Source organism: Prevotella sp. oral taxon 306 str. F0472 (assembly GCF_000257925.1).
In the GTDB taxonomy this organism is placed as follows: Bacteria; Bacteroidota; Bacteroidia; order Bacteroidales; family Bacteroidaceae; genus Prevotella; species Prevotella vespertina.
This window is the reverse complement of the sequence record NZ_AJIN01000011.1, coordinates 173014-230684: the sequence shown is the minus strand read 5'-3', so window position 1 is coordinate 230684 and position 57671 is coordinate 173014. Positions and strand designations below refer to the sequence as shown.

Sequence of the window (57671 nt, the reverse complement as noted above, 5' to 3'; positions counted from 1 at the left end):
TTATCTGTATGAACGACTCTGGTGGTGCACGTATCCAAGAGGGTATCTCTGCATTGGCAGGTTATGGCGAGATATTTGAACGCAACATTCTTGCTTCAGGTGTGATTCCACAGATCTCTGGCATTCTTGGTCCTTGTGCAGGTGGTGCTGTTTACTCTCCTGCTTTAACTGACTTCATCATCATGAAGGAACAAACAAGTTATATGTTCCTTACTGGTCCTAAGGTTGTTAAGACTGTTACAGGTGAGGACATTGATGCAGAACATCTTGGAGGTGCCAGCGTTCATGCGTCTAAGAGTGGTGTAACTAGTTTCACGGCTAAGACAGAAGAAGAGGCAATGGACTTGATTAAGAAGTTGCTTTCTTATATTCCTTCTAACAATCGTGAGGAAGCTCCACGCGTAGAGTGTACCGACCCTATTGATCGTAAGGAAGACCTCTTGAATGAGATTATCCCAGACGATCCAAACCAAGCATACGATATGTATAAGGTAATCCAGGCTGTAACCGATAACGGAGAGTTCTTCGAGGTACAACCTAAGTTTGCTAAGAATATCATTACAGGTTTCGCTCGTTTCAATGGTCAGAGTGTTGGTATCGTTGCTAACCAGCCATCAGCATACGCTGGTGTATTGGATACGAACGCTAGCCGTAAGGGTGCTCGTTTCGTTCGTTTCTGTGACGCATTCAATATTCCAATCGTATCACTCGTTGATGTTCCTGGCTTCTTACCCGGTACAGGTCAGGAGTACAATGCCGTTATTCTTCATGGTGCTCAGTTGCTCTACGCTTACGGCGAAGCTACAGTACCAAAGATTACAATCACATTGCGTAAGAGCTACGGTGGTTCTCACATCGTAATGGGTTGCAAGCAGCTTCGTTCAGATCTTAACTTCGCATGGCCAAGCTCAGAGATTGCTGTAATGGGTGCTTCTGGTGCTGTTGCAGTACTCTGTGGTAGAGAGGCTAAGCAAGTTAAAGAGCAAGGTGGTGATGTAAAGCAGTTCCTCGCAGAGAAAGAAGAGGAATACTCAGAGAAGTTTGCTAATCCATATCAAGCAGCTCAATTTGGTTATATCGATGATGTTATCGAACCACGCAACACTCGTTTCCGCATCTGCCGTGGCTTAGCACAACTTGCTCACAAGAAGCAGGATCTCCCAGCTAAGAAGCATGGTTGTATGCCAATGTAATTGCAGGAGGCTAGACTATGGATAAGAACGTATATGCTGTAATAGCGATGGCACTCTACGAGTTTGCCGGAAACAATGTTCACGACATCGAACCAAGCATTATAACCATTAAGCCAAAGCAAACAATGTGGGATGCTAAGTTCGAGATAATGACAAAGAAACCATAATAGAAAGTCAAATGAAAGAATTTAAATATACAATCGACGGCAAAGAGTATAAAGTCGAGATTGGTGAGATTAGCGCAGAGAATGTTGCTGAAGTTACTGTAAATGGTGACAAATACAGTGTTCAGATGGATAAGCCAACTGAGCCAGAGAAGAAGAAGGTTGAGCTCGGCAAACCTGCTGCAACTGAAGCTAACGAAGACGCTGCACCAGCAGCTGCAATCAACGCATCTGCTGCTATCAAGGCTCCACTACCTGGTACGATCACTTCTGTTGAAGTAACTGTAGGACAGGAAGTAAAGGCTGGCGACACCGTAGTTGTTCTTGAGGCTATGAAGATGCAAAATAGCATTGAGGCTGAAAAGGATGGTAAGGTAACCGCTATTGCTGTTAAAGTTGGTCAAGCTGTACTTGAGGATGACCCATTGGTTGTTATTGAGTAAGACAATATTGTTCTCTATATACATGTAATTAGTATATATAAATAAGGTAAGCCCCGAAAGTCGAGTTACATCACTTTCGGGGATTACTATATAATAAGGTGGCACTTTAATGTTTAGCCCCATCTAATGTATAGAAAAACAAGGATTCCACGTAAAGAACAACTCCATCAGCTATACGCTCTTGTATGAGGAGAACCTTTAAGTTAAACGATAAATGTACTTTAAGTTAGAGGTTGATTCTACTTTAAGTTAGTGTCCAATCGTACTTTAACTTAAACATCTTTTCTGATTTATACTTAGCGAACTATTTTCTACTCGTTTGTATAGCGAATTATACAAACGTGTATAATCAATTATACAAACGTGTATAATCAGTTATACAAACGAGTATAATATCGCACTCTAACTTAAAATGCTTTCGTACTCTAAGTGAGAGATTAATCTTACTTCAAGTAGGATGTTAACGAAACATTGACTTAAACATAGAAAGCTGTTTAAGTCAATGTGTTCGAATAAGTTAATGGTTGAAGAATTAAGTTCATTATTAGTAGTGTATCCAGCCCTACTAATAAGAATTATTGGACTTTAATCTTAAGTCTTTTGCTTACTATTAAAGAGTATTCCCCTCCTTTGGGAATACAACAGAAGGCTTAAACTTCTTAGCCTCCTCAAAATCCATCATTGCATAAGAGATGATAATTACAGTATCACCTACAACGGCTTTACGGGCGGCAGCACCATTGAGACAAACGCAACCGCTTCCACGCTCACCTTTTATAATATAAGTCTCAAGACGTTCACCATTGTTATTGTTGACAATTTGCACTTTCTCGCCAGCTATCATATTAGCTGCATCCATGAGGTCTTCATCAATGGTTATACTTCCCATATAGTGAAGGTTTGCCTCTGTGATTGTTGCACAATGTATCTTACTCTTTAATACTTCTATTTGCATTTCTATTCTATCCTCTATATTTAATATGGTCAATCAATCTTATTGGAGTTTTACCGCAATAGACGGTTATACATCCAACGATATTTGTTGATTCTTTCCAGTCAGTAACATCAAGAAGTGTGTTACCATCTACGATTGCGAAGTACTCAACTTCTAGTCCAGATATAGCATTGATGTCAGCTATAACCTTATCATGAGTTTCCTTAACACTATGGCTTTGAGAGAACTCTATACTTTCCTTCAAGGCTCTGTAAATGTTAGGAGCAATAGCACGCTCGTCATTGGTAAGCAATGTGTTACGAGAACTCTTTGCTAATCCGTCTTTGTCACGAACGATAGGACATTCAACTATTTCTATATCCTTCTGCAAACCAAGATATTCTACGAGACGTTTAATAACGGCAATCTGCTGCCAATCTTTCTCACCAAAGTAAGCACGGTTAGGGCGTGTGATATAAAACAATCTACTAACCACCTGACAAACACCATTAAAATGTCCTGGGCGCTTAGCTCCCTCCATAACAGTTGATTGTGGAGGGAAGTTGAACTGTCGAGTATCAGGTCGTGGATATATTTCATCAGCAGATGGAGCAAAGACATAGTTGGCACCACATTGTTCGAGTAGTTTACAATCAGCCTCCAATGTACGTGGATAACGCTCCAAGTCTCCCTTATCGTTGAATTGTGTTGGATTTAAGAAAACAGAGACAATAGTTATATCGTTTTCTTCCACACTACGTTTAACAAGCGAAGCATGTCCTTCATGTAAAGCTCCCATTGTCGGAACTAATCCGATAGTCTTGTTATCTTTTCGCAAAGAGAAAAGCTCATTTTGGACATCAACAATCTTTTTAAAAACTTTCATTAGTCACTATAATTTAAACGCTGCAAAGTAACAACAAAATTATTAAAAAGACGAGAAATAACATGAAATAATGAGAATAAGTAATACATTTCCACCCTTTCTAATTGAAAACAAGCTGAATCTCAGTTTTTATTCGTACCTTTGTAAGCAATATTAAATTTCTAACATAAAGAATGGGAAAGAAAGTATTATTTGTTAATCAAGAAATCATACCATACGTACCTGAGACTGAAATGTCTCATTATGGTTCTGAGATGCCACACCTTATGCAAGAAGCAGGATATGAAATTCGTACATTCATGCCTAAGTGGGGAAGTGTTAATGAGCGTCGGGGACAGTTACATGAAGTGATACGTCTCTCAGGGATGAACTTGATTATAGACGATACTGACCATCCATTGATTATCAAGGTGGCAAGTATCCCGCAGACTCGCATTCAAGTCTACTTTATAGATAATGAAGACTATTTTCAGAAGCGTTCTGCTATGACAAAGGATGAATTAGGCAATGATTATCCAGATAATGGTGAACGTGCAATCTTCTTTGCAAGAGGAGTTCTAGAAACAGTAAAGAAGCTCCGTTGGGCACCAGACATTATTCATTGTCAAGGTTGGATGGCATCTGTTATACCATTCTATGTTAAGACGGCTTACCGTGATGAGCCTCAATTTGCTAACTCAAAAGTAGTCACATCTCTTTTCTCGGAACAACCACAGGATAGTCTTGGGGTCAATTTCAAGAAGAGTTTAGAGTTCCGCGAAGCAAAGGCTGAGAGCCTAAAGAAGTATGGGGATAACTTTGACTTTATGGAACTTGGTAAGTTGGCAATCGACTACTCTGATGGTGTTATTAGCACTAGTGAGGGCGTTAATGCAGCACTAATTGATTATGCAAAGAATAACGAAAAACAACTTCTTGAGCATATAGCTAATGATACGGAACTAAAGGGTAAGTATTCAGACTTTTATAACAACTTGATTTAATGAAAAGAAACTTTATTGTAGCATGCTTACTGGTAGCCTGTTTCGGCATGGTATCATGTGACGATACGACTAATACAATTGGAGGTTCATTAATAGACAACATTGATAAACTCTCCGTGAAAGCTGATACTTTCAATGTAACATCGAAAACGGTATTGGCTGATAGAGTTATTGGTCGTACATCAACTGGATACTTGGGGCGAATGGAAGATCCTGAAACTAGAACAATGGTTACAGGAAACTTCATGGCACAATTTCATGTATTAAATGATTACCAATTACCAAAGGCAGACTCTATCATGAGTCGTGATGCTAATGGAATCATAGCTGACTCATGTGATATACGTTTGTACTATTCTTCTTACTATGGTGATTCTCTTAGTCAGATGAAGCTCACTGCGTATGAACTACAAAAGCCAATAGAGGAAGGACAGGTATATTACTCTGACTTTGATCCAGAGGCACAGGGGTATATACGTACAAATGGAATTGCAGTACGACGTTCTTACACCTTATTAGATTATACAGAGGAGGATAGTATTCGTAATACAAAGGGGTATAAACGTAATATTATCATCAGACTCAATAAACCTTATACGGATAAGAATGGGCAGACATACAATAACTATGGAACTTACTTGATGCGCAAGTATCAACAAGACCCTGCTGCTTTCCGTAATCCATATAAGTTCTTACATGACATTTGTCCTGGATTCTACTTTAAAATAGATGGCGGCTCTGGTTCTATGGCACATATTCTCACAGCCCAGCTTAATATCTATTTCAAGCATAAAGAGAAAGGAAAGGTAAATGAAACTTCAACGAATCTTATAGGTACGGAAGAAGTGCTACAGATGACTAACTTTGCCAATGATAACACTCGCTTACAGCAGTTGGCTGCAGAGACAGGTTATACATACCTAAAGTCTCCTGCTGGACTGTTCACAGAACTTTCACTACCAATGTCTGACATTTTGTCGGCTCACAGTAATGACTCTATAAATTCAGCGAAGATTGTTCTGCTACGCCAAAATAATTCGTCAACAAGTAATTATCAATTTGGCATACCAAAGAACATTGTGATGGTTCCTTCAGATAGTGTTCAATCGTTCTTTGCTAACAACCGCCTTCCTGATAGTAAGACGTCGTTCTTGGCAACATACAATTCAAAGGAAAATGCTTATACCTTTAATAATATAGCAGGGATAGTAAACTTGTTTGCACACCATCAGAATGGAAGTGCTAATTGGGGTAAAGTAACCTTGGTTCCGGTTGAAGTTCAGACTGTACAGCAAGGTACGGGTGAAAGTGCAGTAACTAAAATTATAAAGGTCTCTCATGACATGGGGTTGTCAAGCACAAAGTTGCTAGGTAACACCACAGGAGCAAATAACATAAAGATTTCAGTTATATATAGCAAGTTCAATGGCAGATAACTTCTTAGAACGTCATCGAGAGGATTACGAACGTCGTAAGGCTGCTTGGCTTAAGAAAAAGAAATTGGGATTAATACATAAGAAAAGTTCAGAAAAGCCAACGATGACGCAAGATAAACGTTAAATATTAATAGTATCGGATATATCATTTACAGGTATATCCGATTATTATTTGTTTTGGCATAGCATTTGTTTATGATACATCACTATTATAGGGCTTTATTGTCCTTAAATAAGTGAGTTAATTAATAAGAAAGGTTTAAGGATATGATGAATCAATTTTCCCCGAAAGTCTCGGAAATTCTTTCATTCAGTAGAGAGGAAGCTAAGCGATTGACAAGTAAGTCAGTTGCTCCAGAACATATCATGTTAGCTATCCTGCGAGAGAAGTCAGGGCCTGTTTGGGATCTATTCAACCGCTGGGAGGTTGATACCGACTACCTAAAGAAAGAAATAGAAAATAAGATAAAGGAGGAGAACGTTGGAGCGGGTGAAGCTGTCTCTGACTTACTATTGAATGAACAAGCTAATAATGTATTGAAGCTGTCAGTTCTGGAAGCACGTTTACAGCACGCACAGACTGTGGACATTATTCATCTCTTTCTAGCGATTCTTCACGACTCGTCTAACAATGCTGCAAAGACATTATTGGAGGAGAGAGGACTTAGTTATAACAATGTAACCGCAATGTTAAAACCACATGCAAACCCAACAAGGAATGGCATTGGTATGGCGGAAGAAGAAGAGTTGGATGATGAGGAAATGTCACCTTCATCGAGCGCAAAGAATACTAAAACAACTCAAGCAACTCGCACGAAGTCGAAGACTCCAGTACTTGATAGTTTTGGTACAGACTTAACTCAAGCTGCCTTAGAAGGTAAACTAGATCCAGTCGTTGGTCGTGAGCGTGAAATTATGCGTGTTAGTGAGATACTTGGTCGCAGGAAGAAGAACAATCCAATTCTTATTGGCGAACCGGGAGTTGGTAAGAGTGCCATTGTTGAAGGCTTAGCCCAACTCATCGTTAAGCGTCTCACCTCTCCTATCCTCTTTGATAAACGTGTGATGACACTCGATCTAACCGCAGTTGTCGCAGGTACTAAGTATAGAGGACAATTTGAGGAACGTATACGCGCTTTGATTAAAGAGATTGAGCAGAACCCTGACATTATAGTCTTCATTGATGAGATCCATACCTTAATTGGAGCTGGTTCCTCACCTGGTTCAATGGATGCCGCCAACATATTAAAGCCAGCCTTGGCTAGGGGTACAATTCAATGTATTGGTGCTACAACCATGGACGAGTATCGCAATTCTATAGAAAAGGACGGAGCCTTAGAGCGTCGTTTCCAGAAAGTTCAAGTCGAACCAACAACTATAGAAGAGACCTTACAAATCCTTGAGAATATAAAGGATCGTTATGAAGCTCACCATCACGTGAAATATACAACAGAGGCTTTAAAGGTGTGTGTAAAGTATGCCGATCGTTATATAAGTGACCGCTTCTTCCCCGATAAGGCTATTGATATTATTGACGAAGCCGGTTCGCGCACTCATCTTCAGCATGTGAAGGTTCCGCAAGTTATCCTTGACATACAAGGACAGATAGAGGAAGCACTGCAAAAGAAGCAAGATGCAGTGAAGAACCAGAACTTTGAATTAGCTGCAGGGTTCCGAGATAAGCAAACCGAACTAGAACAAAGGTTAAAGGACGAGCAAGAGAAATGGCAGAAAGGAGACACCACTGATAAGGTCGAGATATCAGAGGATACTATAGCTGATGTCGTCTCCCTAATGACAGGTGTACCCGTACAGCGAATGCAAGAAGCAGAAGGCATAAGATTACGGAACATGGGTAGTGATTTAAAGAAGTTGGTCATTGCTCAAGATACAGCTATTGACAAGATGGTTAAGGCGATTCAACGTAATCGTGTTGGACTGAAAGACCCTAACCACCCTATTGGTGCTTTCATGTTCTTAGGTCCGACCGGTGTTGGTAAAACTTATCTTGCTAAACGCTTAGCCGAATTGATGTTTGGTTCTTCTGATGCACTTATTCGCATTGATATGAGTGAATATACAGAGAGCTTCAACACTTCTAGACTTGTTGGTGCGCCTCCAGGATACGTTGGATATGAAGAAGGAGGACAACTAACCGAAAAGGTTCGCCGTCACCCCTACTCTATTGTCTTGTTGGACGAGATTGAGAAAGCACATGGAAATGTATATAACATGCTCCTGCAAGTTCTTGATGAAGGAAGGTTGACCGATGGTAATGGTAGACTAATAGACTTCCGTAATACTGTCATCATTATGACTTCAAATGCAGGTACACGCCAACTAAAGGAATTTGGTCAAGGCGTAGGCTTTAGGGCTGTCAATCTTAATGGACTTTCACATAGCGAGAGCGATAAGGAAAGAGCTAGAAGCATTATCCAAAAGAGCTTGAGTAAGCAGTTTGCCCCAGAGTTCTTAAATCGTTTAGATGAGATCATCACATTCGATCAACTTGATTTGAATGCTATTCTCAAGATTATCGACATAGAACTCAAAGGTCTGTTCAAGCGTGTTAAGGCGTTAGGCTATGACATGGAGATAAGTGATGAAGCCAAGACGTTTGTAGCAACAAAGGGCTATGATGTTCAATTCGGTGCTCGACCATTGAAACGTGCTATCCAGAATTACATTGAAGATGGATTAAGCGAGTTAATCCTTTCTAATGAAATAAAGCCTGGTGATGTTATCTGCGTTTCTAAGGAGAAAGAAAGTGACAAGCTCAACTTTGTTGCAAAACCATCCATGCCTAACACGGATAAGGAAGCAGAAGATTAAATGGAATAGAAGTTTTAAGACTTTAGATAACAATGAACCTCAAAAGTTAGACATCTAGCTTTTGAGGTTTTTCGTTGATTTATATTTAACGTTGGGAACGATGACTAATATGTAAGGAACTATATTCCGTCTGTTATTATAGAAGGAAATAATCGGAACATAAAGGAGGATTTTCGTTTAACTGAAAGTATAAATGTCGATTAACTTAAAGTACGAGTATAGGTTAACTTATAGTACGAGTGTAGGTTAACTTAAAGTGCGAGTGTAGGTTAACTTAAAGTACGAGTATAGGTTAACTTAAAGTCTTATCGTAAAAAAAATAGAAGTCCTCATAGTAATTAATGAGGACTTCTATAGTGATATAACTTTATAAAAAGCGTTGTTCTATTTCAGCGAGAATTATAATCTAAGGCTCTTTTTGATAGCCTCAATCTTCTTCTCTGCACGCTCTTCACATAACTTGTACTCGGCAGCTGTATTCATAACATCCTTCACCTCAAGATAGAACTTAATCTTAGGTTCAGTTCCTGAAGGACGCACACTAACCTTTGTGCCATCTGTGCAGAACCATTGCAGAACGTTGCTCGTTTCAGGCATATCAAGTTTCTCCTTAGAACCATCAGCCTTTGTTAGTTCAAGGCTCTGATAGTCCTTTGTTATCTCAATAACACTACCACCGAGATCCTTAGGAGGATTAGAACGGAAGTCTTTCATCATCTGTTGAATCTCATCAGCACCACTCTTGCCTGGACGTTCTACGTTGATAGTAAACTCTTTACTATATCCATATTCGAGATAAATATCCATGAGGATATCATAAAGCGTCTTTCCATGATCCTTAGCGTAAGCACAAATCTCGGCTAAAAGTGAGCATGCGCTGACAGCATCCTTATCGCGAACAAAGTCTTCAGCTAGGAAGCCGTAGCTCTCTTCACCACCACCAATATACTGCTGCTTACCTTCAGACAATGCTATTTCACGTGCAATCCACTTGAAACCAGTATAACAATCACGCATCTCTACATGTTGCTTCTCGGCAATCTTGTGAATTACCTCTGTTGTAACGATAGTCTTAACGATGAAGTCAGTTGGTTTCATCTTGCCTACTGCTTGTCTATTTGTGATAATATACCACAAGAAGAGAAGGCAGGTTTGGTTTCCATTAATAAGTACCCACTCACCATTAGAATCCTTACAAGCCATACCTACACGGTCAGCATCAGGGTCGGAAGCCATGAGGATGTCGGCATCTAGTTCCTTAGCGTCACGCAAACCTAAGGTTAAAGCCTCAGCGAACTCTGGGTTAGGACGGTCAACAGTTGGGAAGTTACCATCTTTGATCATCTGCTCTTTCACACAATGAACGTTATCAAAGCCCCATAAAGCTAGGGAACGTGGAATCATGACACGACCAGCACCATGTAATGGAGTGTACACAATCTTTAAGTCGTGCTGATGCTTGATAACCTCTGGATCAATGCAGATAGTCTTAACCTGATCCAAGTAAGGTTTGTCGATATCTTCGCCGATAATTTGAATTAGCTCTTTATTACCATCAAACTTAATATCCTCAACCTTAACATTGTTTACTTCGTCGATAATGCCCTTGTCATGAGGAGCAAGCACTTGTGCACCATCTTCCCAATAAGCCTTGTAGCCATTATACTCACGTGGGTTGTGGCTCGCTGTGATGTTTACACCAGCTTGTGCTTTCAGGTAACGAATAGCAAACGAACATTCAGGAGTTGGTCTCAAGTCATCAAATAGATATGCCTTAATACCATTTGCAGAGAAGATGTTAGCTACAGTTTCAGCAAAGAGACGGGAATTGTTACGGCAGTCGTGACAAACAACTACACTGATTTGCTCTTTGTTCTTGAAATTACGTTTCAAGTAGTTAGCAAAGCCCTGTGTTGCCATACCCACTGTATAGATGTTCATTCGGTTAGAACCAGCTCCCATAATGCCTCGAAGTCCACCTGTACCAAATTCTAAGTCTTTGTAGAAGCTCTCGATAAGATCAGTCTTATCCTCGTTCTTAATCATTGATTCAACGGCTGTTCTTGTCTCTAAGTCAAAAGCAGGAGACAACCACTGCTTGGCTTTACTCTCGCATTCAGCGATGAGTGTCTGGTTATTTTCCATAATTTAAGTCTTTCGTATTTACAATTTATTATTTGCAAATATAAGCATTTATTCCGAGAAAACGTTTGAGGGTTAATTATTTTTTGTATTTTTGCACCAGTTAAACTTTACGATTCATATTAGTTGCATTCATGCCCTTTTGATCGTTTAGAGATAACGAAGTATTCATTTAATTAGACATCCTTACATGAATTTGAATTTTGAAGGAATCCTTCTTGCAATATGCACGTTTTTAATTATAGGTTTGTGCCATCCTTTAGTTATAAAGACAGAGTATTATTTTGGTACAAAGCCATGGTGGATATGGTTAGTATCGGGTATTGCTTGTTGTGTAGGTGCTTTGTTTGTTGAAAGTATCTTTTGGTCGGCTCTCTTAGGAGTCTTAGGTGCATCACTACTTTGGGGTATTGGTGAATTACTAGCACAAGAGAAACGAGTGGCAAAGGGTTGGTTCCCTATGAATCCCAAGCGCAAGGAGCATTACGAGCATATTAAGAAAGATGAGAGTCTATGCCCTGTCTGCAAAGAAAAAGAAAATCATTAAGACTTATTCGTGGTGGTAAGGCTCACCTTTTATTATAGTGCAAGCTCGATAGAGTTGCTCGGTAAAAATGAGACGAACCATTTGATGAGAGAAGGTCATACGTGAAAGTGAAATCTTATCATTCGCTCTAGTGTAAACCTCTTGTGAGAAACCATAAGGCCCGCCAATAACGAAAACTAAACGGCGGGCTGTGTTTTGCTTTCGTGTTAACCAATCGGCATACTGAACAGAGGTAAGTTCTGAGCCATGTTCGTCCAAGAGAACTACAGTATCAGTTGGCTGAATCTCCTTCATAATGAGTTCTCCTTCCTTTTGTTTCTGTTGCTCCTCCGATAGATTCTTTGTATTCTTTAGCTCAGGTATAGTTGTGATTGAGAAAGGCATATAATGTTTTATCCGACTTGTATAATCATCTATTCCCTCTCTAAATATCTTACTTTGTGTCTTACCAACTAAGAGTAATATTGTCTTCATACTTCTTTGCGAATGATTATAGTTTATGCACTTCCTCCCAAATACGCTGTACTGGTAAGCCCATGACATTAAAGTAACTGCCATTGATAGAAGTTACACCAACATAGCCTATCCACTCTTGTATTCCATAGGCACCAGCCTTATCAAAGGGTTTGAAATGTTCTATGTAATAATTGATTTCTTCATCACTCAGTTGCTTGAAGGTTACATCTGTCGTGACTGAAAAGGAATGGTAATCAGTAGAGGTAAGTAGACATACACCTGTAACAACCTGATGTTTACGTCCGCTGATAAGATGAAGCATTCTACGAGCATCATTAGCATCTACAGGCTTTCCAAGTACTTCGTTATCCACAACGACAACAGTATCAGCAGTAATAACCAAGTCCTCTTCTGTTATCATTGATTTATAAACATCAGCCTTCTCACGCGCTATATATCCTGCCACATCAACAGCTGGTAGGTCGTGAGGATAGTCTTCAGCAACATCAGGTAACACCTTTACCTCAAAATCAAGATCTAATCCTGCTAGTAGTTCCCTTCTACGTGGAGAATTACTTGCTAATATAATATGTTTCTTCATTACCAACCAAATGCTTTTGCGTTCATCACCCACTTTCCCTGTGCTTTCATCACCTGCTCTAAGATGTCACGTGCAACTCCATAGCCCCCTTTGTAGTCACTGATGTAAGTAGCTATTTGCTTGATTTCCGTGCAAGCATCTTTAGGGCAACATGGACAGCCTGCCAACGTCATGACTTCATAATCGGGAATATCATCCCCTACGTAGATAATCTCCTCTTCTTTCAGATCATACTTCCTTAAAAAATCATTCCAAGTCTTGATCTTCATAGAGCAGTTAATGTAAACATCCTTAACGCCAAGGTACTCGTAACGTGAACGAACATTCTCGTTATGTCCGCCCGTCATAATTGCTAATTGTAGTCCATGCTTGACAGCTAATTGTATGGCATAACCATCCTTGATATTGATTGTGCGAATAGGATCACCCTTCTCGTCCATGAGAACAGTACTAGCAGAAAGGACGCCATCCACGTCAAAGACAACTGCTTTTATTTTCTTTAAATCGTAGTTTATCATTCTTATTTATTGTGTGAATGTATATCATTAGAAAGCCTCTCATAGATAGCTTGCAAACTAGGATGTGATTCCATCAATGCCATTTGCTTGTCAATAACATTCTGATCCCATCTAACAGCTGGTCCTGTTTGTGCTTGTAGTGGTGACATCGTGTGAATCTTATTGGTCGTTTCATCTATCAGTGGTAACATGACATCGAATGGAATACCTTGTTCACTTAGGATGTCTGAGGCTATACTATAACAATGGTTCGTAAAGTTACAAGCCCATACAGCAGCTAGATGTAAATATTTGCGCTTCTCACTGCTTAATGGTATGACACGTTTTGTAATGCTCTCGGCTAAAGTTCTAATGTCTTCTTCCACAGCTTCAGAGTTTCCCTCAATAAAGATTGGAATATTCTCGAAACTCACGTTTTTAGTCTTTGAAAAAGTTTGCATCGGATAGAACACACCATAACGTTGAACTGAATCCTTAAAGCAATCAATCGACATGGAACCAGCAGTATGAAGGAAGAGTTTGTCTTCCCTACCCTTGCATACCTGCATAATTAACTGACAAAGAACGCTATCCTTTACTGAAAAAATATATACATCAGCAGCATCACGCAAGTTATTAAGACAAGTCAATGGTTCTGCACCTAGCTTCTTTGCCAATTCACAGGCAGACTTCTCCGTTCTACTAAAGACCTGATCAATCTTAAAGCCAGCTTGAACAAGAGCCTGCCCTAATTGTGTTGCAAGATTGCCTGCACCTATCAATGTAATATGCTTCATGACAACAAAATTAATCATTTTCTAGGAAAATGTTGTTGTGAGAGATAGTCTTTTTAAAAAAGAATTGCTATTTTCGCAGTAATAAAACAAGGAGTTATAGAGCAAATGAAGTTCTTAGGAATCATACCCGCACGTTATTCTTCTTCCCGCTTCCCAGGAAAGCCATTGGCTATGTTGGGCGGAAAGCCAGTGATACAGCATGTTTATGAAAGAGTAAAGAGTGTTCTTACGGATGTATATGTGGCTACTGATAATGCACATATATATAAGGTGGTAACTGACTTTGGGGGGAAAGCTATTATGACTCGTGAGGAACATGATAATGGAACAGAGCGTGTAAGCGAAGCCTTAGATAAGATTGAAGGTAAGTTTGATGTCGTTATCAATATACAAGGTGACGAGCCTTTCATTCAAAGTGAGCAAATCAAAATACTGATGTCTAGTTTTGCTGACGAACAAACTCAGATTGCGACCTTAGGAGTTCCTTTGAAGTCGATGGACGATGTAAGTAAAAGCAATACACCGAAGATCGTTATTGATAATCATAACAACGCTCTCTACTTCTCTCGCTCTGTGATTCCATTTGTGCGAGGGATAAATCAAGCGGACTGGTTGAGTCATTATCCTTTCTTAAAGCACGTTGGACTTTATGCTTATCGAACAGAAACGTTACGCGAAATTAGTAAATTACCCTTATCTTCCTTAGAACTTGCAGAAAGATTAGAGCAGCTCCGATGGTTACAAAATGGTTATCGCATAAAGGTTTGTATCACAGACATTGAAACAATTAGTATTGACACACCCCAAGATTTAGTCAATGCAGAGGAATATTTAAAGCAAATCAATCTCTAATTATTCAAAAGATTGATGGCAAAGTTTTGTAATATAATATTGCTAATTTAGATAGCTGTATTTGCGTTTTTATCCAGCGAACCTTCATTCTACCTTAAATACGATTGTTTTGAAGTAATTGCTAGCTTGCTTATAAAGTTCTGATATTTAAAGACTTATAAATTAAAGTCTTATTTTCAACTAATTACTCTCATCTATTTGGGTAAAAAACAGCTTATTTTTTGCTAAAATTGAGCTATCTTTCAACAAAAACGATAGTACATTTTACTCAAAATGGAGGTACATTTTACTCAAAACGTAGGTACGTTTTATAAAAAACATAGGTCAATCTTTCTTAAAGCGGTTATTCCTTATAAAAAACCTAATTATTACGTTCAGATACTTCCTAGAATGAGAAAATCAAATGTAAAGAATATATCAACATCTTTCTACAATCTATCTCTTTTAAAACCAAGATATAGAAGTGGAAATATTCGGTAAGAAGAACGTCCTCACTTGTCTGAAATAAATTAACTTTATTGCTGAACAAGGTGAGGACGTTAGCATTAATTTTCTCTTTCGATAGGCTATATAAAGCATTCCCTCTAATCGAATAGTTAGTTTCAGTAAATGATTAGAATGGAGGCTTCATCATGTCATCGGGTGGCGGAGGCAATGGACCATCGTTCATCTTGCTTCCCATAATCTCTCCTCCTATAGAATCATCAGGCAAAGGAGCATTGAAATCGATATCTTCAGGATTGGAGAAACGAGTATATTCACCACGGAAATTCAAGAGAACATCACCCGTTGCACCCTTACGGTGCTTGGCTATAATGATTTGCGCCATACCATGGAGGTCGTTTCCCTTTTCATCTTGTAGAATATGATAATACTCTGGACGATGCACAAATAGTACCATATCCGCATCCTGCTCAATAGCACCTGATTCACGCAAGTCACTTAACTGTGGACGCTTGCCTTCTGGTCCATCACGTTGTTCTACGGCACGGCTTAATTGTGACAATGCTAACACGGGAATGTTTAATTCTTTTGCAAGACCTTTCAACGAACGACTTATCGTTGAGACCTCTTCTTGTCGGCTATTGAAGCGCATTCCATTTGCATTCATCAACTGCAAATAGTCAATCATTAAGAGCTCTATACCATGTTCTCTCACCAATCGACGAGCCTTTGTTCGTAATTCAAATATAGATAAGCCTGGAGTATCATCAACATAAATAGGTGCGCCTTGCATCTTACGAATATTAGAGTCGAAACGTTCCCATTCATCTGGTGTTAACTGACCATTAAGAATCTTGTTACCAGGTATAGAACAAACGTTTGAAATCAATCGATTGACCAACTGAACATTATTCATCTCAAGTGAGAAGAAGGCTATCGGCTTACGATAATCAATAGCAACATTCTTTGCAATACTCAAGGCGAATGATGTTTTACCCATGGCTGGACGTCCTGCTATAATAACAAGATCGGAAGGTTGCCAACCTGCTGTAATATCATCCAACTTACGGAAACCACTAGGAACACCAGTTAAACCACCTTCACGATTAGAGGCTTGAAGCAAAAGTTGGTGAGCTTGATCAACGATGGTATCAATCTGTACATAATCTTGAAGCATATTCTTTTGAGAAATCTCAAATAATGCTCCTTCTGCTTTCTGCATTAAATCGTCTACATCCACCGTCTCATCAAAGGCATCGGTCTCAATCATTGAAGCAAATTGGATGAGCTGTCGTGCGAGAAACTTCTGCGCTAGAATATGTGCGTGATATTCAATATGGGCAGAAGAGGCAACTTGAGAACTCAATTCTACAACATAAGCAGGACCACCTACGTCCTCAAGTGTTCCTTTATGACGTAACTCTTCCGTAACCGTCATAATATCTACAGGCTTCTCTTGAAGATTTAACGACTGTACCGCCTCATAGATCTTCTGATGTCGAGCTTCATAGAAAGTCTCTGGCTTTATTATTTCAGATACAACAGTGAAGGCATCCTTATCAATCATAAGGGCACCTAACACTACTTTCTCTATATCAATCGCCTGTGGCTGTAAATGACCAAAGGAAGTATCAATAGGAGCTTGTTGCCCCTTTCTACTAGTTTTGCTAACTTTTCTTTCTGGCATACAGCGGCAAAATTACAAAAAATATTCCGTTCCCTACATCATTATAACAACGTTTTATTATCTTTGTAAGCAGTTTATAAAAGAAAAGCTATGATTTGTTTCCCCTGTTGTAAAATCAATCTTGGTTTGAATGTTGTGAGTAAGCGTGAAGATGGTTACCACAACTTAGAAACCGTTTTTTATCCTGTCCCTCTCTGTGATGTACTTGAAATAAAGAAGATGGACGAGGAGTTCCCATCAGATACAGCTTGTGACCTAAAGGTTACTGGTAGTATTGTTGAATGTGATGAATCAAAGAACCTTGTTGTTAAGGCTTATAACCTTATTGCAAAGGATTATCAACTACCACGTGTGCATATACACTTGTGTAAGCGCATACCTATGCAAGCTGGTTTAGGGGGAGGCTCATCTGATGCAGCCTATATGATAAGGTTGTTAGACGAACGTTTCCGTTTAAATATGGGAATCAATGAGATGGAACGTTACGCTTCTAAGCTAGGAGCTGACTGTGCTTTCTTCATAACTTCCGAAATAGCTTATGCAACAGGTATTGGCAATATTCTAACTCCTGCTGATTCTGAAAGTGGAAATCTTAATGGCTATTATCTTGTTCTTGTGAAACCAGATATAGCTGTCTCTACGGCTGAAGCATATTCTTCAATTACTCCTAAGAAACCTGCAAAGTGTTGTCGGGACATTGTCAAACAACCTATTGATACATGGCGTGACGAACTTATCAACGACTTTGAAGCTCCTATCTTTGCGAATCACACAGAGCTTGCAACTATCAAGCAAACATTATATGACAATGGAGCACTCTATGCGCAAATGTCAGGAAGTGGAAGTACAATCTTCGGTATATTTGGAGGGAAACCTACAAACATAGAACAACTCTTCCCAAATATGTTTACCTATACTTGTAGATTATAAATGTCCACAATATTTGGTAGTTAGAGAAAAAAGAAGTAATTTTGCACCGCTGTCACGAGATGACAGCAATAAATTCAAACCTTATAAATTATTTATTTAAATTATGGCAACAAAAATCAGATTGCAGCGCGGTGGTCGTAAGAACTATGCTTTTTATAGCATTGTAATCGCTGACGCTCGTGCACCACGTGATGGTAAGTTTACTGAAAAGATTGGTACTTATAACCCTAACACCAATCCAGCCACAGTAGATTTGAATTTTGAGCGCGCTCTTTATTGGGTTGAGACAGGTGCTCAGCCAACTGACACTGCACGTAACATCCTTAAAGGTGAAGGTGTTTATATGATGAAGCATCTTCGTGGTGGTGTTAAGAAAGGCGCATTTGACGAGGCAACTTGTCAACAGAAGTTCGAGGCTTGGAAGCAAACTAAAGTTGCAGCTTTTGATGCTGTAGCAAAGAAGGTTACTGACGAGAAGAAAGCTGCTGTTGCTCAGAACCTTGAGGCTGAGAAGAAAGTTAATGAGGCTATTGCTAAGAAGGTTGCAGACAAGAAGGCTGCTGCCGTTGCAGCACAAGCTGAGGCTGAAGCAGCAAATGCTGCAGAGGAAACTACAACAGAGGAAACTCCTGCTGAGGCTTAATTCTCTTACTCACATTTACAAGGAAATCCATAGATTAAAGAAAATCTATGGATTTCTCTTTTAGAGATACCATTGAAATTATCTAATACATCTGTTTAACAAATAGTTTTTATTCGTAAAGTGTTTATTGATTTAGATAACTTGTGTTTAAAAAATAGGTGAAGTTACTCATATAAAAGTTATTTTGATAGAGGTATTTGCAATTCAAATTTTGCTTGAGGACAATAAATTAAGTCATAAAATGAAGAATTAAAATCACATCAATCACAAAATCACAAATCACAAAATCATATTAAGCTTATATCATGCTTTTCTCGTAATTAAAATAATTACATTATATATTATTATTTATTAATAAGGTAATATATTATATGAGAATCCTCCTTTACATATTGAAAATATCTTTTTGTGATTTTGTGATTTGTGATTTTATGATTTGAACTTAAAGGAGATTATTTAAACTTTATACTTTTGATTATCCTTATCTTTCTGAAAAACAGAAACTTATGAAGGTAATTGCAATACTTGTTACCTCAGTACCACGAAAAACGTATGTATTATGAAAAAATCTGCTTATCTTTGCAGCAGAAAAAAGAAAAAGTCTCACTTCTATCCTTCAATATGAATTTAATATATTTCTAGCTTTAATCTTTGAACTTTAATCTTTGATGTTTTTCCCCACTAACACTTATCTTTGAACCTATCAACACTAACCTTAGAATATGCTAATGCTAACCTTTCAGAACTTTGATTACTAAATGTATATTGCTCCGAACTAAATTTAATGAAATAATGAGATAAAGTAAAATCCAAATTAATCATTTAATACCGAAAGGTTTAAGTTATTCATCTAAACAATAGAAGAAAGAGAAAATACCTGTACATTGGAGATTCATTTTTGTAATATCTCTTTTCGATAAATGCTTTAACGTATCAGCTTCTTTAAGGATTACAAACTCTTTTTCTTCTATCATCTTTTTTAATATAAAAGACATATTGGAAGATTTATTGTTAACTATACTATGTGGTAATTTATATAGAAAGACATCACCAGAAAAATAGTAACAGGCTATTATCGACCGAGTTCTATTTGATGGATAATATAGAGCACCAGCAGAATTAACAATAGTTCCATCGTATCCATATTCAAATTGAGATAAAAATAAATCTTTCTTATAGTTGCCCTTTTGAGCATCTAAAGCAAAATCCATATTAATAAATTCTTTCCGACTTAAAGTATCTAAGGGATTAACCCATTTACGAATTGTATAGTTATTTTCTATCCTCATATAGAAAGGATAAGTCTTTCCTTTAATTGTTATTGTATGCCCCTTACGCACATAGCATAATCCGTTAGAATCTAATTCGTAATAACCTTTAATTAATCCCATTCTCTACATGGATAGTCTGAATGTTAATCTGTGCAGTAAGTATAGTTGTTTGTAACAGAAAAAATATCCATATTACACTACTTATATATCTCATTATCTGATATTTACTTAGAATAAAATCTTATGATATGCTATTTATAAGCATAAAGTTAGACCAAATTGAATACTTCACTAGGAGTTTTGCGCTTTAAAACATCAAGCAAGAAATCCTTACCAGCAATAATACCTCTATTACGTAGCATTGATTCAATCGTCTTCTTCGCTAGCTCTGGATGATTATTTTCATCACTTAAATGACAAAGCCATACATGATGTAAGTTAGGAGTTGCATTGTTAGCTAAAGCATTTGCACATGCTTCATTACTCAGGTGACCTTTGGAACCGCTTATACGCTCTTTCAGGTGACGAGGATATGGTCCATTCGCCAACTTTTCAGGTTCGTGATTAGCTTCTATTACTAAGTAATTTGAAATAGATATGTAGCGGGCTATGTCATCTGTAATGTGTCCACAATCAGTCACCAATGTAAAGTATAGGTTATCATGTCTAATGGAATATCCCACACAATCAGTACTATCATGTGGAACAGAGAATGGAGTTACATAAAACTCTCCTATTTGCACTTCTTGATCTTTTATTAATTCTCGAGTAAGCTCATGATCAATCTTACGTCGTACACACCAGTTCTTACTAATCCCTAAATGCACATCACTGGTAGTATATACAGGTAATTGTAAGTCACCACTAATAGATCCAACAGACTTCACATGATCAGCATGGTCATGCGTGATAAGAATGTTATGAACCATTTTCATTTGTAGTCCGTAGTTATGGAATGACTTCTTCAAAGAACGAATACCCACACCACAATCAATCATAAGACAATCTGTATCCGTATAAAGCAAATAGCAATTACCACTACTACCACTACCAAAAGATAGAAACCTAAGCATTATTTCTTTTATTTTACGCAAATGTAATAAAAGAATTTAAATGTACAAAATTCTTTATTCCCATTGACCATTATTTAACCTTGAATTTATGATTAATTAATTATCCCATGTAATTTACTTTATCATTAGAATGGAAGCCCAACTGCAAAATGGAATGTAAAATCACGCTTGAAATTTGGATGCCATAAGGCATAATGCTCAGCAGTGGTTGTATATGCAGGATTAATAGCTTTCATACCACCATCAAGGCGTAGTACAAAATAATCAAAATTCAATCTTAATCCTAATCCGTAAGCAACAGCTATCTGCTTATAGAAGTCAGTGAAGTGGAATTGACCACTAGGTTGGTTAGCATAATCACGCAACGTCCAAATGTTACCTGCATCAATAAAAGCAGCACCATCAAACTTCCAAAATAAGTGTGTACGATATTCAGCATTGAGATCTAGTTTCATATCACCTGTTTGATTGATAAAATCTATCCTACCATCAACCCCTCTGAACTTACCTGGTCCTAACTCTCGAACACTCCAACCTCTAACAGAGTTAGCTCCACCAGAGAAATAACGCTTTTCAAAGGGTAATATCGTACTATTACCATATGGATAAGCAATACCAATTCCTCCATGTAATGCTAATGTGTTACGATCATCAAAACGTAAAATCTGAGTATAATCAAAATCAAACTTTGCATATTGGGCATAAGCTATATTAAATAATGTACGTTTGCCCATGCTATTCTCTTTAAATTTAAAGATACCACCTAGTCCGTTGAGAACATTACCAGCAAGTTCTATTTTTCCTCTAAAAGCATGACTACGACTACTATAATTAAAACCAAAGCCTGTACGGACAATGAACAAATCTTGATAATTATATCTAAGAATAGCATTGCGAGTCGTGGCATTATCAAGATAATTATGTTTAAATGTTTCACTAATCCACGGCATATACACATAACTGAGATTTAGAAGATCAAAATCATATGTAAGATGATGTGGCACATTCATCCAATGATATTTCCATGCTCCATTGAAAACTCGACGATGAAACTCTGGGCGATTTTGTAGATTCCAACTAACAGCAACTTCTGTGGTGGCACTACTACGACGCCTAAATTCCTTTGATAGGAAAGGAGATAAAAGACGTGGGAACTGAAGACGTGCTTGTACACTATACTCTTCATAGTTGCTATTCTTATAACCTTCCAATCCTTTGATTGCTTCAAATGCTGAACGAAACTCTAAGCTCAAATGTTCACTTCCACGAAAAAGATTTCGATTCTGATAAGATAAAACAACAGCTGCACCTAAATCTCCCGCTGTATTCGTACCTTCTGGTTGAAATGAAATTGTATTAGGTTTATTATTAGAAACCATAATATCAGCATCCAAATAGTGTGTAGAAGACTTTGTTATAGAATGTCCTATAACTAGACTATCATAACGAGGAACTTCTCTAAAATTTATATTTGTGTAATGTACTGCTCCTAACCGAGAGAAATTATTATAAGTGTTTTGCAAATCTGTAGTAGAAAAATATTTACCTTTTTCTATAGCGGTGTTATCTTCTAATACACTTTTGCGGAGATGAAATCCAGTGGAATCCTTTGGTATGAAGTTTACATTATTGATTATATAACGTGGATGTAATGTGGGTGTTGAATTACTATTTTCTATGTATTTCATCAAGTGCAGTGTAACACTGACATGCTGCTTTCCCCTTATAGAATCTGCGGAATAGTATATAAAATCCTTATGAAAACGATAAAAACCAGAATCATTCAATATATGTGTAAGACGTTTACGTTCATCATCCAAGGATGTAACAGTAAATTGTTTAGGATGCTGTGTGCCTAATTTAAGATGATTAGTAAGTACTTTTGCTATGACAGAATCCTCAATATCATACTTGAAATTATCAATTACATAAGGTTCTCCAAAATGTAAATTATAAATAGCAGTAAGTCTTTTTCCTCTTACCTTCTTGTCTATTTTCACAGATGCATTCATATAACCCATATTCTTCATTGCCGAAGTTAGGTCTTCACATGACAATCGTGCTTGTAATGTATCATAGACAACAGGTTTCTCCCCCATTTTTCGTAAAGTTCGATTAATCCATCTTGTAGAATCTTTACCAGACAAAGTATAAGTTCCAAGCGGTATCTTAAATAAAGAGAACCAACGAGAGTTTCCTTTCTGGCGAACGTATTGCATCAAAAGAGATTGATTCACATCCTTATTGTCAGAATGTAGTTCAACCTTATCTAATAAATACTCTCCATCAGGTATAAATTTATCCGTAGAGCAGGCAATCATTGTTAATATAATGATGACTACTACAATGAGTGGAGAGATATAATTATGTAATCTTCTAAGTAACATTGCTATCTATTTTACTTATTATCTTATACCATAAATATCTTTATATGTGAGATATTTTCTTCTCTTTTGTTCTGTATCAATACCTGATACTTTTTTCATTGAAAATATTCCTTATTGATTGCACCATTAATAGAAAACTCTACTAAACACAACTGAAAGCAATATTAGAAATTTCGGCAAAGATAATAAAAAGTTGAGAGTAATAGACACCGCGTGCTGTTTTTTTTGTACTTTTGCAAAGTGATTTCTAAGAATAAAATAAAACTTATCCACTCTCTCGAGACAAAGAAAGGAAGAGAAAAAGCTGGGTTATTTGTGGCTGAAGGACCGAAGGTTGTAAATGACCTACTACATGCTGGTTTCACTGCAGAAAACATATTTGAGGATATTGAGGATATTAAGAAGATTTCTTTTCTACAACATCCTCAATCAATGCTCGGCGTATTCAAGTTACCAAGAAATGAGCATTATACAGAATTCCCAATTACACAACTGGTCTTAGCTCTCGATGGTGTACAGGATCCGGGGAACCTCGGTACGATAATTCGTGTGGCAGACTGGTTTGGTATTAAAGATATCTTTTGTTCATTAGATACTGCTGATTGCTGGAATCCAAAAGTAGTGCAGGCAACAATGGGGAGTATAGCAAGAGTGCAGTTACATTACGTGGATTTAAATAAGATGGTTGAATCTTTACCTGCTGATTATCCTATATATGCCACTCTACTGGATGGTGAGAATATCTATAAGCAAGAACTCTCACACCATGGTATGATTGTGATGGGAAATGAAGGCAAAGGAATCTCCCCTATACTTCGTACAAAGATTAATCGCAAATTATATATACCTAACTATTCTTCTAATGAGGACACAGCTGAATCATTGAATGTTGCTATTGCCACATCTATAGTTTGTGCTGAATTTAGAAGAAGATAAAACTATAAGATTACTTTCACCATGTAAACTACATATTCATGAAAGTAATCTTATTCCTCATTACTATTAATATTATACTTATATTTCAATGGTACTTATAGTCTAAAAAACATTAAAAGCTAAATTGAATGAAATATAATCATTAAATTTGTAGGATAAGAGTAAACAACTAAAAGCAAAAAGAGTTCTTATTATATACTCAAGAATTAAGCTATTCAAACATGGAAAAAGCACTAACAATTTATAAGGCATCAGCAGGCTCTGGCAAAACATTCACATTAGCTTCAGAATACATTACACTTGTAGTTAAGAATCCCCAGGATTATAGTCGTATACTAGCTGTTACCTTTACCAATAAAGCTACACAAGAAATGAAGATGCGTATTCTTACACAGCTTTATGGTATTGCCCATTCTCTAAAGGAATCACAGCCTTACTTTGAACAAGTCCAAACAAAAACCGATTTACCAGAGATTACTATTCGTGAAAATGCAGCCGAAGCATTATCATTACTTACGCATCATTATAACTACTTCCGTGTATTAACAATTGATGCTTTTTTTCAAGCGATTTTACGTAATCTTGCACGTGAGCTTAATCTTACAGCTAACCTGCGCATTGATCTCAATGATACTCAAGTAGAAGCTCAAGCTGTTGATAATCTTGTGAATGACCTTGAGGAAGGAAAAGATGTACTTATATGGATTAGTGACTATATTGATAGAAACATTGAAGATAATCAAGGATGGAACGTAATTGATCAAATTAAAGACTTTGGTAGAAATATATTTCAAGACTTCTATAAGGAAAATAAGGAAGCTCTAGACAAATGCTTTAATAACGAAGGGTTCTTTGATAACTTCATAAAAGATCTTAGAAAAAGACGTAATACCATCGCTAATAAACTGACTAGCATGGCAAAAGAGTTGATGTCAGTAATTAGTAAGGCTAATCTGGATAATCCAGCTTTGTTTAATCGTGGCACAAAAGGTATCTATAACTATATCAGCAAATTAACTCAAAATAAACCAACGGGAGATTTAGCCCCGCAGTATGTCCAAACTTATATTGAAAATGCCGACAAATGGCCTGCTGGTAAGTGTCCAAAGGAAATTAAAACAATTATTATAGATTTAGCTTCAAAGTCCTTATGCAATAATCTTAAATTATTGGAAGAGTATCGTCTGAACAACTGGAAAGAATATCAATCATGTAACCTTACACTAAGACATCTTTCTCAATTACGTTTACTTCATTCTATTTCTGAAGCTGTGGACGAACTAAACAAAGACATGAATAGATTTATGCTAAGTAATACACAATCCTTACTTAGTAATTTAATGAAAGATAGTGACACCCCTTTTGTCTTTGAAAAGATTGGAGCTTATTTAAAACATATCATGATAGATGAGTTTCAAGATACTAGTACAATACAATGGAACAACTTTAAGAAACTTCTTATTAACTGTATGTCTCAGGGCGATTCTCATAACCTGATTGTTGGTGATGTCAAACAAAGTATTTATCGTTGGAGACAAGGAGACTGGAGACTCTTAAACAACATAGAAAAAGAGTTCTCTACAGAACAATTAGCGATTAAACCTTTAAATACCAATTATCGTTCCGAAGAAAATATTATCCTATTCAATAATGCATTCTTTACTCTAGCAATCGAGCAATCTATCAAGGAATTACAACAAGATAATATTGGTAATTTTGAACAACTTACTGAGGCATATAAAGAGATTATTCAGCAACCTAAAAAGAGTAATCATAAGGGTTATGTCAGTGTAAAGCTATTTCCCTCTGACAATTACGAAGAAGATGTCTTAAATGAACTAACAAATAACGTACAACAACTACTTGATTTAGGATATAGACAAAAGAGTATCACAATTCTTGTGCGTACTAAAGGTGTAATTCAAGATATAGTTGATACCTTTCAACATCATTTCGGTAGTGCTATCAGTATTGTTTCAGACGAAGCATTCCGCTTAGATGCGTCTCTCGCTGTAAATGTAATTATTCTTGCCCTCCGACTACTAGTACATCCCGATGATAAACTTACAGCAAGTAAGTTGTTAAAGTTGTACCATCAGCAGGTTCTAAAAGATAGTAGCAATAGTAATGAGATATTAGTTCAGCCAGGAGATAACATATTTAAAAACTTGCCAAGCAGTTATATTGAACAATTCAAGCAATTACCCAATTTATCATTGATAGATTTAGTTGATCAACTCTATGAGATGTTCGGTTTAAAAGAGCTTGAAGGACAAAGTGCTTATGTATGTGCTTTCTATGATACATTGAATGAATATCTACGTGATAATCCTGCAGATATTGACGATTTCATCGAAGAATGGGAAAAGTCTTTGTCACAGAATACTATACAAAGTGATGAAGTTGATGGTATACGTATTATTACTATACACAAAAGTAAGGGCTTGGAATATGATAATGTTCTAATCCCCTTCTGTGATTGGGAATTAGAAAAGACCACTGGTAATACCATTTGGTGTAATGGTAAGGATAAGGAAGATCCATTCAATCAATTACCTTTAATCCCTATCGACTTCTCTAAGAAAAGTATGATGGGAACTATTTTTGAGGATGACTATAAAGAGGAGCATTTGCAGAATATAGTTGATAACATGAATCTTTTATATGTTGCTTTCACTCGAGCTAGTAAGAATCTCTTTATCTCTGGCAAAAGGATGAAGGATAAAAAACTGAAAGAACTTGAAAGCAACCCCACTAATAGTAATCGCTCACAAATAATACAACTAATAACAGAGTCGCTTAGCTCTAAGTTGGATGGTGCAACACTTTGCGATGGTAAGGAGTCAGAGCCATTAGAATTTGAGTTTGGCACATTATGTAAAGACGCTGACAATAGTACAAAACCAGTTGATAATCAATTATTAAATAAAAATCCTTTCAGTGAAACTATAGAGTCGAAGCTAATTAAAATAGAAACCTTCCCCCACCCTGCCGAGTTCAGACAAAGTAATAAGAGTGAAGAGTTTATTAAAGGTGAGGATGTTGATCCTTCTGACGCTAATCGATATATCAAGATTGGTAACATCCTTCATCAACTATTTTCTACCATTTTAACGGAGGAAGATATAGAACCACGTTTAAAGGATTTAGAACTGCAAGGTGTTGTTTATAATGATGAAGTAACCTCGGCAGAACTACGGAATAAAATAGCTAATGCTTTAAGAAATGAGAAAGTTAAATCGTGGTTCTCTGATCGATGGGAATTATTCAATGAATGTACAATAATTGAATATGACAACCAAGATGGAGTTGTTCGTGAACATAGACCTGACCGCGTTATGACCGATGGAAACGAAATAATTATCGTTGATTTCAAATTTGGTAAACCACGCACAGAGTATCATGAGCAAGTAAAACAATATATTGAATTACTTAAACGTATGGGGCATAAGAACATATCTGGTTATTTGTGGTATGTCATGCGTAATGAAGTTGAAGAAGTCAATATTACTCAATAGTAGTATTATTCAGCATTAAAAGTATCGTAACAAATCGTATTTACATCATTCAATCATTCAAAACAAATGAAATCATTTCTCGAACATATAGCAAAAGATTTACTCGATAAATACGGAACTGATTTGGCACATATTGCCGTTGTCTTTCCTAACAAACGTGCGTCTTTATTCCTCAATCAAGAACTAGCCCGTCTAGCTGGTAAGCCAATATGGAGTCCCGCTTATATTACAATATCAGATTTCTTCCGTCAACATTCGGAACTAACTGTAGCCGATCCTATCAAAAGTGTTTGCGATTTATATAAGAGCTACATAGAGGTAACAGGTCATGTTGAAGAAACTTTAGATCAATTCTATGGATGGGGACAACTACTATTAGCCGACTTCGATGACATCGATAAAAACATGGCTGATACAAAGATGGTCTTTGCAAATATCAGAGACTTGCATGAGTTAGATGATGTCAGTTATCTTACAAATGAGCAGAAGACTGAATTACGCCGTTTCTTCGCTAATTTCGATGATAACCCAGAGGGTATTCGTGAAAAGTTTATCACACTTTGGGCTAGACTGATGGACATATATGACAACTTTAAGCAAAGACTTCGTTCACAAGGGCTTGCTTATGAGGGTATGCTATATAGAGATGTAGCCGAACAAAATTCTATTGAAACAAAGTATGAACATTACATTTTCATCGGTTTCAACGTTCTACAGAAAGTCGAACAGCACTTATTCAAGCATTTAAAGAAAGATAATAAGGCAAGTTTCTATTGGGATTATGATCGATATTACATGAACTCAAATAACGAGGCTGGCACATATATACATCAATGGTTGGATAAATTTCCGAACAGTTTGCCTAATGATAACGATGAGATATACGATAACCTTGGGAATGATAAACAAATAAATTTTATATCAGCTCCTACAGAAAATCTGCAAGCTCGATACATTACAGAATGGTTAAAAGAGGACAATCGTTATAAGGATGGCAAGCGAACAGTTATTGTTTTATGTGATGAACACTTATTACAAACTGTTATCCATTGTATCCCTGACGAAGTAAAGACATTGAATATAACAACTGGTTTCCCTTTAAAGCAAACTCCTATTGCTTCCATGGTAATGCAACTCTTAGCACTACAATTAGAAGGTTACTCTCAATCGGAGCAGGGTTATAGGCTACGTTATCTTAGTAGGGTGTTACGACATCCGTATGGTAAATATCTAATTCCAGAGGCAGAGAAATTGGTAGAAAAGATAAAGGAGGAAAAAGAGTTTTATGTAAACGTGAATGAAATTTCACAACTAACTTATCATCAAAGTGATAAACAACATTTACTAGAACTTGTCCATTGGCTATCTGATGCTATCCGTATCATTGGAATGAATGGTGCAGCTGTAAATAAAGATCCTCTTTTCCAGGAGTCAGTGTTTAGAATGTACACCTTACTTACACGCCTATACGACTTAATGTCAAGTGGGGATCTTGAGGCTGATAAGATAATTTTCCGAAGATTATTAAATCAACTCATTACCACAACAAGCATTCCTTTTCATGGGGAACCAGCTCAAGGCGTGCAAGTCATGGGCGTACTAGAAACTCGTAATCTCGACTTTGATCATGTCCTTGTTCTCTCATGCAATGAAGGTAATATGCCTAAGGGAGTTGATGATGCCTCATTTATTCCCCACTTGATTCGTAAGGCTTATGGACTAACGACCATTGACAACAAGGTGTCTATCTATAGTTATTATTTCCATGGTTTGATTCAAAGAGCAAAAGATGTAACCTTCTTGTATAATAATTCCACACAAGGTAGTCAAACTGGAGAGATGAGTCGCTTTATGTTACAACTAATGGTGGAGTGGAATCATCCAATTCATCGACTTGCATTAAAGGCTGGTCAAGAACCGATGAGGATTGATACAGAGATCGTATATAAGGATGATGCTGTCATGAATAAGTTGGATGAGATTGGTCGTTTCTCCCCTACTGCCATTAATACTTATATTCGTTGTTCTTTAAAGTTCTACTTTAAATACATTGTAGGAATAAGTGAATTAGAAGATGTTGAAGAAGATGATATTGATGGACGTTTATTTGGTAACATCTTTCATTGTGCAGCTCAGTTGATGTATGAAAAGTTACTACCAAGAGACATCATTACAGCTAAGAACATTGATGATCTATTAAAGACAGGTAAGAGTTCACAGTCAATTACATCAGGTAACTCACAATTAACTTTGGAGGATATTGTTGATGAAGCCTTTGCCACGACACTCTTTAATAAAGAAGCGGGAACAAGAACCTATCCCAAGCTAAATGGTTTACAGCTCATAAACCGCGAAGTCATCGTGAAATATTTACGTCAGTTATTACGAATCGACCAACGCTCTGCACCTTTAAGAGTACTTGCACATGAGTTTGATGTGAATAGAAGTATAACTATCAAGGTGGGGGATTCAGAAAAGAAGTTAAGAGTCGGCGGGCGTGTTGATCGACTAGATGAGGTCTTTTCAGATAGTGACAAGGCACAATTACGAGTCGTAGATTATAAAACTGGTGGTAGAGTTGCAGCACCACTGAAATCTATTGACGAGGTATTTGATCCAAAGAATGTAGCTTTTAAGAAGAGTGACTATACAATGCAAGCTATGTTTTATAGCTTAATTGAAGCAGAGCATGATGATAAGCTTAATCCTTTGCATCATGCGGTTAGCCCTGCATTACTCTTTATTCAACACGCTGGTGGCGATGATTATTCACCAATATTGTCGATGGAAGGGAAAGAAATAACAGATGTTACGGAATATAAGGAACCTTTCTTTGAACATCTCATTCAACAATTGGAGGATCTCTTTAATCGCAATATTGCTTTTAGTCCTACTGAAGATCTTAATGCTTGTTCCTATTGTCCCTATAAACAAATGTGTGGTAGATAATGGTTTAATTATAAGTATAATTCAATTCTTATTGTTTTGATTTGATTTTACATGAACAAACATCTTCAGCTTTTCAACGATTCTACAAATATGTTGAATAAATGAGGATGTTTGTTTCTCTTTTTAATGTAAGATTTATAGTTTAAGTTGATGTTCTTTCTTGTACTTATTACCCTTATTAACAGGGGGTAAGCCTCGTTGATTGAATTAAATAGTTATTTTCGCAATTTATATCAACTTTATAAGAAAAAAGTTTCTAATTATTTGGACGTTTCAAACTAAATTTATACCTTTGTCACAGATACAACTTAATATACAAATAATATTTGTTATAGTCTTTTATAGACAAAGCGTTCTTTTACAACTGAGTTTAAATAAACGAATCTACAATTAAGTAATTGCAATAATATAAGTAATGTCATTGTTGTAATCTCCCTTTATAAGAAAGAGAGGTTAGCATGATAAAGTATAATGACTTTGGAGAACCTAATGAGTCTCCATGATGTAGAATAACAAACCTGACGAACTTCTATAATTTTAGTTCCCAGCAAGTTTAAGTTAAAGTACGATTAGCGTTTAAGTTAAAGTACGATTGACGTTTAAGTTAATGTACAACTCACGCTAAGGTTTAAGTACAATAACGTTTAAGTCAAAGTACAAAATTCTTCTGAACAAGAGCCTTTTACAGCTCAGAAGTGAAGAAGGATTTATGATAAGATTTTTGTAGTATTAACGGGGTGTGCACCTATGTGTTATACCTCATATATTAATTTTTAAAAAATCGTACTTATGATTTACTTAAAAGTTAAAAGATCAGTCCATCGGGTTGGTCCTAACAAAGGTCAGAAAGCCTTTAGTGCAGTACCTAAGGCTCCTAACAAGTTCTCTTCAACATGGCTTATTGAGCGTATTGTTCGAGAGACTTCTTTGAGCGAAGGCGATGTGCATAACGTGTTAATAACGTTACGAAACATTGTCAAAGAGGTTGTACAACTAGGCGGATCACTTGATTTAGGGGACATCTTCTCCCTTCGAACAGTTATTCACTCCAAGATGGAAAACAATGAGAAAGACGTAAGCGTCGCCTCATTGAAAAAGCCTCGCATTGTTGTGACATGGAAACACTCTGTGAGTAAGGCTTTAAAGAATCTACAAGTGGAAGTGGATAATCCTCTACGAAAGAAGGAGAAGCCGACTAAACCTAAGCCTGACAAGAAAGAAGAGGAAAACGGCCCGGTAGCTAATTCCTAAGCCATTCATGATGTGAATGTTGCTTTACTCTAATCGAATGGGAGGTAAACACTACGTGTAGTTGTTTACCTCCTGTTTTTATTTATAATATATGTAGAATCAATATCTTGGGCACAGCATAATTGGCAAGATATAATAGCATGAAACGGGAATCCCATTATGCTTTCCTGGATTCCATTTAGGCATCTTCTTCATTACACGAAGTACTTTCGTATCAAGCTCATGGTTAGTGCTTCTGTAAATACTAAAATCAGACAATCTGCCATCTGACTTTACAATAAACTTTACCATCACTCTTACATATACTCCTTCTCTAATTATCCTTTTGGAAAAACGAAGGTGGGATATTAACCAAGTATTAACGTTACCTTTAAAGCTTGGCATCTCTTCAACAACTGTGTAGACCTTCTTTCCATTTTCTACGAAATCATTTTGAAAGCTACTGAATGCTTGAGTTATAGTCGTATCCGTCACTAAAAACAGAAATAATATGAATATAAATTTCTTCATTTGGCTTCTTTTTTATTAGGTTTGGATGATATGTTCTTTGAGAATCGGTAAGAACTCTATCAGTATAAACTACTACGAAAGTAAAGATTTCTAAGAGAATAAGAAGTTACAATCGCTTTAATTCTTCAAGATTCTTCTCTTCTTTTTCAAACTTTTGTTTACCAACACTATAAGTGAAACGCAACATGATCTTCCGACTCTCTCCATATCCCCAAGACGATAGATCCAAGCTATCTTTTATTCCATAGCTATCCCAACGCTCTGTATGTAACAGGTCTGTCATCAATAGTGAGAGGCGGAAACGATTATTATTCCATGATTTATTTAAGTCTAAATCAAAACCACCTGTTGACTTATTCACTTCATAACTTCCTCCTTGACGTTTTGAATAGTATCGTCCTGAAAGCTCTAGGTTGATACCCAAAGGTAAATGGAAATTATTGTTTGCGGATAAGAAACATGATGGACGTTTATATTCTTGCTTATAGTTCTCGTAATTCAACTTATTATCAAAATAGTAAAATCCTATGTTGGAATTAATATCCCACCATGAAGTAAGACGCTTAGAATAGACCGCTTCTAGTCCTATCTGATGTTGTGTCCCTATATTTTTAGTTGTCATTATCGTCTTGTTATGCTCAAATACATCGGTAAGTGATGTAAAGTAATCATCTAGCTTATTATAATATAAGCTTAAAGATAAACTACTCCATGTGTAGTTCAGTATAATCTTATTGCTTATCTGAGGCTTAAGAAAAGGATTGCCTTTCCAATAAGATAACTCATCTAATAAATATTCAAAAGGATTTAGATCTTCATACCGAGGTTTATCTTGTCGCCTACTGTATGAAAGAGCTACTTTGTTCTTATCATTGAAAGCATAAGATACTGATATGTTGGGGAATAGATTCAACTTCCTTCGATTATTTTCTTCTATCAACTGGTTAGCATAAGAGTGTAGCTTATTATTGGTATACATATACTCCATACGTAGCCCAGTACTTAACTCTAGTTTATTCAAAGAGAGTGTGTATTGCACATAAGTCTCAATATTATCTTCGTTGTACTTAAATCTGTTTGAGCGTTGTGAGTCTATTAGCTCATTCTTTTTAAAAAGAAAGATATTATTACTCTTTATCAATGAAGTCTTAGCACCTATTAGCCATTCATTCTGTGCATTAGGTTTATATTTATAGTCAGCTAATAAGGCATAAATGTCAATATCTTTATCAGGTTGAGAATAGAATAAATCAGAACGAATAAGTATGTTATTAGCTGAAAAATAATCATTGGGTTGTTTGCAACGAGCTTTACCATCAAAGTGTGTCCAATCAACAGAAAAAGATAATTGACGACTCTCTGATGGTTGGTATAGATAGTTTATACTGTTATTGTATTGAATTGTCTTCTGCTTTACATAGTCATTGCGTGCCTTTAGGATTCCATCTAACGTAGAAGTACCATTATATACCTGTGTTGTTGTCTCTGTCAGACCAGGTCCAACAAGCAGATTCATCGTACTATTAAAATACAATTTATTCTTTTGATTAGGTTGCCAAGAGAAATCAACACCTACAGAGTAAGTGTTCCGCTTATCGGTATCAGATGTTTCTGATATACTTTTATTGCCACCTTGAACTTTCTCAAAGCCATACTCCATTGCATAATGTCCTAAGCTATGGCTATAGTTTAAACCTAATTGCCATTTGCTTTTATTGAAGGAGAAAGAAATATCAGAGTTTTGTCTTATGTTCTTCCAGTAAGACAAACTATGTGAAGTTGTAAGGAAGGTACCAGTTCTTTCATTGCTTTTCAAGATAATATTAATAACTCCTCCTGCACCATCAGTACCAAAACTCGCATTAGGATTAGTAGAACTTTCTATGCGAGTAATTTTAGATGAGGGTAGAGAGCGAAGATAAGCAGAAAGCTCTTCTCCTTGTAACATAAGTTTCTTTCCATTTATGTATATGGCGGTTCCTCCAAGGGTAGCTAAAGATATATCTCCCTTACTATTTACCGATATTCCGGGTGAATGCTTTAAAACATCTAAAGCATTTCCGATATCGGTAAGATAAGTTTGTGCCACATTTATCTGTAATTTACCATTAGATAAGCTAGTTAATGGGCGTGACTTGCGAGCTGTAACGACAACATCTTTCAAGACAACATTATCTGCTTCTAACTGGATAGTTGGAAGAATCTCCGATGCGGTGATTGTTATATCTTTCTTAAATTCTTTATAACCTAATGCCCTTATATATAAAAGGAAATGTCCTGTTTGCTCTGGAAGTTGAAAGTCTCCATTATCATCAGTAAGTGTCGTTTCTATAAGGATACTATCAGGTAAAGAAATTAGCATAACAACAGCGGCATCAATTCCCTTACTTTGCTTATCAACAATCCTTCCACTTGTATTATTCTGTGCACTCAATGAGATAGAATATAGTATTCCAATACAAGATAAGATTACTTTCAAAAGAGACTTCATAGTCTTTAATAAATACTTGTTACTCAAAAGATAATTTGTTCAGACGGGTTCTCAATTCGTCTGCATAAGATTTGCGAATGGAGAGGGTTAGCTCACAAGTATTATCAAACACTTGATTGATGATTCGTGGATTCATATCCTTTACTATCTTCATGACTGCATTCATCATTGGATAGGAGAAAGTAAACTTAATCTGCTCTTCTATAAATCTTTCTTCGATGTCACAATGAGCAATGGCGTCGGATGATGCTTCCCGATAAGCTACTATTAGTCCACTTGTACCAAGTTTGACTCCACCAAAATAACGTACAACGATAATAAGAGTATTTGTCAATCCATTGCTATCTATTTGTCCTAGAATGGGTTTACCTGCTGTAGATGATGGCTCCCCGTCATCATTCATTCGGAATTCTTCTCCTAGGAAGCCGATCCTGTAAGCATAACAGCAATGGCGCGCATTATAGTACTTCTTTCTATACTCTTTTACTATCTCTAAAGCTTGCTCAACAGAGTCTACATGATGGGCAAAAGCGAGGAACTTACTCCGACTTTCAGAGTAAAATCCCTCACCTATTGCTTTTTCTGTTATTGTTTTATATTTATCGTTGTCCATTCAATAATAATAACCATCGCCTAATCTAGCTTGTGAATCACAAGACCAGAACGTAGCTTTGGCTCAAACCAAGTAGCTTTTGGTGGCATGATCTTTCCACTATCAGCTATATCCATAATCTGTTGCATAGAGACAGGATAAAGTGCTAGTGCCCAACGCATTTCTCCACTATCAACACGACGTTTAAGCTCCTTAAGTCCACGTAGACCACCAACGAAATCAATACGTTTATCAGAACGGAGGTCCTTAATACCCATTAGTTCGTCTAGGATCAAACGACTAGAGATGTCAACATCAAGCACACCTATAGGGTCGGTATCATCGTATGTACCTGGTTTTGCCTCTAAGCTATACCAATTATGATCAATATATAAGGAGAACTCATGTAATTTGGTAGGGCGATATTCTTCCTCTCCCTTTAGTTCTACAATAAAGTTCTTCTCTAATGCTTGCAAGAACTCTGCAACTTCCATGCCATTTAAGTCCTTAACTACACGATTATAGTCTAGAATGGTTAATTGACTAGATTGGAAGCAAACAGCCATGAAGTAATTATACTCTTCATCGCCTTTATGTCCTGCATTATTCTTCGCTTTCTCTGCACCTACTAAGGCTGCAGCAGCTGAACGATGGTGTCCGTCTGCGATATAAAGACTTGGCATCTTCTTAAATTCTTCGGTAATCGTATCGATGTCAGCTTTATCACTAACAACCCAAAACTGGTGACGGAATCCATCGTCAGGTGCAACAAAATCATACTCTGGAGTTGTTTGTGCATAGCGACTTAACAATGAGTCCAATACATTGTTATCTGGATAAGCAAAGAATACGGGTTCTACATTCGCATTGCAAACACGAACATGCTTCATTCGATCTTCTTCTTTATCACGGCGTGTTAGCTCATGCTTCTTAATATTTCCATTCAGATAATCGTCAACATAGGCACCAACCACAAGTCCATACTGCGTTTTACCATTCATGGTCTGTGCATATATATAATAACAATCCTTCTCGTCTTGAACTAACCAGCCTTTATCTTGAAACTTCTGGAAGTGCTCTATTGCACTATCATAAGCTCGTGGGTCAGACTCATCTATAGTAGATTCAAAATTAATCTCTGGTTTGATAATGTGATATAAACTCTTCTCATTATCCCCCGCCTCCATGCGTGCTTCTTCAGAATCTAGTACATCATAAGGACGACTTGCAATTGATTCAACTAACATCTTAGGAGGACGAACACCTCTAAACGGTTTAATAATAGCCATTGTTTTCTAGGTTTTTAGGTAAATAAAAGTATGACAGCCTAGAAATTATGATTACTATTCTAGGCTATCATTCTTTGTTTTGTTTAAGATTTACTTATTTACTTGGAAAGTAGTGTCACCTGTCTCAAAGAAAGCATTGATTTGCTTTGCAGCTGCTACACCAGCATTTAAGTTAGCTTCAGCTGTTTGTGCACCCATCTTCTTTGGTGTAGAAAAGTAACGCCCAGTGAATTTCAAGAACTCTTCGTCAGCATCAGGTTTGATGTCTGTGATGAATTTAAGATCTTCACGCTCAGCCATCAACTTTAAGAGTTCTTCTTCGTTAATCACCTCTTTACGTGCGGTATTCAATAAGATTGCTTTCTTTGGAAGTTGATTAACCATTTCATAATTAATACTCTTAATAGTATCTGGTGTAGCAGGAATATGTAATGACAAAACGTCAGAAACCTTGAACAAATCGTTTTGTGTCTTTACAGCATGAACTCCAGCGGCTTCGATTGCCTCGGCTGGGCAGAATGCATCATAAGCATAAACGTCCATATCAAAGCCCTTTGCAATACGTGCAACATTACGACCAACGTTTCCAAATGCAAGTATTCCAAGTTTCTTACCCTTTAACTCTGTACCAGACTTACCATTATAGAAGTTTCGGATTGCATATACCAACATACCAAAGACAAGCTCCGCTACTGCATTAGAATTTTGTCCAGGAGTATTCTCAACAACAACATTCTTTTCCTTAGCATATTTAGTATCAATAGAATCATATCCAGCACCAGCTCGAACGATAATCTTCAATTGATTAGCAGCATCTAATACATCTGGTGTAATCTTGTCAGAACGAACAATCATCGCATCGACATCCTTTACAGCTTCTAATAATTGAGCTTTATCTGTATACTTTTCTAATAGGAGTACTTCATGTCCAGCACCCTCTAACTCTGATGTTATATTCTTTACAGCAGCAGCTGCAAATGGCTTTTCAGTTGCAATTAAAATCTTCATAGCTTCTATGTTTAGGTATAATTTTAGTAAAGATTAGATTCAGACTTGACTATATTTAGCCAAGTCTGATATGTATGAATTATAGATTCAACAATGTTATTAATGTTGAGCTTCAAACTCTTTCATTGTATCAACAAGAGCTTGAACACCTTCTATTGTTTGAGCGTTATAACAGCTAGCACGGAAACCACCAACACTGCGATGTCCCTTAATACCAACCATTCCACGAGCCGTTGCAAAGTCAAAGAACTCTTGCTGAAGGTCGTTGTACTCATCATTAAGAACGAAACAGATATTCATGTAAGAACGATCTTCTTCATTCTTAACAGTACTACGGAAGAGCTTATTCCTATCGATTTCACCATAAAGAAGGTCAGCACGTTCCTTCGCAATCTTAGCCATTGCTTCTACTCCACCTTGAGCCTTCACCCAACGAAGATTTTCCAATGCTGTATAGATTGGTACAACAGGAGGAGTATTAAACATAGAGCCCTTATCTACATGTGTTCGATAATCGAGCATTGTAGGAATCTGACGATCAACCTTACCTAAGGCGTCATCCTTTACAATAACGAATGTAACACCAGCCATTGAAAGGTTCTTTTGTGCTCCACCATAGATACAATCATACTTTGCTACATCAACAGGACGACTCAAAAAGTCTGAAGACATATCACCTATCAGACGTACTGGAACATCAGGATCATTGTGAAGTTCTGTACCATAAATGGTATTATTGGTAGTGATGTGAAGATAATCAAGATCTGTTGGAACCTCATACCCCTTTGGAATATAAGTATAATTATCATCAGCAGAAGATGCCACTTCTACAACATCACCCAACATCTTAGCTTCCTTGATGGCTTTCTTTGCCCAAACACCAGTATTCAGATAACCAGCTTTCTTTACAAGGAAATTCATTGGAATCATGTGGAACTCAAGTGAAGCACCACCACCCAAGAAAAGTACGGAGTAACCTTCAGGAACGTCTAAAAGCTCCTTAACTAAAGCTGATGCTTCATCAATTACAGGTTGGAAGTCCTTTGATCTATGGCTTATTTCTGCCAAAGATAGTCCAATACCATTGAAATCCAAAATCTGTTTTGCAGTATTCTCAATCACTTCTCTAGGAAGGATACAAGGACCCGCATTAAAGTTATACTTCTTCATCTGATCTGTTTAGTTTAAGTTTGACTTAAGTTGTATAGTTATTATTCTTACTTCAGTATTAAATCTCTAACTTCTTATGGCTTTATGTGTGCGAAGATACGTTTTTATTTTGGTACTTCCAAATAAACAAAGATAAAATATATCAAATACTACACGCCTGTAGTAAACTTGTAAATAAACAGAATTAAAGAGAAGGTGACGTTTTGTTAAAACGATCACCTTACTTCTTCCACTATTGTTTTGATTCCTTTAATTTTCTGTCCTTTAGAAGCCAAAATAACCTTTTTTACTTTTGTTCGGTCAATAGCTACATAACAATACCTGTCTTTAATATCTATCTTTCCAATTTCTGACGAGTGTAAACCTATTTTCTTGCAAAGGAAACCTACGATATCTATCTTGGAGATTTTATCCTTTTTCCCCTTACCTATATATATAGTAGCCATGCGTGGCAAAGAAGGTTTAGGAAGATGCGTCGGAAGTTGGTATTCTTCGTTCTCCTTACTAACATATTCAGGTAACATTTCTCCTGGTCCGAGAATAAAGAAAGTTCTTCCTTCCTTATCCCAACGAGCTGTACGCCCTACTCTATGAATATAATTATTTTCTGTTTCTGGTATATGATAATGAATGATATTATCAACATCAGGTATATCCAATCCTCGAGAAGCTAAGTCTGTACTTATAAGTATAGAAACAGAGCCATTTGAGAAACGATAAAGTGCAACCTCACGCTCATCTTGTTCCAAACCACCATGGTACCAACTCACGATAAAGTCATTCTCTTTTAGGAAGGTGGCTACTCGCTCTACAGATTCACGATAATTTAAGAATACTATTGTACTTTCATTCCCCAACGAAAGTAAGAGTCGTTTAAGCGAATCAAGTTTATCTTTCTCTGGACTTGTGACCGTATAAAGATGTACCCTATCTGGAATATTATCATCATCCGTTCTATAGTCTAGATAAATGGTTCTACCCATAGAAACAAAGGCAGGGATAGACTCTGACTCTGTGGCAGAGAGTAGGATTCGTCGTTCTATATTCGGTAATTTATTGAGAATACTCATCATCTCTCCCTGGAAACCAAGTTCAAGACATTTATCAAACTCATCAATTACTAACCATTTAATCGTTTCTGCATTAAGATTTTTCTTGTCTAAATGATCATTTAATCGACCAGGGGTTACAAATACTATCTGGGGTTTAACATCTCTAAGCACTCGATGCTCATCCATCGTAGGTCTACCACCATATAATGCCATTGCTCTTAATCCACTTCCCATATCTTTTAAAACCATAGCAGATTGAAGTGCTAATTCACGTCCAGGCAATAAGACAACTGCTTGTAATTCATCAGAATTAGCGTTTAGACGTTGAATTAATGGAAGCAGATAAGCATAAGTCTTACCTGACCCCGTAGGTGACATCACGACAACATCTTTCCCTGTATAAAGGACTGCCTCTTCCGTTGCCTTTTGCATTTCATTCAGTTGGAGACCTAGCTTATCTATAACATTATTATTGTTCATATTTAACCTCTTTTCTTATCTTATCAATTTCATCAAATTCCTTGCCCATATTGAGATTCAAATAAATAGTATATAATGGTGCCAGCCATTTCCCTTTATCATCAGGTGCTAACTGCCTAAATTTCTCCATATAAGGGCGAGATAATCCATATAACTCAATAATCTTTGCACGCTTACTCCTATATTGCTGCCTATCCTTATTCATTTCTATGGCTTGATTAAAGTAAGCTAATCCAATGTTATAATAGGCATCTACATAAGCGTCATTTCTCTTAATTATATCGTTACAAATCTTTATACAATCATTATATCTACCTAGGTTAAGAAGAGCTGTACTCTTAGCAAACATAAATAATAAACTAGTGGAATCAGCTTTTAAGGCTCGTTCTGATATAACAAGTGTAGAATCATGTTCACCTTTTTTAGTATAATATTCCACAAGCCTAGGAAAGAAAAAAGCAAAATTAGGGTATTGCTTAAACCCTTCTTGCAGCGACTTTACATACATAGTCGTATCTTTCTGAATCCAATAAGCCTCGGCCTCATATTGTTTAACAAAATTAAGCATAGAAGTATCACGTTCTGCCAAGTCTTTAAAACGCATAATCTTATCAGCATCTCCTAATTTATAACCACAAAACATTGACCAATAAGCAGCATGAGGTATCAAAGCATCACTTTGCAAATAGTTATATCCGGTAAAAAGTGGATACTCAGCAGATAATAAATAATCACGGTAATACTCAAATGCTGTTTTATAATCATTTTTATGGATGAAATAACTACCTCCATTAAATAGATTTGGGCGAATAGAATTTAAAAAAGAAGCATGTTTCTCCCTGTATTTAGGATGAACCAGCCCTCTTTTATCAGCTTGTGCATCAATAGAATCGAAGCTAGACATCGTCTCATACAATCGTTTCGTTATTGAGAAGAAAGCAGCTGTGTCATATTTTTGTTTTAGATAGAGCTTTTCATTCCCTTGCTCGTATTGTTTTGTTAGAACATCACATAATAGTAACCATATCTTATGATTATTTCTTGACGTTGAATCTACTAATAGTCCGCGAAGTGTTCCTTCGGCTTTTGAGAGTTCCTTACCAGACTTTATCTGGTCACGCACTGTTTGTAATTGTTTCTTTTGTGCGTAACACATAGATGGTAAAACAAAACAAATATATAATATAAGAACCTTAATCGTTTTCACTCTTCTGATATTTCGTTACTAAAGGCTCTAATTCCTCAGCCTTTATTTTATCATTCAGTATTGTATAAGTTAGGTAGAGCGGTGCCACCCAATCAACTTTGTTTCGACGTGGATCTTTTGCCCTTACACGTTCTAAATAGGTGCGAGCCTGTGCAAAGACTGTCATAAACTCATTATCCGAAACATTATCTCCCTTCTTTCGTTTTGCCAAGACAGAATCACGTAAAACCATCCCTAAACTATTCAAACATACCCCTATATTATAAGCCACTGGGATATTGCTAGGATCGATCTCATCCGCTTGCCTATACGCATCTATTGCCTCTTCCCAACGTTCGGCACGCATAGCTATCTCTCCCTTTAAAATCCAAGGTACAATAGAATTTGTATTATTTTCTAAACAATCATCTACAAAATCTTCTAAATTAAATCTTGGAGTTGGATTCTGATAAAATTTCATAATCCATGAAAAATAGGTTTCATTTGTTGGATCTGAACGATACAATCTCTGTATAACTGATAAATAACGAAGAGAGTCTTCAGCATTTACCATTTGATCGTGCATACATTGAGCTTTTATCTCTGCTGAGGCTTGGGCACTCTCATCATATTGCATGGCTATATCAGCATACTCATTAGCCATCTTTAAATTACGAGATTTCAAATAAAAATAAGCTAAATAATATGCAGCAACCCCTGATTCGTCTACATTGTCCTTTACTAATGGCGATTTTCTAGTTTCTAAATAGAGCTTCAGGGCATCAATCCCCTCTTGCTTTAAATAAGACTTTTTATAAAAATATTTCCCTGCATCAATCAGCATTGGATGCAATATAGACAAACGTTTCTTATTCTCCTCCTCATACTCTGGTAAGATTTTTCCTTTTCGATTAGGCATTCTATCAAACTCATCACATTTCAGTGAATATTCTACCCCATCAACAACTGTCTTAAAAATGGTAATAGAATCCCTATCCGATTGTTTCTCTATTTTGGAAAAAGCGTTCCTAGCTAGGCGATTAAAAGACTCCGCTTGCTTATGCATATCTTGTGCTTCTACAATTTGAATGCAGAATAACGCACATATAAATAGTGTTAGTAGCCTTCTCATTTATGACATTTTAGTTAAAAAAAATTCCCCTCTTATGTATATTACCTAAGAAGATAACTTACACATAAGAGAGGATTTATTACTGCTGATTATTGTACACCAGCGTCAGCAGCTGCTGCTAGTGTCTCAGGAGCTTGAGCACCCTTTACAAAGTAGTAGCATCCATAAAGAGGATAAGCCCATGAAGACTTTTGCTCTTTGAGAGTGTCAAGTTTCTTTGCTGTCTCAAGATAAGAGATAGCCTTGTTATATACCTCATTAAACTGAGCACGAGCAGCTGGAGAAAGAACTCCCTTAACAGCAGCTACACGCTCTTGAGCCTTATAGAACCAGCACTGACCAATTGAAGCATTGATAGCAATCCTTGCATTGTCATCCTTTGCTTGTTCCAAAGCCTTAGAAAGGTAATTAGCTGCTGTCTCATAGTCTTTCTTTTGACTTGCAAACTGACCCATCATTACTAATGCACCATAACTGTTAGGATTCTTTGCTAATGCTGAATTTACGATTTCTTCAGCCTTATTTTGCATACCAAGTGCACTATAAGTAGAAGTCAATGTGGTCAATACTGCATCATTCTCAGGGTCTTGAGCATAAATACCAGCGAGCTTGTCAGCATAATTTAAAGAATCCTGACGTGTCTTGAGTTGTGAACCTAAGATGGCTAGCTGTAATTGTTGAGCATCTTTCGCACGATCTTTGCTCTTCAAAGCATAAGATACATACTTTTCAGCCTTCTTGAAATCCTTATTCTGATAAGCATAATAAGTTGCGAAGTAAGCAATCTCATTCAAGTTTTCATCCTTAGACTTATCAAACTTTGAGAACATTGGCTCATCAGCAGAGTCTACGTAACGAGCAAGATACTTATAAGCATTTGCATCATCCTTAGCACCCTGATAGAAGATACCACCATTAATAAGCTGACCACGGAGTGGATAGAGCTCATCAGCAATACCTGTATACTTAGGCTTAACCTTACCCTTTGCGTTAGGCATATTATCATACTTAACAATCTCCTCAGCGGCATCGAAAGCCTGACCTACAGCCTCATAGAGACCTTTCTCATCAACAGCTTTGTTACCTTCCTTACCCATTTGCTGGTTAGTTTGGTTCTCAAGCTGAACACCCTGCTCTGCACTTACCTTTTTCATAGCAAGTTGATAGAGCTTGTCATAAGCCTTTGCCTTCTCAGCATTGTCTGTAAGCTGGCCGAGGTTAGCCTTAACGAGCTCAGCAGCCTCTGCGTAGCTCTGTGCCTTAAGGATTGCCTTCAGTGGCTCGCTGTCACCAGCGAATGCAGCAGATGTACTTAGTAACATCAATGCTGCGAACATTAACTTTTTCATATTAGTGATCTTTATTAAAAGGTTTATAATTCTATGTTAATTCTTAATTCAGAATCCTATGTTAATTCATAATTCAGAATTCATAATTCATAATTATGATTACCGTTGTTTCTATGAGCTTTGAAACAAGCAACTTGTTTAATTCATAATTCAGAATTCAAAATTCATAATTATGATTACCGTTGTTTCTATGAGATTTGAAACAAGCAACTCGTCAACTTGTCAACTCGTTTACTCGTCAACTCGTTAACTTGTTCACTCGAAATCAACAGGTGTCACCTCTGTATTATCTGCTGCGGATGATGTCTCTCCCTTGATATCCTCATCAGTATTTGGGAGGTCTTCACGACTATCATCCTCAACCTGTGATTCCATCTCAGAACTCATCACCTTACATACAGATGCGATAACATCATTCTTTTTAGCGAGGTTTATTAGGCGCACACCTTGTGTTGCTCGACCCATTACACGGCATTCGGCAACCGACATACGAATAACAATACCGCTCTTGTTGATAATCATCAAGTCGTTATCATCAGTAACGTTCTTGATAGCAACAAGTTTACCAGTCTTATCCGTGATATTCAGCGTCTTAACACCCTTACCGCCACGATTAGTCAATCGATAGTCCTCTACCTGTGAGCGCTTTCCGTAGCCCTCCTCAGATACTACCATAACCGTCTCGTTAACAGGGTCATTAACAACAATCATACCAACAACTTCGTCTTGCCCGTCTTCGTCCAGACGCATACCACGTACACCTGTAGACACACGGCCCATAGTACGGATATTTGACTCATCGAAGCGACAAGCACGACCATTGCGGTCAGCGATGATAAGTTCGTTATGGCCATTTGTAAGACGAACGTCTACAACCTCATCTCCCTCATTGATGTTAATAGCAATCACACCATTGGTACGAGGACGTGAGTAAGCACGGAGTGAAGTCTTCTTAACGATACCCTGCTTTGTAGCAAATACTACATAGTGAGAATCGAGGAAGTCGTCATCATCCAAGCCCTGAATACGCAAGAATGCGTTAACAGAATCGCCCGGCTCAAGTGAGAGCATATTCTGGATAGCACGTCCCTTTGAGTTCTTATCACCCTCTGGGATGTCATAACACTTCATCCAGTAGCAGCGTCCCTTACGAGTAAAGAACAGCATTGTCTGGTGCATTGTTGCTGGATAGATATATTCGGTGAAGTCCTTCTCACGTGTGCGAGCACCCTTAGAACCTACTCCACCACGAGCCTGCTCCTTGAAGTCTGCAAGCGGAGTGCGCTTAATATAACCAAGGTGACTAATAGTAATAACAACAGGGTCATTAGGATAGAAGTCCTCAGCATTAAACTCATGCTCATCAGGGATAATCTCTGTACGACGGTCATCGCCATACTTCTCCTTAACCTCCTGCAACTCTTCCTTCATCACTTCCTTACAACGCTCAGGGTTATTAAGAATCTCCTGCAAGTCCTTGATGGTTTGCATCAATTCCTCAAACTCCTGATGCAACTGGTCAAGACGCAGACCTGTAAGCTGTGACAAACGCATATCAACGATAGCTCTTGATTGAAGCTCATCGAAGTCAAAACGTTTCTCAAGGTTTCTTTGTGCCTCTGAAGGTGTCTTGCTGGCACGAATAATACGGACAACCTCATCAATATTATCACAAGCCTTAATCAGTGCTTCTAAGATATGTGCGCGTTCCTGTGCCTTCTTCAAGTCGAATTGTGCACGGCGGATGGTTACATCATGACGATGCTCTACGAAGTACTTAATGCACTCACGAAGGCTCAACAGACGTGGACGACCCGCTACCAATGCGATACAGTTTACAGAGAAAGAACTCTGCAATGCTGTCATCTTGAAAAGCTTATTCAGAATGACGTTTGCATTGGCATCACGCTTCACATCAACAACGATACGCATACCTTGACGGCCCGTCTCGTCATTAACGTTAGAGATACCCTCCAACTTTCCTTCCTTCACGAGGTCAGCAATATATTCAATAAGTTGCTGCTTATTAACTCCGTAAGGAATCTCTGTCACAACAATCTTATCGTGGTTCTCATCGCTCTCAATCTCAGCCTTAGCACGCATTACGACACGGCCACGACCAGTCTCATAGGCATCCTTAACACCTTGAAGACCATAAATATATGCACCTGTTGGGAAGTCTGGAGCTGGGATAAATTCCATTAATCCATCGGTAGAAATCTCTGGATTGTCAATATAAGCACAGCAACCATCAATAACTTCTCCAAGGTTATGCGTAGGGATATTAGTTGCCATACCCACAGCAATACCATTACCACCATTTACAAGCAAGTTAGGAATCTTTGTAGGCATTACAGCAGGCTCACGCAGCGTATCGTCGAAGTTGTTGACCATGTCAACCGTATCCTTCTCGATATCGTCCATAACGTGCTCACCCATCTTTGAGAGGCGGCACTCAGTATAACGCATCGCAGCAGCAGAATCACCATCGACAGAACCAAAGTTACCCTGTCCATCAACCAACTTGTAGCGCATATTCCAGTCCTGTCCCATACGCACAAGCGCACCGTAAACAGAAGAGTCACCATGTGGGTGATACTTACCAAGTACCTCACCGACAACGCGGGCACACTTCTTGTAAGGCTGGTTGCTAAAGTTACCGATACCACGCATACCGAAGAGGATACGGCGGTGAACAGGCTTAAAACCGTCACGAACATCAGGGAGGGCACGTGCCACAATCACCGACATTGAGTAGTCGATGTAGGAGCTTTTCATCTCCTCCTCGATGTTGATCTTCATAATTCTGTCCTGATCAATTGTCTGATTTTCGTCCATTATATATTTTTTCTGTTATAAATTTCTATCACTTTAACGAGCTCATCCCCATAAGGCTAAAATTGCTCACAATAGCCTTTATTTCCTTTCTGAGCCGTTTTCGTACTTTTTCAAGGTGTAAAGATACGAATATTTTTTGATACCACAAAGGGCTTATAACGAAAAAATGTTATCAAGACCTATTATTTTGAAGCGTTTATTTCTTTTTAGGATTTACATTAAATCGCCATGACAAGGATAATATTACACTATTATTCCATGTTTTCAGCATCTGCAGGATAGGTAATCGTCTATCAATGACCATGCAATCTGATGGCATCAAGTAAACTTTTGCACTTCCGTTTCTCATAAGATAGTCTGGTGTAAATGGTCGGTGATATAGATTGCTCAATTTGATTACAAAGATAAATAATATCTTTCTGAAAACAATAAAATGGGCATAAAAAAAATACATACTAATGCAACTTGCGCCATAAAACTCTGTCAATGACTCACTTACCTCTGTGTAATATTTCGTTCAACGATTCTGCCCTTCCAATAGATTGCAATAACAATCATAACAATCACAACAATCACAATTCATATTAAGGATTTTCCGTTTTATTGATACTACTGAAAGACATTATATATTATTATTTATTAATAAGGTATTATATTATATGGACTCTCCTTTTCGTTGTATTGAAATTCCTTATTATGATTTTGTGATTTGTGACTTGTGTGATTACCTTTGCCCCCTTTTGTATTTGTAAAGATACAAAATATAATCAAAAATACAAAATTCAAAGCGTATAAAAAATGTTATTTACAAGTTAACTTTCTGTAATTATGATGATTACAAACAATTGATAAATGATAACAGCCTGACACTTTACAGGATAATTGCCCCTTTGCAAACTAAATAACACAAAAATACACTGCCCCAAAAATTACAAATTACAAATTACAAATTACATTAAGGTTGGTCGGGGTATATCTGGTCAGGTGCTGGGATGATAAAGTTTTATTATAATATATAATATATTATATATTATAATAAAGTTAATAATATTATTAATTATCATATTTAGTATTTTAAAACTATCAGTTTATAAGCCCTATACAAGTAAAGAAACTCCTGATGGTCCTTAATGTAATTTGTAATTTGTAATTTTGTAATCGAGGGAGAGAATCTCCAAGATGCTCTACTATCAAGAAACAACTTGCTCAATAATAAAACAAAATATGTTTACGATTTGGATTAAAAATATTTTAAGCTTATCTTTTCACCTGACAAAGCATATCTAAACATATTACGGATGTGGCTTTTAGTAAGCTTAGAAAGGGCTTATACGCATAAAGAAAACTAATGATAGCAATAGTGTGCTCAGTGTTGGTGAACGATTGCTTACAATAAACATAACACGCTTGTGTACAATAGATTACAATGAATAAAACACTTTTTAACACGCTCTTTTCTTGCAATCTTCAAAATAAATAGTTACCTTTGTATGGTCAAAATGAAAGACCGCGGAAGAAATGAAAAACAACACAAACCGTCGTCAGCTGTGAAGCTAAAAAGACACGTCGTCAGCTGTGAAGCTTGTAAACATAAATCAGCTATGAAGCTCTAAGACGTACATATCTGCCCACACCGTCACGTCTGCTATCACAGAGCTGCCCTCACGCTGAAAACGAAGAACATTAGTCGCAGGCTTCACATGCTGCAGCTGGTAGCCATGCGCCCGAAGACCAGACGCCAATGTATGATAATATCCCTTGTCCCAAAAGACGATTTGCAACGCTCCTCCCCTATCGTCAATGACAGCAAGGCTTGAATTATCCTTCTTTGCAAAGAGCCTGTAGAAAGGTTGTTTTGATTGGTCGAAGTCAGCATTAGGACCGACGTGCCACCCCCACAACTGACGTGTGTCATCAGCTACTAACTCTGTCGGAATTCGTCTGAGTCCATACTTACTGAAAAGATAAGGTGCAACCGCCCGCTTCCCTTTCTGCACCTGATATTGCAATAATTCAAGCACAGGCAATGGAAGTAAAGGAAGATTCCCCTGCGCAGGTGTGCACAGAGGAATCAGTAGGAAGATAAGTTGAAAGATTATTCGCTTCATGACAGTCCTTCCAACTCGTTTAGCCAGTTGGTTGACATTGCATCAGAAGGCATTCTCCAGTCGCCACGTGGCGAAAGGCTCACGCTGCCCACCTTTGGTCCGTCTGGCAAGCATGAACGTTTGAATTGCTGAGAGAAGAACCTACGGAAGAAGATGCGCATCCAATGAAGAATGACGCTGTCGGGGTAAACACCACGAAAGGCATTCTGCGCCATCCAATAGATTTTTGAAGGGCGGAAACCGCAGCGAAGAACATAATAGAGGAAGAAATCGTGAAGCTCGTAAGGACCAACAAGGTCTTCTGTCTTCTGTGCAATTTCTCCCTTATCATCAGCAGGTTTTAGCTCTGGTGAGATTGGAGTTTCCACGATGTCTATCAATGTCTTACGTACATTTTCATCCTTAGTTGTGTCAGCAGCATAACGCACAAGATATTGCGTCAGCGTCTTTGGCACACTCGCATTTACGGCATACATACTCATATGGTCGCCATTATAGGTACACCATCCCAAGGCAAGTTCGCTAAGGTCGCCCGTACCAATGACAAGTCCGTTCATCTGATTACTCAAATCCATCAAAATCTGCGTACGCTCACGCGCTTGTGCGTTCTCATAAGTAGAATCGTGTACCTCTGGGTCATGACCAATATCCTTAAAATGCTGTAAAACAGAGGCTTTAATATCAATCTCACGAATCGTGATACCAAGACGCTCCATGAGTGCCATAGCATTCTTATAGGTTCGGCCTGTTGTTCCGAACCCTGGCATGGTAACGCCTACAATTCCCTTACGATCAAGTCCAAGCTTATCAAAGGTCTTGACAACGACAAGGAGGGCAAGGGTGGAATCAAGTCCACCGCTAATACCAATAATTGCAGATTTGCAATTAGTATGTACCAACCTCTTCGCCAATCCACTCACCTGAATATTATAGATTTCATCGCAAGCATCCTGCATATTCTCTGTCTTAGGAATAAAAGGATGCTGGTCGAACTCGCGTGTCAGCGTAAACTCACGCATAGGCTTGAGCGGTGGCAAGCAATCTACGTGCAAGGCGAGTTCATCAATCTGACCAGTAACACCAGCTAATCCTGACGCAACAGGACGCTGCGCGTTGACAAAGGTACTATTGGTACGACGTTCGCTACGTAAATTTTCAATATCAATTTCAGATATAACTAACTGTGGGTCAATCTGAAAACGCTCTGACTGCTTAACAAGTGAGCCATTCTCAAAAATCAATGCATTTCCGCCAAAGACAACATCCTGCGTACTCTCACCAAAGCCACTACTACTATAAACGTATCCGCTGATAGTTCGTGCGCTTTGCTGGGCAAGCAGTGACTTCAAGTAAGTGTGCTTTCCGATGAGTTCGTCGCTGGTAGAAAGATTGAAGATAATCTCCGCACCTGCCAAGGCAAGATGATTGCTCGGTGGTGTTGGTGCCCATACATCCTCACAGATTTCTATGGCAAAGGTAGCCCCCTCAGATGTGCGGAAAATCTGCAACTCTGGTGTCACTCGAATATTATTCCCTGCAAAGCGAATGTGCTGTGGACGCAAGTCTTGTGAAGATGCAAACCATCGTTTCTCATAGAACTCGCTGTAGTTAGGTAGGAAGGTCTTTGCTACGATGCCTAAGAGTTTTCCTTGTTGAATGACCAATGCGCAATTAAGGAGCAATGCTCCCACAGCTACAGGCGCACCGACAATGACGGTGATATCTAATTGGCGAGTAAATTCGAGCAGCTCGATGACAGCCTGCTCAGTATCGTCAAGAAGAAGTTGCTGCTGGAAAAGGTCCTGACAAGTGTAACCCGTTATTGAAAGCTCTGGGAAAACGATAATCTCTACGCCCTGACCTTCAGCAATAGCAATCTGCTTTTCTGTTTCTATAAGGTTGAACTTTGTATCTGCAACCTTCACTGCAGGAATAGCTGCAGCCACCTTTATAAGTCCGTGTTTCATATTGAATGAAAAAATTATTTAATTGTTACCTGAGTAGCTCCGTAGCCGTATTCACGGAAAGAAGCATCTTGGTAAGAATAATGTTTGTATTTATAATTAAGTTCATGAATGATTGCATGGCGCAATACGCCTTCGCCCTTCCCATGAATGAAAATGAGTTTCTTGCCACGATGCGCCTTATATTGTTCGAGCGTACGACGGAAGACATCTAATTGATATTCAAGAATATCTGCCGCTGTCATACCCGCTGTTGTCTCGAGCAATTCGTCAGCATGAAGGTCTATGATAATTTTGTCATCGCTAAGAATCTGTTTAGCTGGCTTCTTACGCTCAAACTTATAACGCTTGGAGAGTTCCTCCGTCTTCTTATCAATCTCTTCTTCTGACAGACGGCTTGGTGACGCATAACCCACCTTCAACTTATCTGTGGCTTCGTCCTCACCTTTCCTTGTTAAAGGTTCAAACATCGGGTGCTGAGCAGGCTTATCCTTCTCAATCAACGTATATATCAATGCTGGCTGCTCGAAGAAAACACTTTCGTGGAAAGTATTGAGCTTATAGAACTTCACGGCATCAATCTTTACCTGAAGATCACAAGTAGGCTTGAGTGCGAAAGGCTTATCCTTCTTATAACTGTGAAGTTGAACACATCCCTGCAACATATCGTTGAGGTCGGCAAGCGTGAAGTCCTCAATCAGCAACTTCATATTTGGTTCCAATTCGCCAACAGCCTTCAATACCCACTTATCTTCCTGCTTTAAAGAGTAGGAGAAATGAACATAATAATTTGAATCATTGACAAGATAAGACTTGAAGTGCGTAGTCGTGAGGTTCTTTATATCGGTAGGTGTGAAAGCAAGATAAATAGACAACTCATCACCACCAACACGTTCTCTCACTGGAGCTTCAAAATTAACAGAAGGGTCGTCATGCGGTTCTATGTCTGCATCAACATCACGCCAATTATCCCCTACTTCCTCTTCTTCAGCACCTGTAGCGGTCAGACGTTGCTTGATACTGCGAGTATCCTCGCCTTTCTCCATCTTACGTTGCTGCTGGTCGATACGCAGCTTTGCACGGTCAGTAGCGGCATCTTCAACAACAACAACCTCACTGGCTACTGTTGGAATCTGAAAACCATCTTCGTCTTCAACCAAAACAATTTTACCTTTGAAACCTGCAATGACTCCACCACCAGTAGAGCTTAAAAATCTAACTTTATCACCTATTTTCATCTTTTTTCTTCTTAATGTTTATAAAGAATACAACCAATATCTTATCAATTAGCTGCATTTCCTCCCCCTTTTAAATACCAAGTCTACTTATAATAAATAAGTTTTATAAATCCTCACGCTAAGGGAAAAATACTATGGTATCAATAATGAAGAATCACCATAACTAAGGAAACGGAAGTCATGGCTGAGGGCATAATCATAAACCTTACGCCAATCGCCCTTTAAGAAAGCACTCACTAAGAGCAACAACGTTGATTGTGGTTGATGAAAATTAGTTACGAGTGCCTTAACAATCTTGTAGGTATAACCTGGAGCAATGATAATCTGGGTACTTGAATGTAACACATTTAATCCGTCTTTATCCAAATAGGCAAGCAAATGACGAATTGAATCCTCCGCAGTTATCACCTTACCATTCACTACTACAAATCCTTCTTCATTATGTGGTAAGTCATATGGTTCCCATTGATTGACATGAAGGTCTTTCTCTGCCGTTTCTGGAGACAACACCAACTTAACACCCATATAATAAAGGCTTTCCAGTGTTCTAACACTTGTTGTTCCTACAGCAACAGCGTGACATTTATGCTTTAGAAGTTTCTCTAAGGTCTGACGACGAACAACAACAAACTCTGTGTGCATATTATGCCCCTCAATCTCCTGACTCTTCACTGGTTTGAAAGTTCCGGCTCCCACATGAAGTGTAAGTTCCTCACGATCAACACCATGTTCATCCAAGGCTTTCAGCACTTTATCGGTAAAGTGAAGTCCAGCTGTAGGCGCTGCCACTGAGCCTTTAATCTTTGAATATACGGTTTGATAAGTTTCCTTATCACTTTCCTCTGTCGCACGGTTAAGATACGGAGGAATAGGTAATTCACCTACGGCTTCAAGAATCTCAGCAAATGATATGTTTGTATTATCCCACTCAAATTGAATCCAGTGATTAGTTCCACCAGCTTGCTCTTGAACCTTACTGCGGTCCATTGTCGCTGTGAGTGTCAGCTTCTGCCCTTTGATTTCAAATGCACGCTTTAATGCGCCTTCCTTCCACTTCTTAAGGTTGCCAACCATACAAAGCCATGCACACTCATGATTTGTTTGAAACATCAATTCATAATCTGTTGGCTGTGCTGGTTCCATAAGAAACACCTCTATGAGTGCTCCCGTCTCCTTGCGGAAGTGCATACGTGCTTGAATGACTTTCGTATTATTGAAAACCATCAACGCACCCTTAGGCAAATATTCAGGAAGATTATAAAAAATGTCCTCCGATACATCACCATGCTTATAAAGCAATAACTTACTATGGTCGCGCTCTGTCAACGGAAACTTGGCGATGCGCTCATCAGGGAGTGGATAGTTGTAATCAGAAATGCTAATATGTTTTGTATCTTCAGACATAATATGGTTTTTATATTAATAATAAAGCACGAAATACCGCATAGATAAATGTTAATACAAGTATCGTTAACACAAGGTCTATATCAGCAAAGCTATAGCCTGTGCGGGTGTACCGTGTGGAAATATAATGAAGTTTATCACTGAATCGAATGTAAATGCGAAGATATAAAAAATAAATGAGAATGGCAATTGTAGTCCCAAAAATTGCACCAACAAATATATCTGAAGGATAATGTACGCCTAAATATGGACGAGTTAATGATACGATTATAGCCCACAAGAACATGAAACAAGAAAAAATCTTATCACGCACTAATAAACAAAAGAATACAGCTATTAGAAAAGCATTTGCCGTATGGGAAGAGAAAAAGCTATATCCGCTTGCATAATAACCATTTGCTGATTGAACGATTCCTTGTAATTCTGGACTATTTAAAGGGCGTGGGCGTGCAATAAGGGGTTTTACAATGCCAAGATTCACACCATCAACAATCAATAATCCTATTCCTATGGTACCGACAATAAGCATTATCTTCCACCAATTTTCATTATTTTTTATAACTAAATAAAGTAAAGCCCCATACAACAATATCCACGTATAGGCAGAAGTCAAAGTCACGACTAGGTTGTCTAGAAACAAATTATTGCTTCCATTCAGAGTAAGTAGTACGCACTTATCAATTGTATGTAAGGCTTCAAAACTCATACAAAATTAATGACTAATAAACTGATATATAAAACTTATTAAATTGCTTCAATACAAGAGGTTTGTACCCAACCTTGTCGTCCATCATTAAGTTGAACACCTGTCCATTTACTCAAACCTTGATCAGTAATCTTTACTTTAGATCCTTCATGAAGAATGAATATCTCTTTAGACTTTTGATCAGGTGTTTCTCTTACTACAGCTGATGGTAACATTATGATACCATGATTACTTGCATCTAATAAACATACTTGTTGGATGGCAAAAAATGTGGTAAGAATAAATAGGACAAAAAATAAAGGGAGTGTTCCTCTTGACAATTTCTGTAGAAGTTCTTTCTCTACAAAAATATATACCACTAAAGATACTAAAGCCAGAAATAGAGAAATAAGACTCAAATAAGCCCAACAATCTACACTCAAAAGATTTACAAGTGCCTTATACCAAGTAACGAAAAACATTTCTGATTCTGGCGTTAACTTATCAATTGTTTTTGATTGAGCCAACTGAAGATTAAAACGAATGTCATCATCACTAGGAGACAAACGTTGAGCACGTTCGTAAGCAAGAACTGCATGAGGTATATTATCGAGACGATAATAACAATTCCCTAAATTATAGTATAAAGCCGCAGACTCGCCTTGTTCCAATAACTTTTCATATCCCTTTACAGCTTGTGCATAGTTTCCCTTTTGATATAATTTGTCAACATCTGACTTAGTTTGAGAGAAGACATGGATTGGGAGAGCTAATAAAACTATCATCAAGAAGGAAAGAATATTATTATTCTTAGACTTCTGAACCTTTACTTTTTTAATCGTTTCTTCCATCTCTGAAATGGCTTCCATTGCTACATCAAATGTCTTTTGCATATTCCCTTTCTCATTTCCTGGTGCATAACGCTCATACTCACATTCATCTATAGCCGTAATGAACTTGTCTATAACCTCCATAGGAACATTAATAGCCGTTAATTGCTCACTAATATTATCACGTGACAATTGTTCTACTGGGAGATTTAATTTATCACTAACATAGCCCCAAAGTGCTTGTAAGATTTCATCATAAAACTCTATATTTCTCCCTTTCATCTTTAATAGATTAGCTGAATGCAAACGAGAAGTAGCTATCCTACTTGCATTTTTTCCTCGCTTGAGAACCATATCAACACGATGAGCGAAACGGTCCTTATATCTATAAGCTAAAATAGATCCACTAACAAGTAGTAACAAAAGAATAATATAATATGGAATAGAACCAAAGAAGAAATGACCTACCTTATCCAATGCACTATCCCCAACCTTCAAAGGTAAAATATCTTCATTAGGTAAATCTACTGATAAAATATCTTTAGAACTACCATCACCTCGCATAACCTTCAATTCCATCGGAGAAGTCTGAAGGGTAACATACTTATGCTGAACCAAGTCATAATAAACAAATTTAACTGGAGGAATGGAAACTACTCCTTCTTGTTGAGGAACAATAACTTGGTCATAAATTATATTTCCTTCAACTCCATTCTCCGTTAATTGTGTCTTGTCGGTAATCTTCACATCGTATTTTTCAAACCCCTTAGGTATCTGAATAATAGGTTGTTTTATTAACTTCAGATTTCCTGCTCCACTAACTACAACACGAATAGAAACAGGATCACCAGCTTTTACTTCTTTCTTATTTAATTGTCCTGAAAGGTTAAAATGACCAACACCTCCAGAGAAATCAGAAGGGGGAGTTGGTAATGGTAAAACTTTTATCGACAAGCCAGATGCAAGAATATCTTTCTTTATATTCGTGATACCATCATCGATACCAAAGGCTTCAAATGGATTAAAATTATTACTCTCTTGAACTAAACCATGAAAAGTCAAAGCAGGTACTTTTAAAGTTCCTGTCATCTGTGGATACATGACATACTTACTCCATGTAACACAGTTATAAACTCGATTACCTACACGCTCTTTATGGAAAGTCTTTTGTTGTGGCAAATTAACTTCTTGGACGTGGAAACCCGTTAAATCAGGCATTTTACCAATTAACTGACGCAGATTCTTTGTTGTATAAACTTTATAAGTTAAAAGGACAGGTTCTTGTTCGTAAACTGTTGTTTTATTTGCAGAAACCTTAATGAATAAATCTTTAGAGCTAATATGTGAGGAGGAAGAACGTGGATCATCTTGAACGTCATTGTAACTTCCTTTTGAGGAAGCATAAGCTCCCTTTGCATTACCAGATGCATTAATTCTTACAGGCGTAGATGCAATCTCTTGACCATTAACAACAATCTTCGCTGGTCCTATCCCGAGGTTACCCTTTTTTGTAGCCACAAAGACATACGCAAACGTGACTGTAGAGGAACTACTAGCATGACCATTAATAAACTGATAATTAGATTGAGAAGATGTTGCAGGTCCATATACTTTCTCAAGTCCATTAGATAATCTACCTAACTGAAATCTACGAACATCCTGAGTATATACTGTATATTCAACTTGGAACTCCTCTCCCACTGATACATGCTTAGGAGCTACGACACGAACATATTGTGCCTTCATTCCAAGCGTACATAAAAGTATGAAAAGTAAAAATATATATCGTTTCATATTTCTAATAGTTACCAATTTTTATCAAGTTTTTTATCCGAAGGTTGTTGCATTGCCTTTGCCAGCCTCTTTTGAGTTTCTTTTTCCTGTTGCATAGCCGCATTCAATAATTGTTCAGCATTACTCTTGCTCATATCATTATTATTGTTTTGAGGCTTTTGCTGAGAATTATCCTTCTTCTTCTGTTTATTATCTTTGTTCGATTGATTCTTATTTTGTTTGTTTTTATTCTGATTATTTTTAGAGCCACCAGAGTTCTTCTTATTATTCTGTTTCTTCTGCTGACGTTGACATAACTCGAAGTTATAACGTGCATTATTATGAGAAGGGTTATCACGCATTGCCTTCTTATAATAATCAATAGCCTTACTATAATTTTTCTCTCCTTGATAAATAGTACCAAGATTATTGTAGCTACTAGCCTGACGAATAGGATCTGTTTCTAATTTAGCCGCTTTCTCGTAAATCTTTTTTGCTTCTGCATTCTTATGTTGCGCCTGTAAACATCTAGCTAAATTATAATTGCCAATAGCATTATTAGGTTCCTTATCGATAGCCTTACGATAAAAGACCTCAGCTTGTGCATAGTTCTTTGAGGAAAAGTTCTTATTTCCTTTCCTAATTAACTGATTACTCGTTTGAGCATTAAGCGTAACAAACGATATCATCAAAAGACATACTATAAAATAAAGCCGCTTA

44 protein-coding genes (2 of these 44 only partly in view) are annotated in these 57671 nt (G+C 37.5%); 15 read left to right on the top strand and 29 right to left on the bottom strand.

Translation table 11 applies throughout. From position 1 onward, the window contains the following. The 3 genes in view from HMPREF9969_RS01995 to HMPREF9969_RS01990 are tightly spaced (at most 17 nt apart) and all read left to right on the top strand, a layout consistent with a single transcriptional unit that may run on beyond the window. On the top strand, positions 1-1193 hold the 3' portion of the coding sequence (locus HMPREF9969_RS01995) for an acyl-CoA carboxylase subunit beta (RefSeq protein WP_009434033.1). The gene continues 373 nt to the left of window position 1, outside the view; 1193 of the gene's 1566 nt are visible here — the last part of the coding sequence; its start codon lies beyond the left edge, outside the window; it ends in the stop codon at positions 1191-1193. Between the two features lie 17 nt (positions 1194-1210). Then, entirely contained in the window at positions 1211-1360 is a 150-nt protein-coding gene (locus HMPREF9969_RS12970) for a hypothetical protein (protein ID WP_009434108.1), read from the top strand. 11 nt (positions 1361-1371) lie between these two features. Beyond that, entirely contained in the window at positions 1372-1800 is a 429-nt protein-coding gene (locus HMPREF9969_RS01990) for a biotin/lipoyl-containing protein (RefSeq protein WP_004383626.1), read from the top strand. A gap of 610 nt (positions 1801-2410) precedes the next feature. Here HMPREF9969_RS01990 and panD read toward each other — a convergent pair. Continuing rightward, positions 2411-2755 (bottom strand): aspartate 1-decarboxylase, encoded by a 345-nt coding sequence (panD, locus tag HMPREF9969_RS01985; protein WP_009434044.1) that lies wholly within the window; start codon positions 2753-2755, stop codon positions 2411-2413. A 7-nt stretch (positions 2756-2762) separates the two neighbouring features. Continuing rightward, a complete protein-coding gene (panC, locus tag HMPREF9969_RS01980) occupies positions 2763-3620 on the bottom strand; it encodes a pantoate--beta-alanine ligase (protein ID WP_009434049.1) in 858 nt (285 codons plus the stop codon). Positions 3621-3793: 173 nt separating this feature from the next. Here panC and HMPREF9969_RS01975 point away from each other — a divergent pair, with 173 nt between their 5' ends. The 4 genes from HMPREF9969_RS01975 to HMPREF9969_RS01960 all read left to right on the top strand — a co-directional run bounded on the left by HMPREF9969_RS01975 (position 3794) and on the right by HMPREF9969_RS01960 (position 8871). After that, the gene (locus tag HMPREF9969_RS01975; protein ID WP_009434181.1) at positions 3794-4603 is read left to right on the top strand and encodes a glycogen/starch synthase; all 810 of its coding nucleotides are present in this window, start codon (positions 3794-3796) and stop codon (positions 4601-4603) included. Further along, entirely contained in the window at positions 4603-6039 is a 1437-nt protein-coding gene (locus HMPREF9969_RS01970; protein ID WP_009434123.1) for a DUF4270 domain-containing protein, read from the top strand. Before HMPREF9969_RS01975 ends, HMPREF9969_RS01970 begins: the two co-directional genes overlap by 1 nt. Then, a complete protein-coding gene (locus HMPREF9969_RS01965; protein WP_036894625.1) occupies positions 6029-6163 on the top strand; it encodes a hypothetical protein in 135 nt (44 codons plus the stop codon). Before HMPREF9969_RS01970 ends, HMPREF9969_RS01965 begins: the two co-directional genes overlap by 11 nt. Positions 6164-6306: 143 nt before the next feature. Next, positions 6307-8871 carry an ATP-dependent Clp protease ATP-binding subunit gene (locus HMPREF9969_RS01960; protein ID WP_009434148.1) on the top strand — a complete coding sequence of 855 codons (2565 nt, stop codon included), beginning with the start codon at positions 6307-6309 and terminating at the stop codon, positions 8869-8871. 399 nt (positions 8872-9270) lie between these two features. Here HMPREF9969_RS01960 and HMPREF9969_RS01955 read toward each other — a convergent pair whose 3' ends face one another. Then, positions 9271-11016 (bottom strand): phospho-sugar mutase, encoded by a 1746-nt coding sequence (locus tag HMPREF9969_RS01955; protein ID WP_009434070.1) that lies wholly within the window; start codon positions 11014-11016, stop codon positions 9271-9273. Positions 11017-11203: 187 nt separating this feature from the next. Between HMPREF9969_RS01955 and HMPREF9969_RS01950 the strand changes: the two genes are divergently transcribed. Then, on the top strand, positions 11204-11560 hold the full coding sequence (locus HMPREF9969_RS01950; RefSeq protein ID WP_009434122.1) for a DUF4491 family protein: 357 nt from the start codon (positions 11204-11206) through the stop codon (positions 11558-11560). A 3-nt stretch (positions 11561-11563) separates the two neighbouring features. Here the strand turns inward: HMPREF9969_RS01950 and rlmH are convergent, their stop codons facing one another. From rlmH to HMPREF9969_RS01930, 4 genes are read right to left on the bottom strand one after another with little or no spacing between them, the layout of a single operon-like run. Further along, on the bottom strand, positions 11564-12034 hold the full coding sequence (rlmH, locus tag HMPREF9969_RS01945; protein WP_009434193.1) for a 23S rRNA (pseudouridine(1915)-N(3))-methyltransferase RlmH: 471 nt from the start codon (positions 12032-12034) through the stop codon (positions 11564-11566). A gap of 16 nt (positions 12035-12050) precedes the next feature. Continuing rightward, complete coding sequence (locus HMPREF9969_RS01940) at positions 12051-12617, bottom strand: Maf-like protein (protein ID WP_009434074.1); 567 nt, start codon at positions 12615-12617, stop codon at positions 12051-12053. Beyond that, the gene (locus HMPREF9969_RS01935; RefSeq protein ID WP_009434053.1) at positions 12617-13135 is read right to left on the bottom strand and encodes a KdsC family phosphatase; all 519 of its coding nucleotides are present in this window, start codon (positions 13133-13135) and stop codon (positions 12617-12619) included. Before HMPREF9969_RS01935 ends, HMPREF9969_RS01940 begins: the two co-directional genes overlap by 1 nt. Positions 13136-13137: 2 nt before the next feature. Continuing rightward, positions 13138-13911 (bottom strand): Rossmann-like and DUF2520 domain-containing protein, encoded by a 774-nt coding sequence (locus HMPREF9969_RS01930; RefSeq protein ID WP_036894667.1) that lies wholly within the window; start codon positions 13909-13911, stop codon positions 13138-13140. Between the two features lie 105 nt (positions 13912-14016). Between HMPREF9969_RS01930 and kdsB the strand changes: the two genes are divergently transcribed. Further along, the gene (kdsB, locus tag HMPREF9969_RS01925) at positions 14017-14763 is read left to right on the top strand and encodes a 3-deoxy-manno-octulosonate cytidylyltransferase (protein WP_009434093.1); all 747 of its coding nucleotides are present in this window, start codon (positions 14017-14019) and stop codon (positions 14761-14763) included. Positions 14764-15376: 613 nt separating this feature from the next. Here kdsB and dnaB read toward each other — a convergent pair. Then, positions 15377-16894 carry a replicative DNA helicase gene (dnaB, locus tag HMPREF9969_RS01920; RefSeq protein ID WP_009434218.1) on the bottom strand — a complete coding sequence of 506 codons (1518 nt, stop codon included), beginning with the start codon at positions 16892-16894 and terminating at the stop codon, positions 15377-15379. A 90-nt stretch (positions 16895-16984) separates the two neighbouring features. Here dnaB and ispE point away from each other — a divergent pair, with 90 nt between their 5' ends. Together ispE and HMPREF9969_RS01910 are read left to right on the top strand one after the other, a co-directional pair. Then, positions 16985-17824 carry a 4-(cytidine 5'-diphospho)-2-C-methyl-D-erythritol kinase gene (gene ispE / locus HMPREF9969_RS01915; RefSeq protein ID WP_009434128.1) on the top strand — a complete coding sequence of 280 codons (840 nt, stop codon included), beginning with the start codon at positions 16985-16987 and terminating at the stop codon, positions 17822-17824. Positions 17825-17927: 103 nt separating this feature from the next. After that, the gene (locus HMPREF9969_RS01910) at positions 17928-18467 is read left to right on the top strand and encodes a 30S ribosomal protein S16 (RefSeq protein ID WP_009434228.1); all 540 of its coding nucleotides are present in this window, start codon (positions 17928-17930) and stop codon (positions 18465-18467) included. Positions 18468-19309: 842 nt separating this feature from the next. On the opposite strand, the gene HMPREF9969_RS01905 is transcribed toward HMPREF9969_RS01910, so the two are convergent. The 3 genes from HMPREF9969_RS01905 to HMPREF9969_RS01895 form a co-directional block, all read right to left on the bottom strand. Next, complete coding sequence (locus HMPREF9969_RS01905) at positions 19310-19858, bottom strand: hypothetical protein (protein WP_009434039.1); 549 nt, start codon at positions 19856-19858, stop codon at positions 19310-19312. A 149-nt stretch (positions 19859-20007) separates the two neighbouring features. Further along, on the bottom strand, positions 20008-20811 hold the full coding sequence (locus HMPREF9969_RS01900) for an MBL fold metallo-hydrolase (protein ID WP_009434208.1): 804 nt from the start codon (positions 20809-20811) through the stop codon (positions 20008-20010). Between the two features lie 125 nt (positions 20812-20936). Further along, on the bottom strand, positions 20937-23198 hold the full coding sequence (locus HMPREF9969_RS01895; protein ID WP_009434164.1) for a BamA/TamA family outer membrane protein: 2262 nt from the start codon (positions 23196-23198) through the stop codon (positions 20937-20939). A 240-nt stretch (positions 23199-23438) separates the two neighbouring features. Here HMPREF9969_RS01895 and HMPREF9969_RS01890 point away from each other — a divergent pair, with 240 nt between their 5' ends. From HMPREF9969_RS01890 to HMPREF9969_RS01875, 4 genes are all read left to right on the top strand, one after another. After that, a complete protein-coding gene (locus HMPREF9969_RS01890; protein ID WP_009434059.1) occupies positions 23439-24134 on the top strand; it encodes an RNA methyltransferase in 696 nt (231 codons plus the stop codon). A gap of 221 nt (positions 24135-24355) precedes the next feature. Then, a complete protein-coding gene (locus tag HMPREF9969_RS01885; RefSeq protein WP_009434077.1) occupies positions 24356-27652 on the top strand; it encodes a UvrD-helicase domain-containing protein in 3297 nt (1098 codons plus the stop codon). Positions 27653-27718: 66 nt separating this feature from the next. Beyond that, entirely contained in the window at positions 27719-30601 is a 2883-nt protein-coding gene (locus tag HMPREF9969_RS01880; protein ID WP_009434185.1) for a PD-(D/E)XK nuclease family protein, read from the top strand. 789 nt (positions 30602-31390) lie between these two features. Beyond that, entirely contained in the window at positions 31391-31852 is a 462-nt protein-coding gene (locus HMPREF9969_RS01875; protein ID WP_009434106.1) for a DNA-binding protein, read from the top strand. A 99-nt stretch (positions 31853-31951) separates the two neighbouring features. Here HMPREF9969_RS01875 and HMPREF9969_RS01870 read toward each other — a convergent pair whose 3' ends face one another. The 18 genes from HMPREF9969_RS01870 to HMPREF9969_RS01785 all read right to left on the bottom strand — a co-directional run. After that, the gene (locus HMPREF9969_RS01870) at positions 31952-32362 is read right to left on the bottom strand and encodes an energy transducer TonB (protein ID WP_036894621.1); all 411 of its coding nucleotides are present in this window, start codon (positions 32360-32362) and stop codon (positions 31952-31954) included. A 106-nt stretch (positions 32363-32468) separates the two neighbouring features. After that, positions 32469-34853 carry a TonB-dependent receptor domain-containing protein gene (locus HMPREF9969_RS01865; protein WP_009434143.1) on the bottom strand — a complete coding sequence of 795 codons (2385 nt, stop codon included), beginning with the start codon at positions 34851-34853 and terminating at the stop codon, positions 32469-32471. A 19-nt stretch (positions 34854-34872) separates the two neighbouring features. Continuing rightward, positions 34873-35466 carry an IMPACT family protein gene (locus HMPREF9969_RS01860; protein WP_009434226.1) on the bottom strand — a complete coding sequence of 198 codons (594 nt, stop codon included), beginning with the start codon at positions 35464-35466 and terminating at the stop codon, positions 34873-34875. 20 nt (positions 35467-35486) lie between these two features. Beyond that, positions 35487-36734 carry a DUF1015 domain-containing protein gene (locus HMPREF9969_RS01855; RefSeq protein ID WP_009434129.1) on the bottom strand — a complete coding sequence of 416 codons (1248 nt, stop codon included), beginning with the start codon at positions 36732-36734 and terminating at the stop codon, positions 35487-35489. Positions 36735-36824: 90 nt separating this feature from the next. After that, a complete protein-coding gene (locus HMPREF9969_RS01850) occupies positions 36825-37742 on the bottom strand; it encodes an NAD(P)-dependent oxidoreductase (RefSeq protein WP_009434071.1) in 918 nt (305 codons plus the stop codon). A 99-nt stretch (positions 37743-37841) separates the two neighbouring features. After that, positions 37842-38912, bottom strand: coding sequence for a 3-phosphoserine/phosphohydroxythreonine transaminase (gene serC / locus HMPREF9969_RS01845; protein WP_009434201.1), 1071 nt, complete (start codon positions 38910-38912; stop codon positions 37842-37844). A 215-nt stretch (positions 38913-39127) separates the two neighbouring features. Next, complete coding sequence (locus HMPREF9969_RS01840) at positions 39128-40444, bottom strand: DEAD/DEAH box helicase (RefSeq protein WP_009434105.1); 1317 nt, start codon at positions 40442-40444, stop codon at positions 39128-39130. Continuing rightward, positions 40434-41600, bottom strand: coding sequence for a tetratricopeptide repeat protein (locus HMPREF9969_RS01835; protein ID WP_009434227.1), 1167 nt, complete (start codon positions 41598-41600; stop codon positions 40434-40436). Before HMPREF9969_RS01835 ends, HMPREF9969_RS01840 begins: the two co-directional genes overlap by 11 nt. Before the next feature lie 37 nt (positions 41601-41637). Next, positions 41638-42762, bottom strand: coding sequence for a tetratricopeptide repeat protein (locus HMPREF9969_RS01830; RefSeq protein WP_036894618.1), 1125 nt, complete (start codon positions 42760-42762; stop codon positions 41638-41640). An 89-nt stretch (positions 42763-42851) separates the two neighbouring features. Then, positions 42852-44111: a tetratricopeptide repeat protein gene (locus HMPREF9969_RS01825; RefSeq protein ID WP_009434145.1), complete on the bottom strand. Its 1260-nt coding sequence runs from the start codon at positions 44109-44111 to the stop codon at positions 42852-42854. 255 nt (positions 44112-44366) lie between these two features. After that, entirely contained in the window at positions 44367-46949 is a 2583-nt protein-coding gene (gene gyrA / locus HMPREF9969_RS01820) for a DNA gyrase subunit A (RefSeq protein WP_009434111.1), read from the bottom strand. A gap of 1595 nt (positions 46950-48544) precedes the next feature. Beyond that, positions 48545-49057: a hypothetical protein gene (locus HMPREF9969_RS01815; RefSeq protein WP_009434126.1), complete on the bottom strand. Its 513-nt coding sequence runs from the start codon at positions 49055-49057 to the stop codon at positions 48545-48547. Next, on the bottom strand, positions 49054-51024 hold the full coding sequence (locus tag HMPREF9969_RS01810) for an NAD(+) synthase (protein WP_009434204.1): 1971 nt from the start codon (positions 51022-51024) through the stop codon (positions 49054-49056). Before HMPREF9969_RS01810 ends, HMPREF9969_RS01815 begins: the two co-directional genes overlap by 4 nt. A 14-nt stretch (positions 51025-51038) precedes the next feature. Next, complete coding sequence (locus HMPREF9969_RS01805) at positions 51039-52259, bottom strand: DUF2027 domain-containing protein (RefSeq protein ID WP_009434092.1); 1221 nt, start codon at positions 52257-52259, stop codon at positions 51039-51041. Between the two features lie 132 nt (positions 52260-52391). Continuing rightward, positions 52392-53663, bottom strand: coding sequence for an S-adenosylmethionine:tRNA ribosyltransferase-isomerase (locus HMPREF9969_RS01800; protein ID WP_009434214.1), 1272 nt, complete (start codon positions 53661-53663; stop codon positions 52392-52394). 10 nt (positions 53664-53673) lie between these two features. Further along, the gene (locus tag HMPREF9969_RS01795; RefSeq protein WP_009434205.1) at positions 53674-54369 is read right to left on the bottom strand and encodes a phosphatase PAP2 family protein; all 696 of its coding nucleotides are present in this window, start codon (positions 54367-54369) and stop codon (positions 53674-53676) included. Between the two features lie 38 nt (positions 54370-54407). Next, on the bottom strand, positions 54408-56972 hold the full coding sequence (locus tag HMPREF9969_RS01790; RefSeq protein WP_036894614.1) for a BatD family protein: 2565 nt from the start codon (positions 56970-56972) through the stop codon (positions 54408-54410). An 11-nt stretch (positions 56973-56983) separates the two neighbouring features. Beyond that, positions 56984-57671: the 3' portion of a tetratricopeptide repeat protein gene (locus HMPREF9969_RS01785; protein WP_009434213.1), read on the bottom strand. 5 nt of this gene lie beyond the right edge of the window; the window shows 688 of its 693 coding nt (coding positions 6-693); its start codon lies beyond the right edge, outside the window; it ends in the stop codon at positions 56984-56986.

Excerpts from the sequence above, each read along its gene's own strand:
- HMPREF9969_RS01940 (WP_009434074.1), bottom strand. The coding sequence starts at position 12,617 with ATGAAGAAACATATTATATTAGCAAGTAATTCTCCACGTAGAAGGGAA.
- HMPREF9969_RS01810 (WP_009434204.1), bottom strand. The coding sequence starts at position 51,024 with ATGAAACACGGACTTATAAAGGTGGCTGCAGCTATTCCTGCAGTGAAG.
- HMPREF9969_RS01850 (WP_009434071.1), bottom strand. The coding sequence starts at position 37,742 with ATGAAGATTTTAATTGCAACTGAAAAGCCATTTGCAGCTGCTGCTGTA.
- HMPREF9969_RS01825 (WP_009434145.1), bottom strand. The coding sequence starts at position 44,111 with ATGAAAAAGTTAATGTTCGCAGCATTGATGTTACTAAGTACATCTGCT.
- serC (WP_009434201.1), bottom strand. The coding sequence starts at position 38,912 with ATGAAGAAGTATAACTTTAATGCGGGTCCTTGTATCCTTCCTAGAGAA.
- HMPREF9969_RS01800 (WP_009434214.1), bottom strand. The coding sequence starts at position 53,663 with ATGTCTGAAGATACAAAACATATTAGCATTTCTGATTACAACTATCCA.
- HMPREF9969_RS01965 (WP_036894625.1), top strand. The coding sequence starts at position 6,029 with ATGGCAGATAACTTCTTAGAACGTCATCGAGAGGATTACGAACGTCGT.
- HMPREF9969_RS01905 (WP_009434039.1), bottom strand. The coding sequence starts at position 19,858 with ATGGGATTAATTAAAGGTTATTACGAATTAGATTCTAACGGATTATGC.
- HMPREF9969_RS01805 (WP_009434092.1), bottom strand. The coding sequence starts at position 52,259 with ATGAAAATAGGTGATAAAGTTAGATTTTTAAGCTCTACTGGTGGTGGA.
- HMPREF9969_RS01790 (WP_036894614.1), bottom strand. The coding sequence starts at position 56,972 with ATGAAACGATATATATTTTTACTTTTCATACTTTTATGTACGCTTGGA.
- kdsB (WP_009434093.1), top strand. The coding sequence starts at position 14,017 with ATGAAGTTCTTAGGAATCATACCCGCACGTTATTCTTCTTCCCGCTTC.
- HMPREF9969_RS01930 (WP_036894667.1), bottom strand. The coding sequence starts at position 13,911 with ATGAAGCATATTACATTGATAGGTGCAGGCAATCTTGCAACACAATTA.
- HMPREF9969_RS01830 (WP_036894618.1), bottom strand. The coding sequence starts at position 42,762 with ATGAGAAGGCTACTAACACTATTTATATGTGCGTTATTCTGCATTCAA.
- panC (WP_009434049.1), bottom strand. The coding sequence starts at position 3,620 with ATGAAAGTTTTTAAAAAGATTGTTGATGTCCAAAATGAGCTTTTCTCT.
- HMPREF9969_RS01855 (WP_009434129.1), bottom strand. The coding sequence starts at position 36,734 with ATGGCTATTATTAAACCGTTTAGAGGTGTTCGTCCTCCTAAGATGTTA.
- HMPREF9969_RS01910 (WP_009434228.1), top strand. The coding sequence starts at position 17,928 with ATGGCAACAAAAATCAGATTGCAGCGCGGTGGTCGTAAGAACTATGCT.
- ispE (WP_009434128.1), top strand. The coding sequence starts at position 16,985 with ATGATTTGTTTCCCCTGTTGTAAAATCAATCTTGGTTTGAATGTTGTG.
- HMPREF9969_RS12970 (WP_009434108.1), top strand. The coding sequence starts at position 1,211 with ATGGATAAGAACGTATATGCTGTAATAGCGATGGCACTCTACGAGTTT.
- HMPREF9969_RS01795 (WP_009434205.1), bottom strand. The coding sequence starts at position 54,369 with ATGAGTTTTGAAGCCTTACATACAATTGATAAGTGCGTACTACTTACT.
- HMPREF9969_RS01815 (WP_009434126.1), bottom strand. The coding sequence starts at position 49,057 with ATGAAGCGAATAATCTTTCAACTTATCTTCCTACTGATTCCTCTGTGC.
- gyrA (WP_009434111.1), bottom strand. The coding sequence starts at position 46,949 with ATGGACGAAAATCAGACAATTGATCAGGACAGAATTATGAAGATCAAC.
- rlmH (WP_009434193.1), bottom strand. The coding sequence starts at position 12,034 with ATGAAGACAATATTACTCTTAGTTGGTAAGACACAAAGTAAGATATTT.
- HMPREF9969_RS01870 (WP_036894621.1), bottom strand. The coding sequence starts at position 32,362 with ATGAAGAAATTTATATTCATATTATTTCTGTTTTTAGTGACGGATACG.
- dnaB (WP_009434218.1), bottom strand. The coding sequence starts at position 16,894 with ATGCCAGAAAGAAAAGTTAGCAAAACTAGTAGAAAGGGGCAACAAGCT.
- HMPREF9969_RS01880 (WP_009434185.1), top strand. The coding sequence starts at position 27,719 with ATGAAATCATTTCTCGAACATATAGCAAAAGATTTACTCGATAAATAC.
- HMPREF9969_RS01970 (WP_009434123.1), top strand. The coding sequence starts at position 4,603 with ATGAAAAGAAACTTTATTGTAGCATGCTTACTGGTAGCCTGTTTCGGC.
- HMPREF9969_RS01960 (WP_009434148.1), top strand. The coding sequence starts at position 6,307 with ATGATGAATCAATTTTCCCCGAAAGTCTCGGAAATTCTTTCATTCAGT.
- HMPREF9969_RS01875 (WP_009434106.1), top strand. The coding sequence starts at position 31,391 with ATGATTTACTTAAAAGTTAAAAGATCAGTCCATCGGGTTGGTCCTAAC.
- panD (WP_009434044.1), bottom strand. The coding sequence starts at position 2,755 with ATGCAAATAGAAGTATTAAAGAGTAAGATACATTGTGCAACAATCACA.
- HMPREF9969_RS01895 (WP_009434164.1), bottom strand. The coding sequence starts at position 23,198 with ATGTTACTTAGAAGATTACATAATTATATCTCTCCACTCATTGTAGTA.
- HMPREF9969_RS01860 (WP_009434226.1), bottom strand. The coding sequence starts at position 35,466 with ATGGACAACGATAAATATAAAACAATAACAGAAAAAGCAATAGGTGAG.
- HMPREF9969_RS01990 (WP_004383626.1), top strand. The coding sequence starts at position 1,372 with ATGAAAGAATTTAAATATACAATCGACGGCAAAGAGTATAAAGTCGAG.
- HMPREF9969_RS01840 (WP_009434105.1), bottom strand. The coding sequence starts at position 40,444 with ATGAACAATAATAATGTTATAGATAAGCTAGGTCTCCAACTGAATGAA.
- HMPREF9969_RS01955 (WP_009434070.1), bottom strand. The coding sequence starts at position 11,016 with ATGGAAAATAACCAGACACTCATCGCTGAATGCGAGAGTAAAGCCAAG.
- HMPREF9969_RS01975 (WP_009434181.1), top strand. The coding sequence starts at position 3,794 with ATGGGAAAGAAAGTATTATTTGTTAATCAAGAAATCATACCATACGTA.
- HMPREF9969_RS01900 (WP_009434208.1), bottom strand. The coding sequence starts at position 20,811 with ATGCTTAGGTTTCTATCTTTTGGTAGTGGTAGTAGTGGTAATTGCTAT.
- HMPREF9969_RS01950 (WP_009434122.1), top strand. The coding sequence starts at position 11,204 with ATGAATTTGAATTTTGAAGGAATCCTTCTTGCAATATGCACGTTTTTA.
- HMPREF9969_RS01885 (WP_009434077.1), top strand. The coding sequence starts at position 24,356 with ATGGAAAAAGCACTAACAATTTATAAGGCATCAGCAGGCTCTGGCAAA.
- HMPREF9969_RS01835 (WP_009434227.1), bottom strand. The coding sequence starts at position 41,600 with ATGTGTTACGCACAAAAGAAACAATTACAAACAGTGCGTGACCAGATA.
- HMPREF9969_RS01935 (WP_009434053.1), bottom strand. The coding sequence starts at position 13,135 with ATGATAAACTACGATTTAAAGAAAATAAAAGCAGTTGTCTTTGACGTG.
- HMPREF9969_RS01865 (WP_009434143.1), bottom strand. The coding sequence starts at position 34,853 with ATGAAGTCTCTTTTGAAAGTAATCTTATCTTGTATTGGAATACTATAT.